At 44.0% G+C, this 57671-nt stretch carries 43 protein-coding genes and 1 tRNA gene (1 of these 44 running past the window's edge); 27 read left to right on the plus strand and 17 right to left on the minus strand.

Translation table 11 applies throughout. The annotated features are described in order from the left end of the window. Positions 1-163: 163 nt before the first annotated feature. The 8 genes from QUB11_RS12935 to QUB11_RS12970 all read left to right on the plus strand — a co-directional run bounded on the left by QUB11_RS12935 (position 164) and on the right by QUB11_RS12970 (position 8212). Positions 164-1183, plus strand: a complete 1020-nt coding sequence (locus tag QUB11_RS12935; protein ID WP_006634268.1) for a type I glyceraldehyde-3-phosphate dehydrogenase — start codon at positions 164-166, stop codon at positions 1181-1183. A 635-nt stretch (positions 1184-1818) separates the two neighbouring features. Further along, positions 1819-2772: a GDP-mannose 4,6-dehydratase gene (locus QUB11_RS12940; RefSeq protein ID WP_333390718.1), complete on the plus strand. Its 954-nt coding sequence runs from the start codon at positions 1819-1821 to the stop codon at positions 2770-2772. A 22-nt stretch (positions 2773-2794) separates the two neighbouring features. Beyond that, positions 2795-3037, plus strand: coding sequence for a DUF5678 domain-containing protein (locus QUB11_RS12945; protein ID WP_333390720.1), 243 nt, complete (start codon positions 2795-2797; stop codon positions 3035-3037). Between the two features lie 33 nt (positions 3038-3070). After that, complete coding sequence (gene rfbF / locus QUB11_RS12950; RefSeq protein WP_333390723.1) at positions 3071-3847, plus strand: glucose-1-phosphate cytidylyltransferase; 777 nt, start codon at positions 3071-3073, stop codon at positions 3845-3847. Beyond that, on the plus strand, positions 3844-4842 hold the full coding sequence (locus QUB11_RS12955) for a GDP-mannose 4,6-dehydratase (RefSeq protein WP_333390727.1): 999 nt from the start codon (positions 3844-3846) through the stop codon (positions 4840-4842). Before rfbF ends, QUB11_RS12955 begins: the two co-directional genes overlap by 4 nt. A 75-nt stretch (positions 4843-4917) precedes the next feature. Continuing rightward, a complete protein-coding gene (rfbH, locus tag QUB11_RS12960; protein WP_333390730.1) occupies positions 4918-6273 on the plus strand; it encodes a lipopolysaccharide biosynthesis protein RfbH in 1356 nt (451 codons plus the stop codon). Next, positions 6266-7174 carry an NAD(P)-dependent oxidoreductase gene (locus QUB11_RS12965; RefSeq protein ID WP_333390733.1) on the plus strand — a complete coding sequence of 303 codons (909 nt, stop codon included), beginning with the start codon at positions 6266-6268 and terminating at the stop codon, positions 7172-7174. The genes rfbH and QUB11_RS12965 overlap by 8 nt, the downstream gene beginning before the upstream one ends. A gap of 18 nt (positions 7175-7192) precedes the next feature. Next, entirely contained in the window at positions 7193-8212 is a 1020-nt protein-coding gene (locus QUB11_RS12970) for a GDP-mannose 4,6-dehydratase (protein WP_333390736.1), read from the plus strand. 87 nt (positions 8213-8299) lie between these two features. Here the strand turns inward: QUB11_RS12970 and QUB11_RS12975 are convergent, their stop codons facing one another. Both QUB11_RS12975 and QUB11_RS12980 read right to left on the minus strand, forming a co-directional pair. Beyond that, positions 8300-10690, minus strand: coding sequence for a tetratricopeptide repeat protein (locus QUB11_RS12975; protein WP_333390739.1), 2391 nt, complete (start codon positions 10688-10690; stop codon positions 8300-8302). A gap of 113 nt (positions 10691-10803) precedes the next feature. Continuing rightward, positions 10804-13656: a tetratricopeptide repeat protein gene (locus QUB11_RS12980; RefSeq protein WP_333390743.1), complete on the minus strand. Its 2853-nt coding sequence runs from the start codon at positions 13654-13656 to the stop codon at positions 10804-10806. Positions 13657-14176: 520 nt separating this feature from the next. Between QUB11_RS12980 and QUB11_RS12985 the strand changes: the two genes are divergently transcribed. Together QUB11_RS12985 and QUB11_RS12990 are read left to right on the plus strand one after the other, a co-directional pair. After that, entirely contained in the window at positions 14177-16363 is a 2187-nt protein-coding gene (locus QUB11_RS12985; RefSeq protein WP_333390746.1) for a glycosyltransferase, read from the plus strand. A 59-nt stretch (positions 16364-16422) separates the two neighbouring features. Next, positions 16423-18768 carry a glycosyltransferase gene (locus QUB11_RS12990; protein ID WP_333390749.1) on the plus strand — a complete coding sequence of 782 codons (2346 nt, stop codon included), beginning with the start codon at positions 16423-16425 and terminating at the stop codon, positions 18766-18768. A gap of 515 nt (positions 18769-19283) precedes the next feature. Here QUB11_RS12990 and QUB11_RS12995 read toward each other — a convergent pair. The 6 genes from QUB11_RS12995 to QUB11_RS13020 all read right to left on the minus strand — a co-directional run bounded on the left by QUB11_RS12995 (position 19284) and on the right by QUB11_RS13020 (position 27644). Further along, entirely contained in the window at positions 19284-24104 is a 4821-nt protein-coding gene (locus tag QUB11_RS12995) for a tetratricopeptide repeat protein (protein WP_333390752.1), read from the minus strand. A 552-nt stretch (positions 24105-24656) separates the two neighbouring features. Beyond that, positions 24657-25262 (minus strand): 50S ribosomal protein L25/general stress protein Ctc, encoded by a 606-nt coding sequence (locus QUB11_RS13000; RefSeq protein ID WP_333205376.1) that lies wholly within the window; start codon positions 25260-25262, stop codon positions 24657-24659. A gap of 64 nt (positions 25263-25326) precedes the next feature. Next, positions 25327-25698, minus strand: coding sequence for a hypothetical protein (locus QUB11_RS13005; RefSeq protein WP_333238886.1), 372 nt, complete (start codon positions 25696-25698; stop codon positions 25327-25329). Further along, entirely contained in the window at positions 25698-25916 is a 219-nt protein-coding gene (locus QUB11_RS13010; protein WP_333238888.1) for a hypothetical protein, read from the minus strand. The genes QUB11_RS13005 and QUB11_RS13010 overlap by 1 nt, the downstream gene beginning before the upstream one ends. A gap of 25 nt (positions 25917-25941) precedes the next feature. Next, complete coding sequence (locus QUB11_RS13015; protein WP_333238890.1) at positions 25942-26148, minus strand: hypothetical protein; 207 nt, start codon at positions 26146-26148, stop codon at positions 25942-25944. A 155-nt stretch (positions 26149-26303) separates the two neighbouring features. Continuing rightward, a complete protein-coding gene (locus tag QUB11_RS13020; RefSeq protein WP_333390754.1) occupies positions 26304-27644 on the minus strand; it encodes an adenylosuccinate synthase in 1341 nt (446 codons plus the stop codon). Between the two features lie 400 nt (positions 27645-28044). On the opposite strand from QUB11_RS13020, the gene QUB11_RS13025 reads away from it, so the two are divergent. The 5 genes from QUB11_RS13025 (at position 28045) to QUB11_RS13045 (ending at position 35523) form a co-directional block, all read left to right on the plus strand. Continuing rightward, positions 28045-29082 carry an adenosine deaminase gene (locus QUB11_RS13025; RefSeq protein ID WP_333390757.1) on the plus strand — a complete coding sequence of 346 codons (1038 nt, stop codon included), beginning with the start codon at positions 28045-28047 and terminating at the stop codon, positions 29080-29082. Positions 29083-29408: 326 nt separating this feature from the next. Continuing rightward, a complete protein-coding gene (locus tag QUB11_RS13030) occupies positions 29409-30713 on the plus strand; it encodes an aspartate aminotransferase family protein (protein ID WP_333390760.1) in 1305 nt (434 codons plus the stop codon). A 294-nt stretch (positions 30714-31007) separates the two neighbouring features. After that, positions 31008-32486 carry a TldD/PmbA family protein gene (locus QUB11_RS13035; RefSeq protein WP_333390763.1) on the plus strand — a complete coding sequence of 493 codons (1479 nt, stop codon included), beginning with the start codon at positions 31008-31010 and terminating at the stop codon, positions 32484-32486. Between the two features lie 146 nt (positions 32487-32632). Beyond that, positions 32633-33979 (plus strand): TldD/PmbA family protein, encoded by a 1347-nt coding sequence (locus QUB11_RS13040; RefSeq protein ID WP_333390767.1) that lies wholly within the window; start codon positions 32633-32635, stop codon positions 33977-33979. A gap of 419 nt (positions 33980-34398) precedes the next feature. After that, on the plus strand, positions 34399-35523 hold the full coding sequence (locus tag QUB11_RS13045) for a THUMP domain-containing protein (RefSeq protein WP_333390769.1): 1125 nt from the start codon (positions 34399-34401) through the stop codon (positions 35521-35523). A 278-nt stretch (positions 35524-35801) separates the two neighbouring features. On the opposite strand, the gene hpxZ is transcribed toward QUB11_RS13045, so the two are convergent. From hpxZ to QUB11_RS13060, 3 genes are all read right to left on the minus strand, one after another. Continuing rightward, positions 35802-36188, minus strand: a complete 387-nt coding sequence (gene hpxZ / locus QUB11_RS13050) for an oxalurate catabolism protein HpxZ (RefSeq protein ID WP_333390772.1) — start codon at positions 36186-36188, stop codon at positions 35802-35804. 240 nt (positions 36189-36428) lie between these two features. Continuing rightward, positions 36429-36848, minus strand: a complete 420-nt coding sequence (locus tag QUB11_RS13055; RefSeq protein WP_333107545.1) for a peptidylprolyl isomerase — start codon at positions 36846-36848, stop codon at positions 36429-36431. 236 nt (positions 36849-37084) lie between these two features. Beyond that, on the minus strand, positions 37085-37954 hold the full coding sequence (locus tag QUB11_RS13060) for a prohibitin family protein (RefSeq protein WP_333107544.1): 870 nt from the start codon (positions 37952-37954) through the stop codon (positions 37085-37087). A gap of 121 nt (positions 37955-38075) precedes the next feature. Between QUB11_RS13060 and QUB11_RS13065 the strand changes: the two genes are divergently transcribed. Both QUB11_RS13065 and QUB11_RS13070 read left to right on the plus strand, forming a co-directional pair. Beyond that, complete coding sequence (locus QUB11_RS13065) at positions 38076-38867, plus strand: RNA ligase family protein (protein ID WP_333205367.1); 792 nt, start codon at positions 38076-38078, stop codon at positions 38865-38867. 15 nt (positions 38868-38882) lie between these two features. Then, complete coding sequence (locus tag QUB11_RS13070; protein ID WP_333205366.1) at positions 38883-40031, plus strand: AAA family ATPase; 1149 nt, start codon at positions 38883-38885, stop codon at positions 40029-40031. A gap of 40 nt (positions 40032-40071) precedes the next feature. Here QUB11_RS13070 and QUB11_RS13075 read toward each other — a convergent pair whose 3' ends face one another. The 4 genes from QUB11_RS13075 to QUB11_RS13090 form a co-directional block, all read right to left on the minus strand. Beyond that, positions 40072-40752 (minus strand): HAD family hydrolase, encoded by a 681-nt coding sequence (locus QUB11_RS13075; RefSeq protein ID WP_333205365.1) that lies wholly within the window; start codon positions 40750-40752, stop codon positions 40072-40074. Positions 40753-40981: 229 nt separating this feature from the next. Beyond that, positions 40982-41836 carry a manganese catalase family protein gene (locus tag QUB11_RS13080; protein ID WP_333205364.1) on the minus strand — a complete coding sequence of 285 codons (855 nt, stop codon included), beginning with the start codon at positions 41834-41836 and terminating at the stop codon, positions 40982-40984. 571 nt (positions 41837-42407) lie between these two features. Continuing rightward, positions 42408-42617: an acetyltransferase gene (locus QUB11_RS13085; protein ID WP_333205363.1), complete on the minus strand. Its 210-nt coding sequence runs from the start codon at positions 42615-42617 to the stop codon at positions 42408-42410. A gap of 27 nt (positions 42618-42644) precedes the next feature. After that, positions 42645-43811 (minus strand): zinc-dependent alcohol dehydrogenase, encoded by a 1167-nt coding sequence (locus QUB11_RS13090; protein WP_190742724.1) that lies wholly within the window; start codon positions 43809-43811, stop codon positions 42645-42647. Between the two features lie 643 nt (positions 43812-44454). Between QUB11_RS13090 and mutS the strand changes: the two genes are divergently transcribed. From mutS to QUB11_RS13140, 10 genes are all read left to right on the plus strand, one after another. Next, on the plus strand, positions 44455-47082 hold the full coding sequence (mutS, locus tag QUB11_RS13095; RefSeq protein ID WP_333205362.1) for a DNA mismatch repair protein MutS: 2628 nt from the start codon (positions 44455-44457) through the stop codon (positions 47080-47082). 754 nt (positions 47083-47836) lie between these two features. Beyond that, the gene (locus tag QUB11_RS13100) at positions 47837-49081 is read left to right on the plus strand and encodes a tyrosine-type recombinase/integrase (RefSeq protein ID WP_333390775.1); all 1245 of its coding nucleotides are present in this window, start codon (positions 47837-47839) and stop codon (positions 49079-49081) included. Between the two features lie 264 nt (positions 49082-49345). Then, a complete protein-coding gene (locus tag QUB11_RS13105) occupies positions 49346-50104 on the plus strand; it encodes a hypothetical protein (RefSeq protein ID WP_333390778.1) in 759 nt (252 codons plus the stop codon). Then, positions 50101-50610, plus strand: a complete 510-nt coding sequence (locus QUB11_RS13110) for a hypothetical protein (protein ID WP_333390781.1) — start codon at positions 50101-50103, stop codon at positions 50608-50610. The genes QUB11_RS13105 and QUB11_RS13110 overlap by 4 nt, the downstream gene beginning before the upstream one ends. Beyond that, positions 50611-50874 carry a hypothetical protein gene (locus tag QUB11_RS13115; protein WP_333390784.1) on the plus strand — a complete coding sequence of 88 codons (264 nt, stop codon included), beginning with the start codon at positions 50611-50613 and terminating at the stop codon, positions 50872-50874. It begins immediately after the preceding gene. Further along, on the plus strand, positions 50865-51452 hold the full coding sequence (locus QUB11_RS13120; RefSeq protein ID WP_333390787.1) for a hypothetical protein: 588 nt from the start codon (positions 50865-50867) through the stop codon (positions 51450-51452). The genes QUB11_RS13115 and QUB11_RS13120 overlap by 10 nt, the downstream gene beginning before the upstream one ends. Beyond that, the gene (locus QUB11_RS13125; RefSeq protein ID WP_333390789.1) at positions 51445-51750 is read left to right on the plus strand and encodes a hypothetical protein; all 306 of its coding nucleotides are present in this window, start codon (positions 51445-51447) and stop codon (positions 51748-51750) included. The genes QUB11_RS13120 and QUB11_RS13125 overlap by 8 nt, the downstream gene beginning before the upstream one ends. A gap of 179 nt (positions 51751-51929) precedes the next feature. Next, positions 51930-52391: a hypothetical protein gene (locus QUB11_RS13130; RefSeq protein WP_333390792.1), complete on the plus strand. Its 462-nt coding sequence runs from the start codon at positions 51930-51932 to the stop codon at positions 52389-52391. A gap of 138 nt (positions 52392-52529) precedes the next feature. Then, on the plus strand, positions 52530-55457 hold the full coding sequence (locus QUB11_RS13135) for a DUF3987 domain-containing protein (RefSeq protein ID WP_333390795.1): 2928 nt from the start codon (positions 52530-52532) through the stop codon (positions 55455-55457). Between the two features lie 89 nt (positions 55458-55546). Next, the gene (locus QUB11_RS13140) at positions 55547-56692 is read left to right on the plus strand and encodes a hypothetical protein (protein ID WP_333390797.1); all 1146 of its coding nucleotides are present in this window, start codon (positions 55547-55549) and stop codon (positions 56690-56692) included. Between the two features lie 224 nt (positions 56693-56916). On the opposite strand, the gene QUB11_RS13145 is transcribed toward QUB11_RS13140, so the two are convergent. After that, positions 56917-56987: transfer RNA gene (locus QUB11_RS13145), tRNA-Gly, on the minus strand. A gap of 162 nt (positions 56988-57149) precedes the next feature. Continuing rightward, positions 57150-57671, minus strand: partial view of an excinuclease ABC subunit UvrC gene (gene uvrC / locus QUB11_RS13150; RefSeq protein WP_333205351.1) — the 3' end only. The gene runs 1554 nt beyond the window's last position; the window shows 522 of its 2076 coding nt (coding positions 1555-2076); the start codon falls outside the window, past its right edge; its stop codon occupies positions 57150-57152.

Here is a 57671-nt window from a genome sequence, read left to right on the forward strand (position 1 = left end):
AAACTCCTTGTGGGTGGAGGCAGTTGCGATGAAGCAGAAACTCAAATCGTGAGGTTTGGGAATCACCGTGGCTTTAGTCCGGTGAGAATGTCAAAAGTCAATTCTTAAATTTTTCCAAAATTTAAGCCTGAGCTAGGGGCTGCCATCGTTAGGAGGTACTAAAGTGATTCGAGTCGCGATCAATGGTTTTGGACGTATCGGGCGCAGTTTTGCGCGCTGCTGGCTGGGCAGAGAAAACAGCCAGCTAGAGTTGGTAGCTATTAATGACACTTCCGATCCCAGAAGTAATGCTCACTTGCTCAGATACGATTCCATGATGGGAACGTTGAAGAATGTGGACATCAGTGCGGATGAAAATTCCATTACCCTAAATGGGAAGACAGTTAAATGCGTGAGCGATCGCAACCCGCTAAACTTGCCTTGGAAAGATTGGGGTATTGATCTGATTATTGAATCAACCGGCGTCTTCGTTGACCAAGCTGGTGCATCGAAGCATATCACTGCCGGCGCTAAAAAAGTGCTAATTACCGCTCCCGGCAAGGGTTCTGAAGTTGGCACTTATGTGATGGGAGTCAACCACCACAACTACAAGCACAGTGACTACACAGTCATCAGCAATGCTAGCTGTACTACTAACTGTCTAGCTCCTGTACTGAAAGTGCTGCACGAAAATTTTGGCATCGTCAAAGGCATGATGACCACTACCCACAGCTATACTGGCGACCAGCGCTTGCTGGATGCCAGCCACCGCGACTTGCGGCGGGCCCGGGCGGCAGCAATGAATATTGTGCCGACTTCTACGGGTGCAGCCCAAGCTGTGGCTTTGGTGATTCCAGAATTGAAGGGCAAGTTAAATGGTATTGCCATGCGCGTGCCGACTCCCAATGTGTCCGTAGTCGATTTTGTGGCTCAGGTAGAGAAAAAGACTTTTACCGAGCAAGTAAATCAAGTGTTCAAAGAAGCTGCCTCTGGCTCCATGAAAGGGATTTTGGAGTACAACGATTTGCCTCTTGTTTCTTGCGATTATCGCGGAAGTGATGCTTCTTCGATTCTGGATTCCAGCTTGACGCTGGTGATGGATGGCGACATGGTAAAGGTTTTGGCTTGGTACGACAATGAGTGGGGCTACAGTCAGCGGGTGGTTGACTTGGCTGAATTGGTCGCCGAAAGGTGGGAAGCCTAGTACCCGAAGGCAGAAGGTATTAGTCATTCGGCAGAAGGTAAAAAATGCTGACATTTTTTACTTTTGAGTCGATTTCTAGCTGACTAGTTATTTCTGTTTTCCAGCGGTAGAGACTTTTGGGAGTCGATAGTTGGCGAGTAGAAGATGAAATATGGTAGGGAGACGGCAGTGGGCAATGGTGTTAACTTAAGCCTGAAAGCCTTGGTATCTCTTGTTCATAGCCAAGTCTAGATCCCCCTAAATCCCCCTGATTGTTGGGGAGTAGGGGTTGACTTTGATAAGACTCTTGTCCCCCCCTTATTAAGGGGGGCTAGGGGGGATCTAGGGTTAATAGTCAAACAGCAGTCTGTGACAGGGTTTGACGTTAAGTTGACACCAAGGGGTAGTGCCGTCTCCCTACGATATCCGTATACTGTTACTCCCAGCTATCGAACTTTTTGCAATCATACTTCGATCGGGCGATCGGGTCTGCTTGATGATAAATTTGTTGTTTGTTTGTAGTAAGCGCTTAAAATTGCTTTGGTTAAGTTCTCGGAAAACCCCAAATATTAAAAAAATAAAAATTCCGACTATAAAAGTTAAAAACCTGAAAAAATAGCAACAGCTACGGTACAGTGTTGAAAACAAAATGTGATATGAAAAAAGCGTTAATTAGCGGTATATCAGGTCAGGACGGAGCTTATTTAGCTAAACTGTTACTCGATCGAGGTTATGAAGTTTGCGGCACCTCCAGGGACGCCCAAATTTCTAGTTTCGGAAACCTGGCCCGTTTGGGCATCCGAGACAGAGTAAAACTAGAATCCATGTCTCTCAACGATTTTCGCAGCGTCTTGCAAGTGCTTGCCAAAATAGAGCCAGATGAGGTGTACAATCTAGCCGGTCAAAGTTCCGTCGGTCTGTCTTTTGAACAGCCCGTAGAAACCCTCGAAAGCATTGCCACAGGCACATTGAATCTGTTAGAAGCAATTCGGTTTACAGGCGGAAAAATCAAACTTTACAACGCCAGTTCTAGCGAATGTTTTGGGGATACCGGAGGCAGTGCAGCGGATGAAAATACGCCTTTTCGCCCCAGAAGTCCCTACGCGGTAGCGAAAGCAACGGCATTTTGGGAAGTAGCAAATTATCGAGAAGCGTACAATTTGTTTGCGTGTTCTGGTATTTTGTTCAATCACGAGTCGTCGCTGCGACCGGAGAGGTTTGTTACCCAAAAGATTGTATCTGTTGTGTGCAGAATTGCGGCAGGTAGTTCCGAAAAACTGCATTTAGGAAATATTTCAGTGCAGCGGGACTGGGGTTGGGCGCCGGAATATGTGGAGGCGATGTATTTGATGTTGCAGCAGGAAGAACCGGACGATTATGTAATTGCCACGGGTGTAAGTTATCCTTTGGAGGAGTTTGTGCAGACAGCGTTTGTTGCTGCGGGTTTGGATTGGCAGGAACATTTGGTAACGGATGCGAGTCTCTACAGACCGACGGACATTGCTGTAGGGAGGGGAAATCCGGGTAAGGCGAAGCAAAAGTTAGGATGGGAGGCGAAGTATAAGATGCCTGATGTGGTGCGGATGATGGTGGAAGCGAGGATGATTTGAGGGAAAATCATGAGGTGAAAATATGGCAGCAGAATATGCGACAGCTAAGGAGTGGTATAAAGCCAATCGCCGTGAGTTGAAGAAATATCGGGGTCAGTGGATCGCTTATACTAACCAAGGTGTGATTAGTGGCGATCGGGATTATCGAAAAATGAAGGACGGGATTCCTGCTGAGACACCCAATTTAAGTTATGTCATCGGTCGCATATTTGAAAGCGAGTTTATTGAGCCTGTTCGCTTCCCAGGATTCCACTGTTGTAACTAGAGATTCGTTGATGATGTTTAAAGCTGTGAAACAATGCAAGTAGTTATACTAGCCGGCGGTTTGGGGACACGTCTCCGAGAAGAAACAGAATTTCGTCCCAAGCCCTTAGTTGATGTGGGCGGGCGTCCGATTCTCTGGCATATTATGAAGACCTATGCCCACTACGGCTTCCTGGACTTTATTGTGTGTTTGGGCTACAAAGGCAACATGATTAAGGAGTATTTCCTCAATTATGAAGCGATGAATAATGATTTTACTATTTGCCTGGGCCGCCAAAATCAGATTACCTATCACGAGGAACACCAGGAGCAAGATTTTAAGGTGACACTGGCTGAAACGGGCCCGGACACTATGACTGGGGGGCGGGTGAAACGTGTGGAGAAATACATTACTGATGATACCTTTATGGTGACATACGGTGATGGAGTTGCTGATATCGATATTGGAGCTTTGGTGGATTTTCATAAGGCTCATGGTAAGCTGGCAACTGTTAGTACAGTGCGTCCGATATCCCGATATGGTATTTTAGATGTGGACAGCCAAGGCAAAGTTCTGGAATTTACGGAAAAACCTCAAATAGATGGCTGGGCTAGTGCGGGATTTTTGGTTCTTCACCGCAGCATCTTTGAAAGCTTGAGCGGAGATGATTGTTTTCTAGAACTAGAGCCACTAGAACGGTTAGCGGCCCAGGGACAATTGATGGCTTACCGCCACGAAGGTTTCTTCTTTGCGATGGATACTTACCGCGAATATAAGTATTTGAATGAACTTTGGGATAGTGGACAAGCTCCTTGGAGGGTGTGGGAATGAGTGAATTTTGGCGCGATAGATCGGTATTGGTGACAGGTTGCACAGGCCTTTTGGGCAACTGGTTAGTGGCTGAGTTGCTGGAAAGAGGGGCTTTGGTAACGGGATTAGTCCGTGACTTGGTTCCCCAATCTCGACTGTATGCTGGAGAGTGGTATCGGCAAATTAATATCGTGCGCGGTTGTGTCGAAGATTTGCCAACGGTAGAACGAGCAATCAATGAGTATGAAGTCGATACGGTGTTTCACTTAGCAGCTCAGACAATTGTGGGAGTTGCAAATAGAGAGCCTGTGGCAACTTTTGAAACGAACATTAAAGGTACTTGGAATATTCTAGAAGCTTGTCGCCGCGTCGGTGGTGTGACTCGAATTGTCATAGCATCCAGCGATAAAGCCTATGGAGACCAGCTAGTGTTGCCTTATAGCGAAACAACTTCGCTGCAAGGAGAACACCCTTATGATGTTTCTAAAAGCTGTGCGGATTTAATCAGTCGGGCTTATTACGTCAGTTATGGTTTGCCCGTGTGCATTACTCGCTGCGGCAACTTTTACGGCGGCGGAGACTTGAATTTTAATCGGATTGTTCCTTCTACAATTCGATCGGCATTACGAGACAAGCCGGTAGTCATCCGCAGTGATGGTACTTTTATCCGTGACTATTTTTATGTGAAGGATGGAGTTTTAGCTTATCTCCATTTGGCTGAGCACATGGATAGGAAAGAAATTTTGGGAGAAGCATTTAATTTCAGCAACGAGTTGCAAATTTCTGTGCGGGGTATGGTAGATAATGTTTTGAAATTGATGGGTAAGAGTCATTTAGAGCCAGTCGTATTGAATCGGGCCAAGAATGAAATCAAACATCAGTATCTCTCGGCAGATAAGGCGCGAAAAATGCTCGCTTGGGAATCTAAGTATCCTCTAGAAGAAGGGTTGAAAGAAACAATCGAGTGGTATGAGCAATTTTTGATGAATGAAAATCCCTGTTTTATCAACGTGTGATTGATGATTCAATGGTATAGTGACCTATGGATTCCCGAACTCATACCTGTACTATCTTATTGATTTGCGATCGCCATGACCCAAGCCACACCGCGCCCAGTTAGTAGTTCCGAGCAAGAGCAAGGGCTTAGAGAGCAAGTTTTTGCTGCCGTTGAAGCATACCATCAGTTTAAGTTTGCCCACAAACAGTTTGTTCCTGGTCAAACTTATGTCCCAGTGTCAGGCAAAGTATTTGACGATCGCGAGTTAGTACAGCTAGTCGATGCGTCGCTAGATTTTTGGCTGACTACTGGGCGCTATGCGACTGAGTTTGAAGAGCGGTTTGCTGAGTGGATGGGAGTTAAGCACTGTCTGCTAGTTAATTCTGGTTCTTCTGCAAATTTACTGGCTCTATCTGCGCTGACTTCACCTAAGTTGGGAGATAAACGACTGCAACCAGGGGATGAAGTGATTACGGTTGCGGCGGGGTTTCCTACTACTGTGAATCCGATTTTTCAAAATCAGTTAGTGCCTGTTTTTTTAGATATCAAGTTACCCACTTATGATATAGATACTGACCAGCTAGATGCTGCTTTTTCACCTCGCACTCGCGCTATTATGATTGCTCATACATTGGGTAATCCCTTTAATCTTGAGGCGGTAATGGCTTTTGCTGATAAGCATGACCTCTGGGTAATTGAGGATAATTGTGATGCGGTGGGAAGTCTTTACCAAGGAAAGAAAACTGGCACGTTTGGGCATTTATCAACGGCGAGTTTTTATCCAGCTCATCACATGACAATGGGTGAGGGAGGCGCGGTGTTAACCAATGATACTCGTCTGAAGAAGATTGTCGAGTCTTTTCGTGATTGGGGTCGGGATTGCTGGTGTCCGCCGGGAGTTGATAATACCTGTGGGAAACGGTTTGGCTGGCAATTGGGAGATTTGCCCTTTGGGTACGATCATAAGTATACTTATTCCCATGTTGGCTACAACTTGAAAATGACTGATATGCAAGCTGCAGTAGGTTGTGCTCAGTTGGATAAGTTGCCTGACTTTGTGGCGAAGCGGCGGCATAATTTTGAGTTTTTACATCAGCAGTTACAAGATTTGCAGGACGTTTTGGTATTGCCGGAAGCTACCCCAAATTCTGAGCCGAGTTGGTTTGGCTTTCTGTTATCAGTTAGGGAGAATGCACCTTTTACTCGCAATGCGTTGGTGCAATATCTGGAAGAAAAGCGGATTGGGACTCGCTTGTTGTTTGGGGGAAATCTGGTGCGTCAGCCTTTATATGAGGGTTTGCAATACCGAGTTGTTGGTGAGCTTGGGAATACCGATAAGGTCATGCACAGTGCATTTTGGCTGGGTGTGTTTCCGGGGTTGACTGAGGAGATGCTGACTTATACTACCTCTACAATTCGAGAGTTTTGTAGGAATCATCAAAATGATTGACAAATCGGAGTCTCAACAGCAAAAAAAGACGGTTTTGCTAACTGGTGCAACTGGTTTCTTGGGCAGTTATCTTGTTAAAAAACTGTTGCAAGATGGCCATCAGGTAATTATTCTGAATCGGAGTTTTTCTAATATATACCGACTTAAGAATGTTTTTTCTCAAATTGCTTCCTATAATTTGGATAAATGTGATTTAGAGACACCGTTTCGAGACTTCGCTCACATTGATGTAGTAATTCACACAGCAACGCTTTATGGGCGTAACAATGAAGATTTCGCCGATTTAGTGGAAGCAAATACTTTTTTTCCGCTCCGCTTACTAAATACAGCAATTAAGTTCAATGTAGAAACTTACTTGAATACAGATACTCCCCTAGACAAGCAGTTAAATTTTTATGCTCTGTCCAAAGCTCAGTTTCGAGAATGGGGGGAGCGTTTGGCTAGACTGGGCAAAATTCGTTTTGTAAACATTAAGTTAGAACAAATGTTTGGGCAAGGAGATGATGATTCTAAGTTCCCTGCTTTTGTGATTAGCAAATGTTTGTCTTCCCCCGTATTGGACTTAACTGCGGGTGAACAAAAGCGGGATTTTATTCACATTGATGACGTAATTTCCGCTTATGCGCTGCTTTTGGAGACAACACCTCTGTTAAGCCGTACTTATCAAGAGTATGAGTTGGGAAGTGGAAAAGCTATATCTATCCGAAATTTTGTTGAACTGGTGAAGCAGTTAACTGGTTCGTCTATTGAATTGAATTTTGGGGCTGTTCCTTATCGAGAACATGAAGTGATGTATTCTGAAGCGAATTTAGTGGCTTTGGAAGCCTTGGGATGGGCGGCAAAAATTCAACTAGAAGAAGGACTACGCCAAACAATTCCTTGGTATTTTGAAAATAGATGAACATTTAAGGAGTAATTTATGAAGTATTTAGTAACGGGTGGTTGTGGGTTCTTAGGCAGTAACTTAGCTGCACAGGTGTTAAAACAAGGCGATGAATTGGTAGTTTTGGATAGTTTATACCGCTTTGGCTCTAGTCAGAACTTGGACTGGTTACGCAGTCAAGGGGACTTCCGGTTTATTCATGCTGATATTCGGAATATTAATGATGTCGAGAGGACGATTAAAGAAGTCAAGCCGGATGTGATATTTCATTTAGTGGGTCAGGTGGCGATGACCACTTCCCTAGCAAATCCCCGTTTTGATTTTGAAGTGAATGTGATTGGTAGTTTTAATCTTTTGGAGTCGGTGCGTCAATATTCTCCTGACAGTACGATTATTTATTCCTCTACCAATAAAGTCTATGGGGATTTAGAGTATTTGGAGTATAAAGAAAGTGAGAAACGATATTTTTGTTCTCAGTATCCCAAAGGTTTAGATGAATCAATTTCTCTTGATTTCCGTTCGCCTTATGGATGTTCTAAGGGGGCTGCGGATCAATATATGTTAGATTATACCAGGATGTTTGGCTTAAATACGGTTGTATTTCGTCACTCGTCTATTTATGGAGGTCGTCAGTTTTCTACGTTCGATCAAGGGTGGATTGGTTGGTTTTGTCAGAAGGCTTTGGAACAGAAAAAAGACCCGAATTGTGAGGCTTTTACAATTGCTGGAAATGGAAAGCAAGTTCGGGATGTTCTTTATGCTAGTGATATTGTAAGGTGTTATTTAACTGCTGTGGATAAAATTGAAAAGGTGCGGGGACAGGCGTTTAATATTGGTGGAAGTATGGATAATAGTTTGTCTTTATTGGAGTTATTTGATTTGTTGGAGGAGTTGTTGGATGTGAAATTACGGTATGAGAGGTTAGCTCCAAGGGTAAGCGATCAGAAGGTTTTTGTCGCTGATGTCTCTAAAGCGAACAAACTTATGGGATGGGAGCCAAAGGTTTCGTGTAAACAGGGTATCGGTAATATGTTGGAATGGTTGCAGAAAGGTTGATTTAGGAAGATTTAGGAAATAGCAAAAAGAGCGCGATCGCACTCTTTTTCTCGAGGATGCAATAGAGATTTTGATCGCTTAGATGAATTATCTTTGTGGATTGATATTCTTTAAAATTTTAACTACTTCATTGTAGATATCTATCCAATCACAATCATAGTCGTTTGTGTACAAACCAGATTCGTCCAGATCAACACCAGCTACTAAGATTGGTTTCACACAATTTTCTCGTGTTAATGAGGAATAAGTAGTATCTATGTATTGAGTATTTCCAAAACCGCTATGGCCATGAACCACACAAGTTTTATTAGCAATCCATGAAGTAAATGTCAGGCCAGCTCCTATTGGGGCAATACATAAATCTATAGCATGAGCCCAAATAACTTTTTCATAGGTCATAGAGCCAATGATAGAGTAGGTATTTATATTTTCAGGGATTAAAGCTAAGATAGTTTTCATGATTTTTGTCTCCAGGTCTGTTCTATAATCTTCCTCATCAGATTTTCTTTCTGTACGAGACCATCCATCAAAAACAACAGCTAGGTTTGGAAAATCGGAAGCTAAACTTTTGATGATGTTTGCTATACCTTCAACCTGAGAGAACCAGACCCTACGACTACTTCTAATTGTAATCCATAATAAGGGGAAATTTTTTTGTGCTTTTTCCAGTTTTTGAAAAAAATCTTGAGAGCATTTTTTGAGAGAAGCGTTATAAATTCTACTAATTAGCTTCTCCTGAACCCAGAAACCACAGATCATAACGGCAAAATAGTTGTTTTTAATAATAGTTTCATAGATACTTGTGTGAAAATCAGGTAGTCTGATAATTTTGTTTTGATCAACTTCAGGAAAGACCTCTTCTAGATTCCAAAATTCAAATGGTGTAACCAAGAATTTATCAATTTTATTTAACAAATAATTATCGCATAAATATTCAATACCACTCAATTCATTCCATACATAATGGGAAAGATTTGCTATTGCACCTAACACAGAAACAACTTCTTTTTTTTCTGGATTTGAGAGATAGGTCATCATATTTTTATGATCTTTCACACAACGACCTTTAAATTGATTAATTATTTGAGCATAATCGTAATAACTAAAATCGGCGAAAAAAGGGCAGATAGTTTCTGATTTGGGAAAATAAATACAGAGTCTAGTAGCATAGCAATCACCTACTAATAAATAAAAGACTTCCCTACTAACGAACCGATAAAATACAAATACATTTGCCCACCATATTGATTGATTAGATCGAACAATCTTTCCAGTGAAGGGACAAATTGTGTAAACATATTCTGTTTCTACTATCGTTTGCTGCAAAGACATTCCTTGTGACCAATTAGGCTGGGACGAGAATCGAAATTCTCGTTCTACTTTCCTAGAAAGCTTAATTGTCCCCGTTTGATCTCCCTCATCAAAACTATTAATGTAAATCTCTTCTAAATTTACATTGTCTTGCCTCATTAATTCTAAATTTGCTAGTGATAAACCTGACTGATGAATCAACAATTGATCTGATTCTGTCAACGAATAAAGATTAATAATCTTATACTGACAAGTCTTGCTAAAATAGTCAAAAGCCTCTTGCTCAATAATTTCTAGTTGGCTATCCTTGGTATTGTCATCAATTAAATAGACTAAATTAGTGTTTAAACTCCGCCACAAATAATCATAAATATCCCATTGGTAAGAGCGATTAGGCACTTTTTGAAAAATCTTTATCGCCTTATCTAAATCACCACGTTGACCTATTTTTAAACCTAATTCATAGTAACCTCTGGTTATTAGCTGTCTTAACTCCGAGTAAGCATATATCTGACTATGCAGTAGTTCCACAGCATTGTTGTAGAACTCCAGAGCTGAATCTAAATCATCTTGTTCAACTAAGACTTTTCCTAGATAAATGTAAACCTCTGCTAAACTTTTTCGGGTATTGTTACATTTGGGGTCTAACTCTAAAGCTTTTTGATATGGTGCGATAGATTCAAACCACTTCTGCATATTTTTGAAAGTTTCTCCTAGAAAGTGATATGACCAAATATAAGTGGGGTTTATTCTGATAGCTTCCTGGTAAGCGATAGTGGCATCATTCCACTGTTGTGTCTGCCTCAAACAATCTCCTAAAAAGTTAAAAGACCAAAAGAAATTAGGATCTATTTCCGTAGCGTAGCCATAGGCTGATATGGCATTTTCCCAGTGTTTTTGGTGTCGAAAAGCATCTCCTAAAAAGTGATGAGGCCATAATAAGCCGGGCTGCTGTTCTCTGATACGCTGGTAAAGTGTGATTGCACTTTCCCAATAGGGCTGTTGATTTAATCTGGCTAAACACTCCCCTAATTGATGATACGCATCAAAAAAATCAGGAGCCAGTTCTAGAGCCTTGAAGTATGCCTTGATAGCATCTTGTAGCTTGCCTTCTTGGCTTAGTTTTTGACCTTCAGACAAGTAGTTAGAAGCACTCTCTAAACTCATATTAAATCCTTTTCCAATAAAAAAACATAAATTAATTAACGCTTTGGAGGTTATTCAGGATTTACATCTATAAGAGGATATAGATTTGTTCCGACACAAGGCACGACTCACTATTATCTTTTTATGTCTTTTATGACATTAAGAAGTTCTTTATAGACGGCTTTCCAGTCACAGTCATAGTTTCGACTCAAATAATGAACCGACTCATCTAAATCGATAAAAGCATCATCAGGAATAGTGTTCGGCATCACAATATTTTCTCGTCCTAATAAATCTGGCCTTACCCTGACACAAAACTCTTTATTACCTAGACCCACACCGGGCTTATTAGCAATCCAGGTAACAAAGGCATTCCCAGAGCCCAAGGATGTGACGTAGGTGTCTACATTATAGCCCCAAACTACCTTTTCATAACTTATTCCACCAATAATATCATATATCTTAACTTCAGGGGGAATCATGGATAAAATTTGATCGGCTATAGGTCTTTCAGATTCAATCATTGTACCTCCGTAATAGTCATCTCTTTCTATCCGCGACCATCCATCAAGTACAACCGCCATACTTGGGAAATCAACATATAGACTGTTGATGATATTCGCGATACCTTCTGTCTGAGATACCCATACTCTCTGATTGGTACGAATACCAATCCATAGTAAGGGAAAATGTTGTTTTGCTTTTTCTACTTGTTGAAGAAAAGCCGGAGAACTCCGCCTAATTGAACCCTCATATATTTTATCCGCCAGTTTGTCTTTTACCAAGATTCCGGCACTTCTGACAGCCATATAATTATTTTGCAAGATGGCCTTAAAAATACTCCAACCATCAGATAGCCTGATCACCTTACTTTCTGGAATTTCTTCGGGAAAAATATCACTAATTTTGAAATATTCATGGCATCCCACTAAAAACTTATCAACTTTAGCCAAATTCCCATTCTCATATAAGTCGTGAATACCTGATACTTCATTCCAAAAATAATGACCGATGTTACCAAGTATTCCTGATACAGAAACTACGGGTTTTACTTCACCAGATGTAATATATGATTTGACATCTTGCCAATAACTAACCATAGAGCTTTTGAGCCTATTTACAATTCCTTCTAGTGTATTATGAACATAAGCAAAGCCGATAATTGTTTCTATTCTGGGAATATACAGGCATATTTTTCCGCCCCAGAAATGACCTGTCATTAAATAAAATACTTCGTGCCCAACAAACCGATAACTAAAAATTGGCAGCCAATTTACATCATAAAATGATTGATTAGACCTGAGTATATTCCCACTAAAAGGACACATTGAATAAATATATCCAGTGGTAACTATGCTTTGATTAAAGAGGTTATAGTTAGTAGCTTTAATAGGAATTTCTATCATTGAATCTTCTTCCCTAAAGCTGTTTACATAAATTTCTTCTAAAACTTTAGTGTCTTGCTTAATCAATTCTAAATGTGTCAAAGATATCCCAGATTTCTCCAAAAAGTCCTTATCTAAATCTGTGATGGAATCCCACATTATTAATCTATAGTTGCTGTTTTGGCTGAAATAGGATTCTGCGTCCTCTGGCTTTATTTCTGATTGACTACAACAATAAGGACTATTTTCGTCTATTACGCCTAGTAAATTTAATCCTTGCCATAAATATTCATAAATATACCACTTCTGGGGAATTTGAGGTGCTTTTTTGAAAAAAGTAAGTGCTGTGTCTAATTCACCTTGTTCTGCTTGTTTTACCGCTAATTGATAAAAACCTCTTGCTAGATCCTGCTGTAATGCCGAGTAATTTTTGATTTGATTGGGTTGGAACTCTATTGATTTTTGGTAGGATTGTAAGGCTAAGTTTAGATCGTTTTGCTTAATTTGTAACATACCTAACTGAAAATAAGCTTCCCCTAGCCTATTTCGCGAGTAAATAAAGTTTGAATCCAGAGCTAAAGCACCTTCGTAAGCAGCAATAGATTCCTGCCAATGTTGGGTATTTATTAACGCTTCCCCTAAATTGTGGAAAGACCAGATGTAAGAGGGGTTGAGTTCTATCGCACGATGGTTAGCAACAATAGCACCTTGCCAATCTTGGACTTTCAGGAGTGCATCTCCTAAGTTATGATACGACCAAGAAAAGTTTGGATTACTCTCTAGCGCTTTGCGGTAGCTAGAGATGGCATCATGCCATTGTTGAGTTTGCCATAAAGCATCTCCCAAAAAGTGATGAACCCAGGGGTGGTTAGGGGAATGCTCTAAAATTCTTCTGTATGTTAAAATTGTTAAGTCCCAGAGTTGCCCTTGTCTAACTTTTAGTAAAATTTCTCCTAACTGATGATAGTAGTCGATTGATTCCGGTTTCAACCATTCTATAACTTTCAAGTATAAGGAGACGGTAGTAGTTGATTTACTTTCCTTCCCCTGCTTGATTAGAATGGCATCTAATTGGTTGCGAATATCTGTTAAGTGAGGTGCGACTTGGAGAACTCGACTGTAACAGGTGAGAGATTCCTCAATCTTCCCTTGCTCTAAAAGCAGATTCCCAAAACTCACCAGTACCTGCTGTGCTTCCGTATTTTCTGGCTCTAAGGTTAGTGCTTGTAGCCAACAATCAGATGCTTGGGCAAGAAACCCTAGTTGCTGCCAAGTCCTTGCCAAATTTCTATAGGCACCTGTAAAGTTGGGTTGCAGACGGATGGCTCGTTCGTAGAGAGCGATCGCTTCTGGCCATTGTCCTTGTTGAGTATAAAGTGTCCCTATATTTCCAATCACTTCAGCAAAATCAGGTTGAATTTCTAGTGCCTTCACGTAAAAATCCCTGGCTGCGCTGAAATTTCCTTGAGAGTGAAGAACATTGCCGATGATTTTGTAAGCTGGGGCGCAGTCGGGATTAAGTCTTAAAACCGCTTCACAGGCGGCTATCGCGCCCTCGAAGTTTCCTTCTGTAAAGAGTTGCTGAGCAATATTAAGTTCCATTACGGTTGTTTCCGGGTTCATGGGAGAAATTCTTTGTACTGGTTTCTTGCTTACAATACTTCGGACAGTTTTTGATTGTCAACGACAGAACAAGGGTTTGAGGCAAGTCATGGCTAACTAAAAATCAACCATTCCAGCCATTTTTTCCCAAAGTGTCCGAACTATTGTTGCTTAATGCTAATCGATAAGGTATTATAAATCAAGCCTAATTGATTTTTTCGAGCTGGCAATACTTCCGACAGTTGGCGTAGGCGCAGCCAACCGAAGGCATCACCAACGGTAGAATAAGGGTTTTAGGCTTTTGTCTAGCCTTGATCGCTAACGGTAAAATAAAGGTTTTAGGCTTTTAGTCAAAAACTGTCAGGGGTATTGAGCTGGAAAACCTAAAATATTTGCTAGACAAAGAGTATAGCAAGACAAGGTTTCGTTATCTTTTGAAACTCAGATCGGATTGCTATATAACAATGGCTGACTATTTCAAGTTGCCAAAAAAAACAAAAAAAATAAAAAAAATAAATCCATGTCACGAGTCTCAATTTTAATACCCGCTTATAATCACGAAAAATATATAGCTGAGGCTATTCAAAGTGTCTTGGATCAAACGTACCAAGATTTTGAAATTTTGATTACAGACAACGGTTCTACTGATAGTAGCGCTGAGCTCATAAAACAATTTAAAGATCCGAGAATTAAGCTTTTTACTTTCCCTATCAATCAAGGAGTAAGCAGATGTGTGAATACTATGATTCAAGAATCAACAGGTGAATTCATAGCAAATTTTACATCCGATGATATTTGGCTACCCAATAAACTTGAGAAACAGATCCATTTTTTAGAAGAAAATCCTCAAATAGGTGCTGTTTTTAGCCATGCTGAAATTATCGATCATCTCGGTAATATATTCGTTGATGAATCTCATTATTATAAAAAGGTATTTCTGCAACCCAATAGAACTCGTTTTGAATGGCTCAAGCACTTTTTTTTAAATGGTAACTGTTTATGTTACCCTAGTGCCTTGATTAGAGCAAAAGCCCAACATGAAAGTGGAAAGCATGATGAGAGATTGGCAATGCTCCATGACCTCGATTTATGGATAAAAATGTGCATGAAACACGATATACATATTTTACCAGAAAAGCTGGTAAAGTATAGAGTTCATAAAGCGCAGGCAAGTAATTTGGATGGGGACAATCAAAAAACCAAAGAACCTCGTTATTTGTGGGAATTAATTCAAGTTTTAAGGAATTATTTGAATTCACTAATACTTGAGAATATCTTTAAGGTTTTTCCTATTCAAACACGAATTAATGACATAAATATCAATATTAATCTTGATGAATTCAATCCCGACTATTCACCTTTTATTGTTGCTATGCTTGCTTTTAAAGTTGAGAAGAGCCAACAGCACAAGTATTTTGCACTAGAAATTTTGCATGAGATTTTTGGCTGTGTAAATCTAGCTGAAAAAATACGGGAAAAATATTTCTTTGATGTTTCGGATTTGATTTCTTTTACGGGAAACCAGGATATTTTTGGAACCGTTGCGTTAAAAGAGTCTCAAGAGCAAAATCTCATGAATTTTAATCAGTTACAATTCCAGTTTAACGAGTCTCAAGCTCAATTGCAACAAACTCAGACTGAATTGGAACAATCTCAAGCTCAATTGCAACAAACTCAGACTGAATTGGAACAATCTCAAGCTCAATTGCAACAGGTCGAGTCAGTGTTAGAACAGTCTCAGGTGCTACTGCACCAGACTGAGGAAGCTTTACAACAGTCTCAAGCGCAATTAGAAGCAACTCGCTCGAAATTAACAGAGTCTCAGTCAGAATTAGAAGCAACTCGATCAGACTTGGAAAACTTGCAATCTCAATTTCTTATTAATCAAGAAGAAGAAAATCAAATGCTAGGTTTGTTACATCACTCCCAATCTCAACTGCATCTAACTCAAGCAATCTTGGCGGAGTCTCAAAACACATTAGAAAAAACTCAACAGGAATCGGCGGAGTCTCAAAACACATTAGAAAAAACTCAACAGGAATTGGCGGAATCTCAAAACACATTAGAAAAAACTCAACATAAGTTGATACAGTATGAAGCCGCATTAGAAAAAACTCAACAGAAATCGGCGGAATGTGAACAGTTAGCTGAAGCAAAAATAGACGAACTTACAGAACTGTTGGAGCGATTTCAGAATGTATTACAAGTAAAAGAAGCTATGTTAAAGCAATTTCACCAAGGGATTGAAGCGTTACAAGCTAAAAAACAGCAATACCAAGAACAACTAAATTACCAGCAAACTGAATTAGCGAATAGGGCAGTCAATTTAGCCAAAGTAGAGTCTCAATTGCAACAAACACAGTCTGAATTATACCAAAATCAAAAACAACTATATAGATTGCAATTTGAGCATTTTTTAACTAGCGATGATACCAACTCACCTAAGCAAACGCAATATAGACTTTTAGTTTGGGATGCTTGGTATGCCTATCAGCAGGGTGATTATGCCCCAATGTTTAAATCATTACAACAATCCCTCCAATATACACCCTTATCACGCACTGAGACTATGGTTAACTGGCTGGAAAGTTTTGCCAATTTTTCATCTGAGAAGGGCTATGGTTTTGATTCTAGCAAATTGCTAGGAATGCCAGAATGGCAACAGTTGACTCGTCAATTCTTGGTATCCAAGGTTAAGCTAAAATAGCTAAAAAACTGTTAAACTGTATTATTGTTCACAAAGATACCCAATAGGATGATAGTCCAATGAGTTTAAATATTAGAGACCGCATTGCCGAACAGTACATATTGGGGGATGGTATAGAGGTGGGTGCGTTACACGGGCCACTACCTGTTCCCCAAACAGCCAGAGTCCGTTATTTGGACAGACTACCCATATCGGAATTGAGAAGACATTATCCAGAATTAGCCCAACACCAATTAGTTGATGTTGATATTATTGATGATGGCGAAACCTTGTCTTCTATTGCTGATGGCAGCTTAGATTTTGTTATTGCCAATCATACTATCGAGCATTGTCAAAATCCCATCGGCACAATTAAACAAAATTTGAGAGTGCTAAAATCAGGCGGCATTATTTATATGGCTGTACCTGATAAAAGATATACATTCGATCGAGAGCGACCCTTAACTCCATTAGACCATCTAATTCGTGATTATACCGACGGCCCAGAGTGGTCAAAAAAAGATCATTATGAAGAGTGGGTTAACCTAGTACAAAAAGCTCCTGAAAAGGAAGTGGAAGAAAGGGTACAACATTTACTAGGGATAGATTATAGCATTCATTTTCATGTATGGGAACAAAGCAGTTTTATAGAATTATTGCTTTATTGCCAGCAAAAATTAAACTTGCCTTTTGATATTGAGTTAATCCAAAAAAATGAAGAAGAATTTATTTGTATTTTGAGAAAGTTAGAGGGATCCGTACCCCAACAGGAAATCTTACCTATCAAAGCATCTCAACCATCAGAAACAATAAAAACTTTCCCCAAACAGGAACCATGTCCTGAGTCATCTGAGTTGTCGTTGATCGAACGAGTCAAAAAACAACTAGATAATTCTCAACTATGGCTCCAAAGTGTATGTACTACTATAGAAAAATCTAGGCAGCCCAATTCCGAAGAAATTTCCCAAAACCAGAATTTATTTGATTACTGCTTGGACTCACCAAAACCTAGTGACCCAATTAATACCCGTGATATTCTGCTCTCATGTTGGATCGCCACTCTCAAAGAGAATTTGCTCGGACAACCAGCTTTTTGTAACGATTCTGGCACATTTATCAAGCTACTTAACACTACTGTCCGCCCTGATGTGGTAGTAGCTTATCCAATTCACAATGTTGTCGGAGTCCACGATTACATATCATTACCAGATGAGGCAGCTAATACTACTTGGTATATTCAGTTTTTAGTCAATGCCACAATATGTCGTATTCCTGTCGAATTAGATTTGACCAACTATGCCAATCTAATATCTTTAGAATCTGCCCAAATTAATCAAACTACTGGTATCAGAATTGGTATGATCAGTGATTGTCCTGCTGGCTCCTACTGGTATCGAGTTTTACATCAAGCTGAGTTATTAAGAAATATGGGTTTTAGTGTTGATACCTTCCCACCTGATGTATTTCCCTACGAAGATATCTTGAAAAATCAATACAACATAGTAATTGCCCACAGACAGGCTCACAGTAATGAATTTGAGCAATTTGTCTTAGCGGCTCGCCAAGGTGGAACTAAGGTGCTATATAGTACAGATGATTTAGTGTTTGATCCTTTCAAACTAGAACATAATGATGCTTATCGCAGTATGAGTATCGATGAAAAGATTATGTACGAAGATGAAGTTAAGAGATGTAAGCAAGCTTTGTCTATATGTGATGGGGCGATCGTCACTACAAAAAAGTTAGGAGCCGAGTTAATCAATTATCTGCCAAATAAACCAATCCTAGTTTCCCGTAACTTGATGAGTTATGAAAGGGAAAAGTTAGCGATGCAGGCTCGTTTGATCGAAAAAATAGAAGATGGTTTAATTCGCATCGTTTACTTTAGTGGGACAAAAACTCATCAGAAAGATTTTGCCGAGTGTGGGAATGCCCTCTTAAAGATCATGTCAGAGTTTCCTCAAGTTCGTTTGATGATAGTGGGATTGTTGGATCTTCCCGATAGCTTTCATCAATTCCAACATCGAATTGATATTGAGCCTTACAGAGAATGGCAGGAACTACCTAAATTATATAGAAAAACCGACATTAACCTAGCACCATTAGAACAAAACAATGAATTTACAGAGTGCAAGAGTGAGCTTAAATACTTTGAAGCAGGTATCATGTCAATACCAACCGTAGCTTCTGATGTCACTCCCTTTCGAGTGGCAATTCAACATGGTCAAAATGGCTACTTGTGCCGTACTACTGAAGATTGGATCAATGCCTTAAGGGAGTTAATACTTAACCCAAAAATGAGAGAAACTATAGGCCAAAAAGCCTGGACAGATGTTCATCAAAAATATTTAGCCAGAGTCATACCTCCTGATGTTTCTCAATCTTGGCATGACTTCCTTAACGAGTTAAATTTACCAATGGCATAAATTTAACTGAGGATGAATAAACTCCCCAGATTAATAAATAAATTTGGGGAGTTTATTCCTGCAAATTGTTGCTAGTGGCAAAATTAGGAATATTTTAAATTTATATTTTTCCACTACGAACAGTTCTTGACCGCATAACTTACCAAATTTTTCACGAATTTTTAAACCATTTTGCTGGCACATAGAAATGAATTTGCCAATCACAATCATAGTTACAATAAGAAGTCAAGCCATCGGCTCCCACCATATCTTGGATATGTTCTGGAGAGATAAAAGTTGGAGAGCTCATGTTTTCTCTAACCTATACCCACCAAGATTGCTGCCCTAACTGAGCCCGTTCCGAGTGAGCCACACCCGGTTTATTCGCGATCAATGTCACCAAAGTCAATACCGACACTGGAGTCTTGGAATGGACACGATATCATAATATTAAGAGTCACCAGACTAATTATAGTCTTCGTGGATCTTAAATGTCAAAAGTTTTTCCAAGTTTTTTTTCTTCAGTATTACCCCACCTAAAAACCTAAATTATATATTATCCATTTGGCCTTTAAGTAAGCCACAAATATTGACCAACTAAATTTATCCTGGTCGTTGTTGGCTATTTGAGGGTATTCAACTGAAACTGCCACAAATTTTTCATACTCTTTCTGATATTCTTGGGTCATACTTTCGTAAGAGACTAGCGGATACTGAGAAAGACTAGATTTTATCTTATGTAGTTCAACGGGATTGTGAGCTAAGAAAATTAAAACTTCCAATAAGTCTTCAGCCGAACAAGATTTACTGACCCATCCCACACCATACTTTTTCACCCTTTCAGCATTTGCCCCTAAAGGAGTAGTAATAACAGGGATTCCTAGTGAAAGAACTTCATCTAATACCAAACTATAAGTTTCAGACCAAATAACCGGAAGCATAACCACATCAACACCTTTTAAGAGGTTAGGTAAATCTTCGCGAGAATAAGCATCATAAATTTTAGTATTTTCTCTCATCAAAAACATGAGCTCATCATCAATCTCTGAGTTGTCTATTGGGCCATAAAATTCAAAAGAAAACAGTTCATTTATCTGTTTTGCCCATACTTTTTGCAATAAGTCAATGACGACATTTAATCCTTTAATGAGGTGCATTGTACCTACAAAAGCAACTCTAAGAGGGGAACTGTAACCATGGGAGTTATGACCGCTTTCTTGGCTAAATTTTAACTTATCTAGTTGATTTTGTGGGTGTACTCCGTGACGAATAACTTTAATTTTTTGGCTCAGTTGTGGATATTCTCTAATTAGATAAGATTTAGCTGTATCGGAAGGAGAAATAATTGCCGAAGCGCCTACCATTAATTCTCGACAAAGACTATACCATTCTTGCTTGAGATTTTCTCCTTCATTAAATAAAGAATGAATACATTTTTGACAATAAGATTCACTTTTATATTCAAAACAAAAAGATTTATGTAAGTCCAAAAGATTATGACTCGGACAAATAAAGTAATAGTCATGGGTAGAAATAATGTATGGTATTTTCAGACTTTTCAATCCAAATGCAATATCTACTAACGGTAAATTAATTAAGTGGTGAATGTGAATTATTTGCGGTTGAAAATACTTCATTAGCGCGATAAATAATTCTGATAAGCTTTGAGCAGCCAAAAAGGGACGACTAGAGAGAGATTGACAAGGAAACTCAAATCTAAAGTTTTCTTCTTGGAAAAAAATGTTGAACATGACTGTTGATCGGCCAGTACCATAAAAGGTATAAACGGGACGATTTTGCTTGATTATTGCAATTAACTCAGAACAGTGATATTCAGTCCCCCCCAAGTTATGATTAACAGGTAGTTCAGTATCATTATGCAGTATAAAACAGATGGGTGATAAACGTTTAATCTCCGACAACCGAAGATGCAGTTGAATATTGCTAATAATATCTTGAACAGGCTTGTTTTCTATAAAACCCGCAACGTTTCCTAAATAGGTTGGATGTAGCTGGGCAAGCTGTTGTAAATTATTATTGATGATGTTTTGTTTTTCTGGGCCAAAAGATTTACCTCCTGCATGATAAACAAAAGTAGCGTCATCAATAATATGAGTATATCCCGCTACAGTAGCACGACAACACAAATCATTTTCTTCTCCATATCCTTTGCCAAAATGAACATCATCAAAATAACCAACTCGATCTAATACTTCTCGCTTAATGTACATACAAAATCCTACACCTGTAGGAATGGTAGGATAACATTTGTAAGAAATATTATCGATCAATTCCGCAAAACTATCAATAGTGTGATCCACCGGGATTTCATTTTCTTCTAGCCAAACTGGTACCGAACAGATCGTGCCATTATTAGTTAAAGGTGTGACTGTGGCCACTCTAGCATCTGAATAAGCAGCCGCGATCATCTTATCGAGCCAATTATTAGTAACTACAGTGTCACTATTAAGTAAAACAACATCCTCTCCTGCGGTTGCTTGAAAAGCGATATTGCAACTCTTGACAAAACCTAAATTCTCTTGATTTCTAATTAACCTGACATGAGAATATCTAGCGGCTATTTGCTCCGTCAATTCTCTGACTCTTGTATCGGGACTAGCATCATCAATCAAGAGAACATTATACTGACTACTGGTATGCTTAAATAAAGAATCTAAACACCTTTTAGTATATTCATAAGCATTGAAAATTGGGACTATGACAGTTAACTTGAGGTAAGATGGAGCCGATTTTAAATTAAGTAATCTTTGTAAGTTCGATTCATCCTTTAGTGCCGAACCTAAATTACGCTGAACCCAGTCTGTATGTTGCAGATCGGGATGAAGTTGAAATGCTCTGATGTAACAAATAATCGCCTCTCTCCATTGTCCAAATTTCACCGAAGATTCTGCTCGTTCATATATTGATGTATACGAATCTAATAGCAAACTTTCAATGGGGGAATTGGCTGGACTAGAGGCGATCGCCCTACTTACACCCTTTTTTTTTAACACCTCTTCTAACCGCCCAGAAATAGCCTTGTCATCAGGCCGAATCTGCAACGCCATCTGATAAAAGACGATCGCCCCATCCGGCCAATTCTTCCGCACCAAAGCATTAGCCAACTCAACATAAAGGTCAGCATCATTCGGCGCAATCTCCAGCGCCTTGTGATACAACTGTACGTCATCACGATTATCCTGAATCGCCCGCCGATACAAACGCATAGCATCCTTCAAATCCCACTGCGATCGCATCCTCAAAGCATCAGCCAACTTTTGCGACAGCCACGGCAAATCCGCCTGAATTTCCGCAGCGCGGCGGTAAGCGGCGATCGACTCATCCCACCGTTCCAGGTTCTCAAAAGCCGTTCCCATGTTGTAATAACTCCACGGAAAATCAGGATTTAACTCGGCCGCGCGTCGGTAAACATTGATCGCTTCCTCCCACCTTTCCATTTCTAGCAGCGCGTCGCCCAATTTGCTCTGCGACCAGAAGAAATTCGGATTAACTTCATTAGCACGCCGGTACGCAACAACCGCCTCATCCCAACGTTCCAAATTCACCAGCGCTTCTGCTAAATTGTTGTGCGCCCAAAAATGGTCTGGATTGAGTTCGATCGACCTTTGGTAAGCCGAAATTGCCTCATCCCACCTTCCCAGCTTAATCAGCGCGTCTGCTAAATAGTTGTGCGCCCAACTGAAATCTGGATTTAATTCTGTTGCTTTCCGGTAAGACTCTACAGCTTCTTCCCACCGTTCCAGCTTGAGCAACACATCGGCTAAATTGTTGTGAGACCAGCTAAAATCTGGATTTAATTCGATCGCCTTGCGGTAGGCATTTACAGCTTCCTCCCACCGTTCCAACTTAACCAGCGACTCAGCTAAATTGTTGTGCGACCAAGAAAGATCGGGATTGTTTCTAATAGCATTGCTGTAAGCCTCTACCGCCGCTTCCCACTGTTCTTGCCCCTTAAGAATTTCGCCCAATTCGTGATAAGCTGCGCCAGCATTTGGGTTCAACTCAACCGCGCGCCGGTAACAGTCAATTCCCTTATCTACCTTACCTTGCTCGATCAAAGTTTTGGCTAAATTCTCGTGTTCCTCAGCCGTGCCGGATTTGGGGTCGATCGCAAATGCTCGATACCAAGCCTCAGCCGCCTCCTCCGACTTTCCTAACTGCGTCAAAAGTTTCGCAAAATTGCGGAAAGCACCGGCAAAATCCGGCTTCAGGGCGATCGCCTTTTCGTAAGCAGAAACCGCTTGCTGCCACTGTTCCTGCTGCGCGCAAATGCTGCCGTAATTAGCATAAGCTTCGGCAAAATTTGGGTTGATTTCTATTGCTTTGACATAGCAACTTTTAGCTTCATCAATTTTGCCGCCAGCTTGCAGCGCGTTGCCTAGCATTTTGTAAAGCGGCGCTTCCGGCTTAATTTGCAGTGCCTTTTTGCAAGCTGCGATCGCCTGTTCCACTTTGCCCTGAGCAAAATAGCCTTCTGCCAGTATTTTGTATGCTTCTGGATCTTCTATATTAATTGTAGAATTAACTGCCTGCTGAACTGGCGGCTTAACTGGCGGCTGCACTGGCGGCTTAACTGCCTGCTGCACTGGTGGCTTAACTGCGGTGGCTGCGGGCTGCTGTTGCTTAACTGCACCGTTTGTTCCATTTGCACCCGCCAAAGTTTCCTGTCCCTCGCTGCCGTTTCTCGCATTAGCTGCGTTCAGTTCAATAGCTTTGCGATAATATGCTGTCGCTTCCTCTAACTTGCCTTGTTTTTTGAGCGCTTCGCCCAAATTTTGGTAAGCTGTCGCCACATTAGGATTTAATTTTATGGCGCGATCGTAACAGGCGATCGCTTCGGGGAATTTTTCCTGCCGGAAAAAAGCGTCGCCCATATTCAAGTGTTCCCCCGGCGCTACTTTGTCCGGTTCCAAACTAAATGCTTGATACCAGCACTGCTGCGCTTCTTCCGGTTTGTTAATTTGTCCAAATACTTTTGCTAAATTCCGGTACACTCCCGCGAAATTCGGCTTAATCGCGATCGCCTTTTGATAAAATCCGATCGCCTCCTGCCATTTTTGCTGCTGCGCGCAAATGCTGCCCAAATTCGCGTATACTTCCGCAAAATTCGGTTCTATTTCAATCGCTTTAGCGTACCAGTGCCGTGCCTCTTCCATCCTGCCTTGAGCTTGCAGCGCGTTGCCCAAAGTCTTGTAAGCTGGTGCAAAATTGGGGTGAATCTTCAAAGCTTGCTCGCAGGAGGCGATGGCTTCTTCTATTTTTCCTTGGGATAAGTATATTTCTCCCTGTTGGTTAAATTGAACCGCTGTTGATTCTGTACTGACTGTTGATGGCATAGGGGCGGCGGCTCCAGAGGCAGGAATTAAATAGGGTAGTCTAAACGTTTCACAATTATACTCGCGTTTGACACTAAGAGTAGCGGGCTTGTTCCCCCAATTCTTAATTTTTTTGATTCCCGGTGCTGGCGAGGAACCGGGATTCTCGGCTGATTTTTTGATTTTACGGCTAAAAAATATTTACGAATCAGCCCACTTTCTGGCTGATTTGCGCGCCAGTCGCGATTTTTGTAGCTTCGGGTCGATCGCCCGTTTTGTAAACAAACGTAAACACTCCGGGTTCTTGCTTGTGGGATGCTTTCTTGTGGACGGGGCAAGGGAGATTGCACCCTTTTCTATAGGCTTTTTACGGGCGGGCTAGAAGCCCACCCCACAACACAACAAATTCACTGTTTGTGGAACAGGCATCTTGCCTGTTTTTGAGAAGGGTGAAAGATGTGCGATCGAACCCAAACGAGAATAGCCTTTTTAGGAAAAAACGATCGCCCTTTTGGGAGAAAGCGATCGCTCTTTTTTTTCAACCATTAGTTAACAACTATTAGCAATTACTAATTAAGCTGCTGCGGCTGCGTCTTCTTCTGCGTCTTCGGCTTCAGAACCTGCTTGAATTCCCAGCACGCTAACAACCACCTGATCTGGTTCGCCCAGAGCTACCACTCCTGCTGGCAAAACTAACTCGTGAATATGCAGCGCATCCCCAACCTTTAAATGAGAAATATCTACTTCAATTGCTTCAGGAATGCTGTCAGGTTTGCACTTAACTGCCAGTTGCGTCAGCACGGTATCCAAGATGCCGCCTTCTAACTTGACGCCGACGGGTTCGCCGACAAAATTCAGCGACACTTCAACTTCCAGACTGTCTTGAGTTGCGACGGAGAAAAAGCTCAGGTGGTAAGGATAGCCCTTCCAAGGATGAACTTGAACTTCCCGCAGTAAGGTTTTTCCGCTCCAAGAGAGGTCGGGAATGCTGAGGTCAATTAGGGCATTGTTGACTACGTGCTTTTTGAGCAGGTGTTCAACTGTTTTGGCTTTGATGGTAAGGGAAATGGATTCAGAGCCTTTGTGGCCGTAGAGGACGGCGGGAATCAATCCAGAGCGGCGGAGGGCGTTAGGTTTGCTGCCTTCTGCCCGCTTTTGACATTCTACTGCGAGTTCCATTTTATGACTTTCTGCTGATTGTTTTCACATTTTACCAGAATTGTGATATTGCGATCGCGCTTAATTAAACGACCCGCTGAAGATACTGATAATCTTCGTTTTCAACACATTTTAGCAAGTCCAGCAATTTCCTCAAACGGTAGGTTGCTGTTTGATACTCTTCTTTGAGAGGGGAATCTCCCAGCTTGGTGAGGACGGTATCGCTTTCGCAGATAATGGCATCGCGGAAAAAATTTCTGAGCTTCTGGCGAATATCTCGATCTAACTCAACTACAGGTAGCTTCTCCTCTTCTTCATCTATCAAAATATTTCTGGGGACAGATTTGCCGATTTTGGAAAATTCTGATTTGGCCAACCACTCGTAAACGTCTTCCGACATTTCGACATAGTGCGGTGGTCGAGCAGTTTTGAAGGCATAAAAAATAATATCTAACATTAGCTTTCCTCTTGACCTTCCTGATTCAACAACTCACTTTCTGGAAAATTTTCTACCCAAGCTACATCTGCTTTGTCGAATACAGCCTTAGCCGGTTGAGTAATTTTTCCTGTGGTAATAACTCCAATCACAGTCCCTTTTTGACATATTTCCTGAGCTTTTGTGGAATCTATTTTCTTGTTTTTCCAGGCTTTGATTTCAATATGCGGTTCATTCATTATTGTTTATATTTTTTTTTATAAATTAACGATTGAATTCGCTCTGCCAATTGCGGAGTAGCTGTTTAACTCGCGGAACATCCCGATCGTTGACTATCAAAATATCACCTTTGGGATTGTTTCCGGTTGTTCTCTTGGCTTGTATTCCTTCTTTCCCTAGCTCTATTATAACCCACCCAATCATGTCTCTGTGAACTTCTAGCCGTGCTATCAGTTCATCCTCGTCAGTCATTTACGTAACTCCTTGTAAATAAGGATGCACTTGACCTCGCCGTGGATCAAGTGCACTAATCTCCTGGAACCTTGAGCTAGGTGGGTCGCGACGAGACTGCCAAAAGCTTCGAGTATTATGGATCGAGACCCAACATTATATTTTACCTGACAACGTTAGGCTGGTGCTGCTACTGGCGTACCGTCAGCAGAGAGCAAAGCGCGTTTCGGGCCGTGAATCGGGTCTTCTACAATAATAGTTTGGTCGCGACTGGCTCCGAGAGAAACGATCGCGATCGGCACTTCCATCAAATCTGCCAAAAACTTCAGATAATCCAATGCTTGCGGCGGTAAATCTTCCAAATTCCGGCACTCTTCCGTAGACTGTTTCCAACCGGGAAGGGTTTCGTAAATAGGTTGGCACCGAGCAAATATCCGGGAACTTTTCGGGAAATCAACACATCTTTCGCCGTCAATTTCGTAAGCAACGCAAACTTTTATTTCTTCTAATTCATCCAAAACATCTAGTTTGGTAATTGCCAGACAGTCAAGGCCGTTGATGCGGACTGCGTACCGACCGATTACCGCATCGAACCAACCGCAGCGGCGTTTGCGGCCGGTTGTCGTGCCGAATTCTGCACCTCGATCGCCCAAAATTGCGCCAATTCCATCTACCATTTCGGTAGGGAAGGGGCCTTCTCCGACGCGGGTTGTATAAGCTTTTGCTACGCCAATTACGCGATCGATCGTGGTTGGGCCGACTCCGGTTCCCACACAAGCACCGCCAGCGATGGGATTGCTGGAAGTAACGTAAGGATAAGTACCGTGATCTAAGTCTAATAAAGTGCCTTGCGCGCCTTCAAACAGAATATTTTTCCGCTTGTAAATTCCCTCATAAATCTTTAGGGAACTATCAACTACGTGCGGTCGCAAACGTTCGGCATAAACTCGATATTCATCAATTACATCTTGCGGATTTAAAGGCGGCAAATTGTAGAGTTTTTCGAGAAGGACATTTTTACAATTAATCGTCCATTCCAATTGTTCTTGCAACCCGTCCAAGTCCATTAAATCTAGCATCCGAATGCCAGTACGTTCCGACTTGTCGGCGTAAGTAGGGCCAATGCCGCGTCCCGTCGTCCCTATTTTATAATTTCCCCGCTGGGTTTCCGATGCTACATCAATTAATCGATGATAGGGCATCGTGACGTGAGCCGTCTCCGAAATCATCAGCGAGGCTGTCGAAATATTCAGTGCCTCTAGCTGATCTAACTCTGCAATTAAAACTTTCGGGTCGATGACCGTACCGCAGCCGATAATACACTCTTTATCAGGGTAGAGAATCCCGGACGGAATTAAGTGTAGTTTGAAAGTCTGACCGTTTACTACCACGGTGTGACCGGCGTTGACGCCCCCTTGGTACCGGACAACGATATCTGCGGATTTGCTGAGCAAATCGGTAATTTTGCCTTTTCCTTCATCGCCCCACTGGGCGCCGATCACAACTACGTTAGCCAAGGGTTTCTCGCGTTCAGTTCAGGTTGACACAATCTCCGATTATGTACGAATGCGTCCTAAATGTCAAATAAATTTTTGTTACAATTGAGAGAGTTGAGGCTGTATTGCTCTCAAAAACCAACTTCCAGCCCTATCGGGGGACTTGGGAAGGGAGAGTAGGAGAGGGGAAGAATGGGTGAGGATTTGACGAGTTTTTAGGGGAATCCCATGTGCAGCTTAAATGTGGAAGAGTTTACCGGCTGGAGGTTGTTGGCTAGTATTTGGGAAAACCCGGTTTCTGACCACTGATGCGTATAGGACTAAATTACAAATTCTTCAATCCTTCAATTCTTCAATCCTTCAATTCTTCAATCCTTCAATTCTTTCAATCTAAAATCTAAAATCTAAAATCTAAAATCGCATGACTTTACACGCTGAGTTGCACCGCCATCTGGGTGGTTCTGTCGTTCCTAGGGTGCTGTGGCGGTATTTCGATCGCCACAATGCTGAGATGGTTAATCGATTTCAAGAATACTCGGAGTTTGAGGAGTTTTACACTCGTCCGCGCAATACTCTCAATGAGTATTTGGAACTGCACACGCTGGTAGAAAGCGTTCAAACTGTTGAGACGTTGCCTTATTTCATCTATCGGTTGATGCGGGGCGCTTACGTGTTTGAAAATCTGGCTTATTTGGAGTTGCGCTATACGCCTTATTTGCGGACTCCAGAACATTTGAATCAGTCAGAACGCATAGATTTGATGGCAGAAATTGTAAAGGTTGTGGGCAAGGCAAGTCAAATTAGCGATTGTCCGATTGTTACTAGCCAAATTTTGTGTATGCACTCGCGTTTGCCTTATGAAGTGAATCGGGCGATCGTAGATTTGGCGGCCGGGATGGGAGAATATGTTTGTGCGATCGATATAGCTGGCGGCGATGATTGTATAGGCGAGCGTTTAGAGGAGTTTGTCGGATTGTACCAGTACGCGAGGTCGATCGGCATCAAAACTACCGGCCACCTCTACGAAACTACCTCTGGCTGTTATCCCGAACTTCTGCCCTATCTGATGCGGATCGGCCACGGGATTCAAATTCCGTTAAAATATCCCGAACTGCTGCCAGAAGTCGCGCGCAGGGGTCAATGCTTGGAAGTTTGCCCGACTACCTATCTCAAAACGGGGACGTTGCAGGATATGCGCGAATTGAAGGTTGTGTTCGATCGATGTTTTGAAGCTGGTGTCGATATTGCCATTTGTACCGACAACGCGGGATTGCACAACGTGCGATTGCCTTTCGAGTACGAGAATTTGTTAACTTTGGATATCATTGATTTTCGGCAGTTGCAAGCGTGTCAAAATGCAGCTTTCCGCCATGCTTTCGCCTGGCCCTACGGAGAGCAACCGGCCCAAATGCTGACTGGTTTGTTGCAGCATGAGTCTGTGGGGGCGATCGTGAATTAGCTAGTTTTTGTCATTAAACATCAAGTTTTAATGTTCCTTAAAAACCCGGTTTTTTATGTTAATTAATGAACCGGGTTTTTAATCTGATATCTCTGCCGCTAGGAAAGCCATCGCCAAGATTTAGGATTGTGGCGGTGATTTTATTTCATTTGTGAATGATATTTTTTTTACTAACCGCAGAGGACGCAGAGGGCGCAGAGGAGATAGAAAAGATAGAAAGAGGGATAGAGGTGTTTTGTAAAATTATAATAAGCGTCTGGCGATCGGCAATCGGTAGCAAGTTATAGTTTGGATGCAGAAGCATCAATATAAAAGGATAAAAAAACATGACAAATATGGACGCTTACTGGATGCCGTTCACCGCCAACCGACAGTTTAAAGCGAATCCGCGAATGTTGGTTTCTGCCAAAGATATGCACTTTACAAGCGATGATAACCGCTCAATTTTAGATGGTACTGCGGGGCTGTGGTGCGTGAATGCAGGACACGCGCGCGAGACAATTGCCGAAGCAGTTAAACAGCAGGTTTTGCGTTTGGATTACTCCCCGGCTTTTCAGATGGGACATCCGGGTGCTTTTGAATTGGCGGAACGTTTGGTAAAGATGATTCCGGGCAATTTCGATCGCGTTTTCTTTACTAATTCGGGTTCGGAATCAGTAGAAACTGCTTTGAAAATTGCGATTGCTTATCACCGGGTGAAAGGTGAAGGAACTCGCCAACGATTAATCGGTAGGGAACGTGGCTATCACGGCGTTGGTTTTGGGGGAATTTCTGTCGGGGGTATCGGTACAAACCGCAAGTTTTTTGGCAGTTTGCTAACGGGAGTCGATCATTTGCCTCACACTCACAATCTCGAACACAATGCTTTCAGCCGCAAACAACCGGAATGGGGAGCGCATTTGGCGGATGAATTGGAGCGGATTGTCGCTTTGCACGATGCGTCTAATATTGCAGCGGTAATTGTGGAACCGGTGGCTGGTTCTACGGGTGTTTTGATTCCGCCGAAAGGTTACTTGGAGCGGCTGCGGGCGATTTGCGACAAATATGGAATCCTGCTAATTTTTGATGAGGTTATTACCGGATTCGGGCGGCTAGGCTCTAGTTTTGCTACGGAATATTTTGGGGTGGTTCCCGATATTGTGACGGCGGCGAAAGGGATAACTAACGGTACGGTGCCGATGGGGGCGGTGTTTGTGAAAGAAGGCATTTATGATGCTTTTATGAATGCTCCTGAAAATGCGATCGAGCTTTTTCATGGTTATACTTATTCTGGTCATCCTGTGGCTTGTGCGGCTGCTTTGGCGACGCTGGATATTTATGAGGAAGAAAGGTTATTTGAACGGGCCGATAAGATGGCCGGTTACTGGGAAGATGCGGTGCATTCTTTGAAGGGGGTGCGGCACGTAATTGATGTTCGGAATCTGGGACTGGTGGCAGGTATTGAGTTGGAATCTATTGCTGGGAAGCCGGGGAAACGGGCCTTTGATTGTTTCTTGCAGTGCTATGAAAAAGGGTTGCTGATTCGGACTACGGGTGATATTATTGCTTTGTCGCCACCGCTGATTATTGAGAAGGAACATATCGATCGCATTGTGGAAATTTTGACAGGGGTTTTGCAGGAGATGGAGTAGGATTTAACGAACCGCGAAGACGCGAAGGACGCGAAGAAGGAAGAGAAAGAAGAAGATGTTTTTAGGTAAAAACTCTACTTAGAAATGACATCAAATTCGTTGTCATCGGAATTATTTATCTCTCTCTTTTCTTCCTCTGCGGTCTCTGCGGCTTCTGCGGTTTAATCATTCCGAAAAAACCGTAAACGATATGAGAAAGACCTCTCTATTTCCTTCCTTCGCGCTCTTCGCATCTTCGCGGTTTATTCCAATATGTTATAATAATTAACAACTAACGACGAATGACGAATAACTATGGTGCAATTAACTGCAAAAATCTCTGCTAACGAGTTAGCAAATTTGGCTGTAGATTTGATTCGGAAAACAGGTTGCGAGTACGGTGATGTGCGTTTTTGCAGTTACCGAAGGCAGAATCTTTACGCGCGCGATCGATCTTTAAGTCAACTGTCAGATAATGTAAGTTCCGGTTTTGGCGTGCGAGTGCTTCTAGACGGCGCTTGGGGGTTTGCCGCCAGTCACAGCAAAACACCCGCAGAGGTTGCAAGAATAGTCGCTTTGGCTGTAGAAATCGCGAAAGGCAGCCGATTAACTCAAAAGGAACCGGTGCGGTTGGTGCCTGTCGAAAAATATGTCGATACCTACATTACTCCCATCGCCATTGACCCTTTTTCTGTACCCGTTGCTGAGAAAGCTGAACTGTTGCTAACTATCAACGAGAAGCTGCTAGCACACGGCGCACAAGGCATCAAAAAAGCTTCTTCTTTTTTGCAGTCCAGCCGCGAAGACAAGGTTTTTGCTTCTACAGAAGGCTCGCTAATCGAACAAACAATCTACCGCAGCTATCCGGGTTTTGACTGTACGGCAATTGCGGGCGGCGATGCCCAAAGTCGCAGTTACGAACGCCCGCCGCTGAATATCGGTTACGAACATATTAATCCCGATGATTTGTTGAGTCAAGTCGAAAGAGTTGCCGCCGAAGCTATTGAGAAAGTCAGCGCTCCCACAGTCCCGGCTGGTATTTGCAAATCCCTGATTCTTAAGCCGACAAATTTGTTTTTGACAATCCACGAATCTGTCGGTCATCCAACTGAATTAGACCGGGTTTACGGCTACGAATCTAATTTTGCTGGCACTAGCTTTGCTACTACTGATAAGTTAAATAAACTGCAATACGCTGCACCTTGGGTGAATTTTAAGTGCGATCGCACTCAACCAGGTGGCCGCGGTACAATGGGTTACGATGATGAGGGCGTAAAATCACAAGAGTGGTACGTTGTCAAGGATGGAATTTTAGTTGATTATCTCACTGACAGAGAGACGGCTTATCGCCTCGGACGTGCCAGCAGCAACGGTTCTGCTTACGCTGACAGTTGGTCTAGCGTGCCGATGGTGAGAATTCCCAATTTGGGATTGGAGCCGGGCCCGGATGGCGGCAGCCATACTGCTACTTTGGCCGAGATGATTGCTGATACGGAAGACGGGATTTTAATCGACGGTATGGGTAGTTATTCGATTGACCAGCAGCGGCGCAATTTTCAATTCGGCGGCGATGCTTTTTGGAAGGTGGAAAAAGGTAAAGTTGTCGGTATGTTGAAGGATGTAACTTATCAGGCGATGACTACTGATTTCTGGAATCAAATAGATGCGATCGGGCCGACTTCGGAGCTGGTTCAGTGCGGTACTAATATATGCGGAAAGGGCGAGCCGATGCAGGTTGCTCAGATGACTCACGCTTGTGTGCCGGTGCGAGTGAGGGATATTCAAATTGGGTAATAGGGCATGGGGCATGGGGCATGGGGCATCGGTTATTAGTTATTAGTTAATTGCTAACAATGCCCAAGGCCCAATGTCCAATTTGCAATGCCCAATTCGCAATACCCAATTCGCAATGCCAAATTCCCAATGCCTAATTACTAATCATGATTGTAACAACATCGCCCGCAAGTTTAAGTGAAGACCAAGCCTTATCGGTAGTAGAAAAAGCAGTCAAATTATCCAAAGCAGAGGAAGTATTTGTAAGTCTCTCTACTGGCGAAGAATCTCTTTCGAGATTCTCGGAAAACCAAATCAGCCAAAATATCAGCAAAACTGTATTTAGCCTGAGCATTACTAGCTATTTCGGTAACAAAAGCGCCTCTGCTGCTGTTACAGAATTTGATGAAGATGCGATCGCCTCCGCAGTCAAGCGATCGGAAGAATTGGCCAGAATTGCGCCGGCAGACCCCGAATGGATGCCGCTGCTGCCGCCTCAAACCTACGATTTGCGATCGCCCGCATTCGACGCAGCAACGGCAACTGTATCGCCTCTAGCACGGGCCGAAATGGTGCAGCAAGCGTGCGCGAGATCCTCCCAGGGGGGCGCTCATGGTTCGGGTACTTTGAGCACTGAGGCGTCGCTGTACGCGATCGCCTCGTCAACCGGACTCCGCGCCTGCAACCATTCTACAGATGCGGATTTCAGCTTTACTGCTCGCGTTGAAGACGGTTCTAGTTGGGCGAAGAGCACTGCTTGGAGTATCAACGAATTGCCGATCGCCCAATTAGCAGAACAAGTGCTCGATCGGGCGATCGCATCCCGCAACCCGCGCCCCATCACTCCCGGCGTTTATCCGGTAATCTTTGACGGCGCTGCTTTTGCGGGCTTGCTACCGTGGGTGATTTGGGGGCTGGATGCGAGGGCGGCGGATGAGGGGCGATCGTTTATGTCGATCGCCGATGCAGAGGGAAAACCAGCGGGAAACCGCGCGGGGGAACAACTTTTTAGCCCGTTAGTGCAAGTGCAGCGCGATCCGGCTCATCCTTTGTTGCGATCGAATACTTTTTTCGGCGACGGATTGAGCAATAACTATTTGGAAATCATCAAAGATGGCGTCCCTCAAAGTTTGTCTTATTCCCGCTACTGGGCAGAACAAAAAGGCAAAGAGGCAAAAGGTGCTTATTACCCGATCGTGATGACAGGTTCCGACCAAAGTTTAGCCGATTTAATTGCTCAAACCGAGCGAGGAATTTTCGTCAGTCGAGCTTGGTACGTGCGCTACGTTAATCCGAAAACATTGGAAGTAACGGGAATGACTCGCGACGGTACTTTTTTGATTGAGGATGGCAAAATTGCTTACCCGATTAAAAACCTGCGTTTCAATCAAGTTTTACCTGATATGTTGCGCGATGTGGATGCAGTTAGTACGGTGAAGCGTTACGGCGGTAGTGTCGTACCCGGAGTGCGCGTGAAAGCTTTTAATTTCACCAGTATTACTGACAGTTTGTGACTCACACATTTCTAACAATCTGTAGGGGCGGGTTTCACAAACAATTACAGCCAACAAAGAACAATCTCTCAAACCCGCCCCCACTGACAGATTGTGAGTCACACATTTTTAACAATCTGTAGGGGCGGGTTTCACAAACAATCACAGCCAACAAAGAACAATCTCTCAAACCCGCCCCCACTGACAGTTTGTGACTCGCACATTTCTAACAATCTGTAGGGGCGGGTTTCACAAACAATCACAGCCAACAAAGAACAATCTCTCAAACCCGCCCCCACCCAGATTAATGCGAGTGATTTATCGTGAAGGCAGAGTATTTATTTTGATAGTTAGGATTAAAACCAGCTATTATAGTCATCAGTCTGGTGTCTGTTGTTAGTAACAATTCCCAATTCCCAATTCCCAATTCCCAATTATCAATGAATCAATATTTTGCTACAGTTGCGCGCGGTTTAGAAACAATTGCCGCCCAAGAATTAGAACGTTTAGGGGCTCAGGATGTCAAGCCAGATTTTACAGGGGTTTACTTTGCGGGCGATCGGGCTTTATTGTACCGCGTCAATCTTTGGTCGAGAACAATTTTTCGAGTGCTAATGCCGATCGCCGAATTCCGGTGTTACAACTCGGATATGCTCTACCGCGAAGTGCAAAAAATCCCTTGGGACGAATACTTATATCCCGACAATACTTTAGCAGTAAACTGCACCGGTGGCAACGAAAACTTGAACCACACTCACTTTACAGCTTTGCAGGTCAAAAATGCGATCGCCGACCAACAGCGCCTTCAATTTAACAAGCGTTCTAATGTCGATGTAGAGCATCCCGATTTGCAAATTAACATTCACATTCATCAAGATAGAGCTATTTTAAGTTTAGACAGTTCTGGCGGCAGTTTGCACCGCCGGGGATATCGACCGGCGATGGGGCTTGCTCCCCTCAAAGAAACCCTAGCTGCGGCTTTGTTGGAGATGGCAGAATGGACGCCAGATTTGCCGTTTTTAGACCCGATGTGCGGTTCGGGAACTTTGCCTTTGGAAGCGACTTTAAAGGGCTTGAATATTGCACCGGGATTGTTTCGAGAAAAGTTTGGATTTATGAGTTGGCGGGATTTTGACGAACCTTTGTGGGATAAATTGTGGGCAGAAGCTGAAAATAGTGAGTTACCGGAACTTAAAGAGGTGATTGCAGGGTGCGATCGCGATTCCGATATGTTAACTCAAGCTCGCACCAACGCCCAGCAAGCTGGTATTTCCGGTAAGATTCAGTTTGCTCAAACCGAGTTATCTCAGTTGGAAGCACCCGCAGACAGAGGCGTTCTGATTTGCAATCCTCCCTACGGAGAGCGCCTGGGAGATGCTAGCGAATTAGGAGATTTGTACAAGATGTTGGGGGATATTTTCAAGAATCGTTTTAAAGGTTGGAATGCCTTTATTTTGACTGGGAATAAGGAGTTGGGTAAAAAGGTGGGACTCAGGACATCGCGCCGGATTCCTGTTTATAATGGATCGATTCCGTGTACTTTGCTCAAATATGAACTGTATTAGGGGAGGGAAGCGGTAAAAAATCAGAGGTACTAATAGTAAAGGAAAAAAAGAAGAGATGCCGAATTGAATGGCTCAACAATCATCAAATTAAAATACTAATTTTACATTTGAATATATTGTTTTCTTACCTTTAATATCCGGTCAGGTAAATTAACCACAATACTTGTAGGGGCGGGTTTCACAAATAATCTGTAATTCACATCCATAATATCTATAAACCCGCCCAGCCCGATCGACAGAATTTCATTACGGGCAATTCAAGGGAAATGACATAACATTTACACCGACAACAAAGAAACGTGAGCGGAAACAATCTTCCACCCTTGAGGAAACTTGCGCCACATCTGACTTTGCCGCCCCAGCCGCACCACTCCATCCATTACACGGCGAAATTCCAGCGTCACAGCGGCCGTGTCTGCATCGAAAGTCACGACTTTGAGGTTGAACATTTCTCGATCGACATTTACAGGCGATCGCCCTTTGCGAAAAGCCCTCACCTCATCGCTCCCGTAGAGGTTCTCCGTCACCCCAAACCGCACGACTTCCGGCGCATCCCAGAACAAATTATCGAGAGTTTCAATATCATTCGTACAAAGAGCTTTTTCGTATTTTAAATATAGTTCAGTTAACTCAGCCACCACAGCAGAATCATTGATAACAGTCATTCGATTTTAGATTTTAGATTTTAGATTGAAGAATTGAAGAATTGACACCACGGATAAATCGGGGGGCTTGAGGATGCAATGATTTGGGATTTGGGATTGATTCCACGGATAAATCCGGGGGCTGGTACTATCAAGAAATTATTGGTTATAAATTGTAGATTTTAAAACTCTTAAGTTTCACAGGTTTTGTTTGCAATAAGGACTAAATTCCTTATTGCAAACGCCACTAATTAGAGAAAATTAATGCTCAATTTTGAGCGAAATAATCTTGTCACCTTGGCGGATAGCATTGACGACAGACATATCCTCAGTTTTGCCAAAAGTTGTGTGAACTCCATCTAGATGAGACTGGGGAGAATGGCAAATAAAGAATTGGCTACCACCCGTATCTTTACCTGCGTGAGCCATCGATAAAGTTCCTGCCTCATGTTTGTTCGAGTTGATTTCACACTTGATTTTGTAGCCGGGGCCGCCAGTTCCATTGCCTTTTGGACAGCCACCTTGAATCATAAAGTTAGGAATGACTCGGTGAAAAGCCAATCCATCGTAAAAACCTTTTTCCGCCAAGTCAACAAAATTCTTCACTGTGTTAGGCGCATCCGCATCGAACAATTTCAAATTGATTGTGCCTTTGTCTGTTTCCATAATAGCGCGGGTCATGATTTTTCCTTGCTTCCTAAAATGAGTGTGTTGCCTGCGTGTTAATTGCGGACTTCGCTTTTATAACGACAGGTTTCAAACTGTCGTTATATTGTGGCTTTCAGCAGTGTAGCATATTCCGGTAACTCTCATAGGACTTATGTGCGCTTTCTGAGGAAACCCGGTTTATTCCGAGATTTGTGGTTAGCAAAGCCAATATTTTCTGAGACACCGGGTTTGTTACCCTCAGCCATATTTTAATTGTTGGTCACTTGCGGGCGATCGGGTTCTTCCTGAATATCGTTCATATTAAAAATGAAAGGAACCCGACTCGATCCTGCGCCCATAACCAGCACTTTTGGCATCTGAGCGCCGCCGCTTCTCCAAGCTTCGATCGCCTCTTTTTGCAGAACTAAGTCGCCGCCTTGAGCCTTCAAAGTTTCAGCCAATAGCCTTTGAGCTTCTGCCCTACCTTGAGCGCGGTTAATGTCAGCTTGAGCCTGTTGTTCTGCTTCCTGAGCCACATAAACAGCTCTTTGCGCCCGCTGTTCAGCAACCTGTTTCTCCTCAACCGCTTTTGCAAAATCTGTGGAGAATCGAATGTTAACCACACTCGTATCGAGCACGATTACATCATACTTTGATAGCCTTTCCTTCAGCGCAGTATCAAAGTCTCGCTTCAGTTCACTTCTTTGAGTAATAGATTGTTCGGCGGTTCTCAGTGCAGCGGCTGTTTTAAATGCTTCTTGCGTCTGAGGAGCAATAATTTTTGAGACTATATTCTCCAATGTTCCTTGAGTCCTTCGGACATCAACTATTCTCGCAGGATCGAGGCGAAAGTTAATCGCAAAACTAGCATTTAAATCCTGAAGGTCTTTAGTAGCACTCTGGGCGGGAACTTCAAACTTTTGCACTGTTACATCGTACACATCTACCTTGGATATTAGCGGGGGTCTGAGGTGAAACCCCTCTAACAATGCTCCATCTGTGGCTTTTCCTAAAACGCTAACCACCCCTGCTTCGCCTGGATTGATGACGACAAAAGAGTTTAAACCGATGAGTAGCGCGCCTACTAATAGAATCCCTGCGATTGCTGATGATATGCTCTGGAAACTTTGACTTTTCAAAATACACGCTCCTTTGTGATTATTCCATTATAATGGTTAAATAGATTCGGTCGCCTCTCAAGTCTCAAATCTCAAATCTCAAATGGATGGGTCGCCTCTCAAATCTAAAATGGATTGGCTGATGAGCAAAATTGTTAAATATCCTAGAACTTATCACATCGAAGGTTCGCGTTTCCAACCGGGTGATGAAGACCTCGACAGCGTGCCATTTAGCGTTTTGAGCGATCGCCCTCTAATTATAGAAGAAAAGGTAGACGGCGCTAATACAGGCATCAGCTTCGCACCAGATGGACAAATGCTGCTGCAAAGTCGCGGCCACTATCTCACCGGCGGGCCGAGGGAAAAACATTTTAACTTATTCAAACAGTGGGCTTTCAGTCTTAGCGGAACCCTGGGAGAAGTGCTGGGAAATCGCTACATTCTTTACGGCGAATGGCTTTATGCCAAACACACTGTCTTTTATGATTTTTTGCCGCACTATTTTATGGAATACGACGTGCTCGACTTAGAAACCAGTCAATTTCTGAGTACAGAATCGCGCCGCAAGTTGTTAAACGGACTGCCGTTAGTGTCCGTTCCCGTGCTGTTTTCTGGAGTGCTGAAATCTCCCAAGCAAATGATGCAGTTTATGGCAAAGTCTAATTTTATTCAACCCGGACATTTGGAACGCTTGCGTTTGTACTGCGGGGAATTGGGATTAGATGAAGAACGATGTTTGAAAGAGACTGACAAGAGCGAGATTATGGAAGGTCTGTACATTAAAATCGAAGAATATGGCATAGTAAAAGCGCGTTACAAATACGTGCGTGCCAGTTTTTTGACAGCTATTAAAAATGCCGAAGGACATTGGCTAAATCGCCCAATCATACCCAATATTCTGCGTCCCGGCGCAGATTTATTTAATTTTAGTTAACCCGCAGGTGAATTTATGACGGCACTGTTATCGCCAACTTGGACTTTTCCCTTTTGTCCCCAACCGCCCGATTGGTTCCTGGATTGGGAGGGTATTCAAAATCATTTCGACTGGATTGACAGCCTTAAAGGATGTCAGCAAGACCCGATTTACCACGCCGAAGGAGATGTTTTTATTCACACCAAAATGGTCTGCGAAGCCTTAATCTCATCCCCAAATTGGCGGCAACTTCCCGAAAAAGAACGATCGATACTTTTTGCGGCCGCTTTGCTGCACGATGTCGCCAAACCAGCCTTTACAAAAATAGAAGCAGACGGCAGAATTAGCTCAAAAGGTCACGCCCGCCAAGGTGCGAGAATGGTCAGACAAATTTTATCTCAATTCGAGCCGCCTGTGCAGTTTGAGATTCGCGAAACAGTGGTGGCGATCGTCCAATTCGGCAGTTTACCCATCTGGTTAATCGACAAACCCAACCCGCAGCAGTCTGTAATTAAAGTTAGTCAAGTTGTCCGCTGCGATTTCCTCGCACTTTTAGCCGAAGCAGACGTGCGCGGCCGCCACTGCGCCGACAAACAAGAATTGCTCGATAAAATAGAACTATTTCGGGAGTTTTGTCAAGAAAATAATTGTTGGGATTCTCCCCGACAATTCCCATCAGCACACAGCCGATTTATCTACTTCCGCAAAGACAACGGCAACCCGGATTACGAAGCATTTGACGATACTAAATGCGAAGTAATTTTGATGTCTGGCTTGCCAGGAAGCGGTAAAGATTATTGGATTCGGAAAAATCTCCCAGATTTTCCATTAATCTCGCTGGATGCACTGCGAAAAGAGATGAATCTCCCTCCCGACGAAACCCCTGGAAATGTGGTCACAGCCGCCAAAAAAAGAGCACGCGAATACATGAATGACGGGCGCTCTTTTGTGTGGAACGCCACGAATACCACTAAACAAATGCGGCAGCAATTAATTAATTTTTTTGCTGCTTACCAAGCGCGCATTCGCATTGTTTATCTAGAAGTACCTCTAGAAGAAATATTGCAGCAGAATCGATCGCGCACAGCAACAGTACCAGAATCAGTCATTCGCAAATTAGCTGCGCGGCTGGATATTCCAGACATCACAGAAGCGCATCAAGTTGATCGGATCGTAACCGATTAGGTTACTTGAGGGGCGATGCGCCCCAGTTAGCCATCTTACTTCAACGCGCTACCAATTCCTTTTTCCCTAAAAGAGAATCGTCATAATGCGCCAACAAATCAGCAGGGTGATCGTAAATTGCCGCAGCATTTGCCAGCGAAGCATCATCGAAACCTCCGCACCGAAAAGCAATTACTGGCACCCCGCACTTGCCCGCAGCTTCGATATCGTAAGGAGTATCAGCTAACATCACAGTCTGACTCGCTTCCATCTGCAATTTGCTCAAAGCAGCTTCCACAATATCCGGTTCCGGTTTAGAAGCTTCCGCATCACTCGATGTCGTGGCTTGATCCAATAAATCCTCAACTTGTGCAGCTTTCAGCAAACCGGAAAGTTCTTCAGTGGTAGCTGAAGTAGCAATAATTAGCCGCAATCCTTCTTGCTGCATTTTTAACAGCAAATCCCGGGAACCAGGGGTTGGAGAAAGTTCGGGAGAAAAGCGGTTAATAATCAGTTCTTTGCGCCGCTGTGCAATCTTTTTCCCGTCGCCTGCTTCGTCGGAAAGTCCTGATACCATTTTGGGTATAACTTTGTCGCCTCCCATGCCAATTAGCGGGCGAACTTTCTCGAACTGCACCTCGTAGCCGTAAGCGGCAAATGCCTCTACCCAAGCTTGAGCGTGGGCGTCATTGCTGAGCGTCAGAGTACCGTCAATATCGAGAATTACTGCTTGCAATTGCATAACTTATTTGTTGTTAGTTATTAGACTTATTGTCAAAACCTGGTTTGTAGTAAGCACTTCAGTTGTTAACTAATTAATTAGCCAATCAGCGAGTAAAGTTCTTACGACGCACCTGTGGTTAGTAGTAAGAACTTTAGTTTTTTTTGAGCTTAGTAATAAGGAGTTTATTCCTGAATTACTTAATTAGTCAATAGGGGAATGCAAACCTTACTATTAACTTTTTGAGTGGCTATTTCATGCCAGTGCCGTGCAATTTTGGTTCGGGCGGCGGCGGTACTGGTTCTGGCCCTAACGGTTGGGGATTGGCTACATATTCAAACTCGCCTTTGCCGTCCATTGATTTGCCTTTCGCCCAGCGTCCCTCGCTACTTTCGGAACCTTCAGAATGATTCCAAAACTGATAAGCAAATTCTGACTTTTCCAACTCCTGCGGGAAGGAACTCGGAACGGGGGTTGTTTCCATTCCCGAACTTTCTAAATCTTCGATCGCCGCCAGCCACAAATTTTGGTGCATCGTGTCGCGGGCAATCATAAAACTCAGGGTGTCTTTCACGCCCGCATCGTCTGACATTTCATACAGCCGCACAGCCTGCAATCTTCCTTGCGATTCGGCGTGCAAATTAGAGCGAAAATCTGCTAAAAGATTGCCACTAGCAACGATAAAACGGCCGTTCCAGGGATACCCTACGCTGTCGCTAGGAAGTGCGCCCAAACCCGATACAATTGCGTGCTGCGGATTCATGCTGCCGATGATCGTATCTCGCGGGCTGTTTCCACCCATCACAGCACCCACCACAGCATCCTTGAAACCTTCTTCTTGCATAGATACAGGAGCTTTATCTAACAAGTGAGCAATCATAGTTGCTAACATCTCGATATGCCCGATTTCTTCTGTACCGACATCAAGCAGCATATCGCGATATTTGGCTGGGCCTCGGCAGTTCCAACCTTGAAATAGGTACTGCATCATCACAGTCATTTCGCCAAATGTACCGCCAATTAGTTCTTGAATTTGCTTGGCGTAAACGGCATCTGGCTTTTCTGGTCTTTTGTAATACTGTAGTGGCTTCTTATGGTAAAACATGGGGAATTCCTCCCAGGGTTGTTTGATTAACTTTCATTAGTTTTAACGCTGCCCGTGAGGGAGGGAATCAGCTTTTAGTCATAAAGAAATTAAATCAAATCCGGTTATCTTTATCACTTTAGTTTAATGCGGTTTCTCCCGCCCGCGAACTAAAGACTCTATTAAATTTTGTCGATCGTACATTCTATTTAAACAAACACGGCGCCGTGTCCTCCGGGCCTCAAAAAACACGTCAAAACCCCCCTCCTGCAGAGGTTTTAACCCCTTTGGGAGAGCGGTTTTTCTGGTTTAGCTGACAGCTATGTGCCCTTCTTCGTGTCAACTTAAGACTGAAACCCCTGAGAAATCTCGTTTTTACGCTAAGTCTAGATCCCCCTAAATCCCCCTGATTGTTGGGGAGTAGGGGTTGACTTTGAGAAGACTCTTGTTCCCCCCTTAAGAAGGGGGGCTAGGGGGGATCTAGATTTAATGGTCAAACAGCAATCTCTGGCTGGGTCTTACCTTAAGTTAACATCTATGGTATGTGCCGTGTCCCGCCCTTAACGAGGGGGACTAGGGGGAATGTGTTGAATCAGCTAGTTTGATAATTTTCCTCAGTCCAACAGCGCGGCAGAGTTTCACCGGAAGGAAACACTAATTTGCTTTTTGCAAAAGTTGCTGTCTCTTGCTCTTCCTGACCAGCTTGATTTTTTCCCGGCACTTCTTGTTTTGTAGGGCTGATTAAAGCATCTACATCGAGAATTTCAATCAAGTCGCCTGATTCTTTTTCTTGTAAAAGCATAGTTTCTCCGTGAAGGGTAAATGCGAGTTAGGGTTTGAGGACAACTTTGATGCAGTTGTCTTTTTTCTGTTTGAAAATATCGTAAGCGTGGGGCGCTTCATCCAATTTCATTCGGTGCGTAATTACGAATGACGGGTCAATTTCGCCTTTTTGAACGCGATCGAGCAAAGGCCGCAAATAGCGGTGAACGTGCGTCTGTCCCATTTTCATGGTCAAGCCTTTGTTGAAAGCTGCACCTAATGGCACTTTGTCCACAAAGCCGCCGTAAACGCCGGGAATTGACACTGTGCCGCCCTTGCGACAGGCGAGGATCACTTGTCGCAGGGCCGTAGGTCGATCGCTCTCCAACCGCACGGCTTGCTTAGCTTTGTCGTACAAAGCGTCGAGACCGGTGCCGTGGGCTTCCATCCCCACCGCGTCGATGCAAGAGTCGGGCCCGCGTCCCCCCGTCATTTCGGTGACGGCTTCCCCGGCGTCCATTTCTTCGTAGTTGATGATTTCAGCTTTGGCCGCGGCCGCCATTTGCAAGCGTTCCGGTACGCGGTCGATCGCAATTACTCGATCGGCCCCCAGCATAAACGCGCTTCTGATCGCAAATTGTCCGACTGGCCCGCATCCCCAAACTGCTACCGTATCCCCCGGCTGAATGTCGCAGTTTTCGGCCGCCATGTAACCGGTAGGAAAGATATCGGTGAGGAACAATACTTGTTCGTCCGAAAGTCCGTCGGGAATTTTTAAAGGGCCGACATCTGCAAACGGAACCCGCGCGTATTCTGCTTGACCTCCTGCATAGCCGCCCGTTAAATGCGAGTAGCCAAACAATCCCGCCGGCGAATGGCCGAACATTTTTTCAGCCAGCCCAGCATTGGGGTTGGAGTTGTCGCACAGCGACCACAAATCGCGGTTGCAAAAGAAGCAACTGCCGCAAGAAATAGTAAAAGGAATGACGACGCGATCGCCCTTTTTTAAGTTCTTGACTTGGCTGCCGAGTTCGACTACTTCCCCCATGAATTCGTGCCCCATGATGTCGCCCGATTGCATTGTCGGGATGAAGCCATCGTAGAGGTGCAAATCTGAGCCGCAGATTGCTGTAGACGTGATTTTAACTATTGCATCGCGCGGGTTGATAATTGTTGGGTCTGGTACATTATCAACTCGCACATCATTTGCTCCGTGCCAGCAAAGAGCTTTCATTATTTCGTTCTCCTCTAGTTAACTACTAGCTAGCAGATTTTTGATTGTAAATCTTAAACTTACTACGCCGATTAATTAGTAACTTGGATTTTTTTAATTCTAAGCATATAAAATATACTTTATCTCTATCCAAGGTATAATTTCCAAATCTATCTTCCGGCTGTTTTCAATAACAAAAATGTAAAGTTTCTCCCCCAGCTAAAGTGCGGGAGATTTCACATTCTTCTGTTAAGCCCCAACAGTTATAGCAACCGCACCCGACGGTTAGAACATTCTTAATTGCTGAAATCCTTGCTTCTTCCTTCTGCCATAACAGCTAACAACTACATAGCTGAGATTGTTTTTGTCGATCGGCGAGCGCTCTCATCTCACAAAAACTAAACTTTTCTCACTTAATCTCACCAAAGCCGATGTTTTGGCTCACTTTAGATAAAAGCGACCTAAAAATTCTCAAGTAAAAGCGGGTTTATAGATTATTAAGTAGGGTGCGTGACTTTTGTATAGCTCAACACCCTTCCCCAATATTGAGAATTACGCACCCTGCTTAAGGGAGATTAATCGTCAAATATTGTATCATTAGTTATAGCTAAAAGCCGAGCTTGCGCTAAAGTTGTTAAAGATTAAAATTTATCGATCGCCTTTTATGCCTTACACTGCATCTACCCCAACAGACCCCAATCAACCCAACATCCGCAATGCCGACCACCGCCTACTAGAATTCACCAAGCTAACTCCGATGATGCAGCGGTATGTGGAAGTGAAAGAACAGTATCCCCATGCACTTTTATTGTTTCGAGTCGGAGATTTCTTTGAGTGTTTTTTCCAAGATGCAGTTACGATTTCGCGCGAATTAGAACTTGTTTGTACTAGCAAAGAAAGCGGCAAAGAAATCGGCAGAGTGCCGATGACAGGAGTGCCGCACCACGCCCTAGACCGCTACACCTCAATGTTAGTAGAAAAAGGCTATGCTGTGGTAGTTTGCGACCAAGTTGAAGATGCCTCGATAGCTGCTAAAGAAGGCCGCCAAGTCAAGCGAGAAATTACCCGCATTCTCACTCCCGGAACCTTGACTGATGACGGAATGCTCAAACCCAGGCAAAATAATTTTTTAGCAGCAATTGTGATAGCGGGGGAACATTGGGGATTGGCTTATACAGATATTTCTACGGGAGAATTCGTCACTACCCAAGCAGACAGTTTAGAACAATTAACCCTTGAATTGCTGCGCTTGCAGCCTTCGGAAGTCTTGGTACCGACTAATGCGCCGGATTTGGTGACTATGTTGAGGCCCGGAGAGAAATCCGAGCATTTACCCGATTGTTTGCCGAATTCGTTTTGCTATTCTTTGCGATCGCAAATTCCGTTTACTTTGCCCGAAGCAAAACAGAGAATCCTGCAAAAATTCAAAGTGCGATCGCTTGAAGGTATGGGATGCGGCCATTTGCCCCTCGCAGTGCGCGCCGCCGGCGGTTTGCTGCAATATCTCGAAGAAACTCAAAAGGAAAAAGCAGTTTCTTTGCAAAGATTGCACACTTACACTCTCACCGATTTTCTCATACTCGACTACCAAACCCGCCGCAATCTCGAAATTACTCAAACGGTAAGAGATGGGGTTTTTCACGGTTCGCTGCTGTGGGCGATAGATAAAACCAGCACCGCAATGGGAGGCCGCGCTTTGCGCCGCTGGGTGCTGCAACCTTTGCTCAACATTAAAGGCATTTGCGCGCGACACGACACGATTCAAGAATTAGTAGAAAATAACGGTCTGCGCCAAGATTTTCAGCAGTTGCTGCGCCAAATTTACGACATCGAAAGACTGACAGGCCGCGCGGGTTCTGGAACAGCTAGCGCGCGGGATTTGGTCGCTTTAGCTGATTCTCTCTCGAAACTGCCGGAATTAGCCTCGATCGCAGCCCAAGGGATCTCGCCCTATTTGAAAGCGCTGCAAAATGTACCGCCAATTTTAGAAGAATTAGCAAGTAAAATTCACGCTCATTTAGTTGATGAACCGCCGATTCATTTAAAAGAAGGAGGTTTGATTCGAGCGGGAATTAATCCGATGCTAGATGAAATGCGCCACACTGCATCAGCAGACCAAGAATGGATTGCAAATTTAGAAGCAACTGAGAGAAGACGCACGGGAATTTCTAATTTAAAAGTAGGCTACAATAAAGCTTTCGGCTATTACATCAGCATTACAAAATCGAAAGTAGATCAAGTGCCGAAGGACTACACCCGCAAGCAAACTCTCACCAATGAAGAACGTTATAGCACTGAAGAATTAAAAGAAAGGGAAGTGCGAATTCTGACAGCGCGGGAAGATTTAAATCAATTGGAATACGATATTTTTGCTCAAGTGCGATCGGAGGTAGGAGAACACGCCGAAATTATTCGCAACGTTTCCCGCGCCGTGGCGGCGGTCGATGTTTTGTGCGGTTTGTCAGAAGTAGCAGTTTACCAGAATTACTGTCGCCCGACTATGACAGAAAGTCGGGAAATTAAAATTATTGAAGGTTGTCATCCTGTGGTGGAAAAGTCTTTGCCGCCGGGATTTTTTGTACCTAATTCTGCTTTTTTGGGTCGGGAAGCATCGCTAAACCGCCCAGATTTAATTATTTTAACAGGCCCAAATGCTAGCGGCAAAAGTTGTTATTTGCGGCAGGTTGGTTTGATTCAGTTGATGGCGCAGATGGGCAGTTTTGTGCCGGCGAAAGCTGCGAGTTTGGGAATTTGCGATCGGATTTTTACCCGCGTCGGCGCAGTAGATGATTTGGCAACCGGTCAGTCTACGTTTATGGTGGAAATGAACGAAACTGCAAATATTCTCAATCACGCCACGCCACAATCATTGGTTTTGTTAGATGAAATTGGCAGGGGAACGGCGACGTTTGACGGACTTTCGATTGCTTGGTCTGTGGCGGAATATTTAGCAAATGAGATTCGGGCGCGGACAATTTTTGCGACTCACTATCACGAGTTAAATGAGTTAGCTTCTATTTTAGATAATGTCGCAAATTATCAGGTGACAGTGAAAGAATTGCCGGATCAAATCGTATTTCTGCACCAAGTTCAGCCGGGAGGTGCGGACAAATCTTACGGAATTGAAGCGGGCAGATTAGCTGGTTTACCGCCGTCAGTGATTGACAGGGCTAGACAGGTGATGAAGCAGATTGAGAAACATAGCAAAATTGCGATCGGGCTGCGGAAAGGTGTTAAAAAAGATGGCAAAAAAGAGTCTGAGGGCGAACAGTTGGATATTTTTGATGATTGAAATTTGCGGTGGTAAAAAAATTGTAGTAACTTCTATATTGCACCATTTTAAATAAGCCTTTCAGGGGCGGGCAGGATGCCCACCCCACAATAAAATTGAATTTTTATGGAACAGGCATCCTGCCTGTTCTTGAGCATGGTGCAATATCTCAGTTACTACTTTTACTAAAAACCAGGAACTCTGCAGCAACTCTAACGCCCATTTTGCAACTTTCTTACCTCTTTGTGCACGCTCATCTCAATTTCCAAAGCAGGCCGACCTACTCAATCAGTTAAGAGCGCAGCGCAAAAAGACGAGGGCCGAACGGGAAGACGTGGAGGTAATTTTAGGATTGTTGGGCGGATGAGTAGTCAGGGCGTCTTGACTTGCCGACTGCGGGTAGTAGCAATTGGGGAGAGGTTGAATAGAAAGTGAATATTTCTATTCAATTTCTATTCAAACGATACTCAGTTTGGTCGTTTTCTAGTCAAATCGTAGTCAATTTCTAGTCAACTAGACCCCTTGATAGTCCCAAAAATCAGCAATAAAAAACCTCAAACCGTTGATTTATCGTTGGTTTGAGGTTTTTATAGACATAAGCGGGCAGCGGGAATCGAACCCGCATAATTAGCTTGGAAGGCGCTAGGAGGGAATCGCTAGACTGTTTGCACAGTAACGCTTTCTAAAATACTTGTTTGTGATACAGGTCTGATGATACTCACTTGATACTCAGTTTGGTAAAATTGGTAGGTCAATTTCAAGTGAGGATGCACTCATGACTGAGAAATTTGAGTCAGGTGGTAGAGCTTCTTATGGGTCTGTTGTGGTGCAAAACTTTAGGGGGAGATTGCGACTGCGGTTGCCGAGGTCTCTCTATGGGGGGGAGCAAAAATACTTGTCTTTGGGAATGCCGGATACTTCTGATAACAGGCAGTTGGCAGAAGCTAAAGCACAGTTGATTGAATCTGATATCAAGTTCGAGCGGTTTGACCCCACACTCAAGAAGTACAAGTCACAGACTCACCTGACTGTTATTGAGACAGTCAAGCCTAAGCCGGAACTGACTCTGACCAAGCTGTTTGCTAAATACTTGGAATTCAAGAAGCCAGCACTCAAGGCCACAACTTTTAACTACTTGGTAACAGGCATTCAAAGCTATGTTGACCGTTGCCCCTACCAGCCTCTATCAGAGGACTGTGCTTTGCAGGTACGCGCTTGGCTGTTGGAGGATACGACTAACAGCATGACCAAAAGGATTTTGACTCACCTAAATGCAGCGGTGAAATGGGGGATTAAATTCAAGATTGTCAAGGGCTTAACCGTATCCCCGTTTGAGGGGCTGGCAGCGGAATTGCCTAAGCATAACTGGGAAAGTGACCCAGAGCCGAACGCATTTACGGCACAAGAAAAAGAGCTGGTTTTGGAGGCTTTTAAGAACCACAGAGGGACTTGGAATGGGAGGGGAGAAACCGGGCAAAAGTTGTGTTTTTACTACCCAATGGTGCAGTTCTGGCTGCTGACTGGATGCCGTCCCTCAGAAGCTGTGGGATTGAGGTGGTCTGACATTGCTACTGACTTTTCTCACATTGTGTTTAATGGGAGTATACAGCACCCAAGCGGTAAGGAGACAAGGGTTGACGGCAGTAAAAACAATAAACGGCGTAAATTTCCTTGCAATCAAGAACTGGTTCAGTTGTTGAAAGGTATCAAGCCACAAAATCTGACTGATAAAGACAGATTGGTTTTCCCATCACCTATCAAGGGCGGGGCAATTAATTACAACAATTTCAGTAAGCAGGTATGGCATAAATTGGTTGACCCGATTACTGAAAAAACCAGGCAAAATGAACAGGGTTCTAAGACTACTACCCCCTACTCTTGCCGGGATACTTTTATTAGTGAACAGGTTGGCAAGGGTGTACCGAGTGCGGTTGTGGCTAAATGGTGCGATACGTCGGAAAGGGTAATTAATGCTGTGTATTTAGACAGCAAGATTTTGGAGCATTTACGCCCGCTTTGATGCTGTTAGGATGTTGATTCTAGGGGCAACTTTTGCGAAACAAAACTTTACACTTTCTGTGTTGACAAGGAAGTGGAAGTCTGCAATCGTGAGTAACTAAGGAAGATTGATGCGCGGTTGACGAGCACTTGCAATGCTAGCCAAACCACGACTTCCCCAAACCGTTTTACAGCAACGTTTGGAGCCTATAAATTATGCCACTTTCAGCCGATTGTCCTAACGGACGATCGCAACTCTTAATGATTGAGTTGACGGGGTTTTGCCATGACTAAACCCACCGTCAGCTACCGTCGCATTGACCAATTAAAGGCGATCGCCTTTGACCGTGGCTTCACCAATGAAGATGCCAGACAGTTCGGGAAACTTAGCAAGACTGCTACATGGGAAGCGCTGCTAGAACTGTACCTGGTTGACGGTGAATCGCTTGACACAGTGCTAGACGTACCACTAGACACAGTTCTAGGAAGTGTAGACGCAGTGCCTGAACTGCTTGACACAGCGACTGTAGACACTGTAGACGCAGTGCTAGACATACCACTAGACACAGGTGAAACAGTCGCAAACAGTCGCAAGCAGTCCGACTGCTTGTATACCTTGACTGCACCACTAGACACAGTTCTAGGAAGTGTAGACGCAGTGCCTGAACTGCTTGACACGGCGACTGTAGACAGTGTAGACGCAGTGCCTGAACTGCTTGACACAGTACCCGAAGTTATACAAACAGTCGCAAGTAGTCGCAAGCAGTTCGACTGCTTGTATACCTTGACTGCACCACTAGACGCAGTTCTAGAAAGTGTAGACACCCTTGATTGGACTAACGACGGTTCATTTCCTGTGTGTGGCTTCACCCGCCAGAATTCCACCAGCTTTTTAGACTGGGTTGACCTTGGGCAACTCATCGCACTCATACTCGCATCGACGGGAGTGTTTGTGCTGGCTATGTCTATGTGGCGTCAAATCAATCCCTTGAATTTATTCCCATCCCCAGTTCGCATCAACATTCAAATCGGGACAAAATTATGAGCTTACAACTACGCCTTTTTGGCGGCAATTCTGATGCTGGAAAACTCACGGCTAGCAACGACGGCGGACACGCTATCGACAAATCAAAAGTTTTGGCAAGCACCGACGCAAGTGTCATCACACCGCTAAATCCTGGTAATTTTTCCAGCATCCGTAGTGTGCCAGTTGTGCCGGCACCGCGCTACTTTACCAAGGAAGAAGCGGACGCTATGAAGGACTTGGCAAAGGAGAAAACAGACGGTGCAAAACAGTCTAAGCGCGCCTATGAAGCACTAGCAAAAGTTGAAGAAGCCGATACTAAAGTTCATCGTCATCACCGCAAATATGAGGGTGTTGTGGCTGATAATGAACTGGGCAAAAAACGCTCAGACACCCGACTGGCTAAACACTTGCACAGTTTACGTCCCGGTTATGCCCGACTGGGTTTAGGGATTGATAAGGCTGACAGCGATGCTCGGACTCGCATTGATGCGATTAAGGCCAAACTCACGGGAGGGACTGACTAAATGAAAGCGATGTATCTGGCAAACTACTTCGTTGCTGGATGCGTCGCTTTCTCCCTTTTGGGGTGGATAGCGAGTCTGCATCCGATGGCAATGAAAGCCGTTTTATTCTTGCTAGCAGCGATTGCGATTGCTTGGGGGTTGAGCTGGTTACTTGACTACTCCCTGAGTAAGTTGCTTAAGATTTCAGTGGCTGACTTACAGGCTGTTTTAATCGGCAGTTTAGCGATGTTGCTGATTGGTTTGGGGGTGTTTCTATGCAGCTAAAACTGTTCGTTTTGAGCGCGTCCTCTGTAGTTCTTTGGCTGACTCCCTTAGCAGCCCTGGACAAAAAGCTAGACATTCACAAAGCGCTGCAAGGGGTAAGCCTGTGTGCTGCGATTGCTTGTGCTGTTACCGCTGGTAATATCGCTCGTAAACTGTCTGAGCAAGGGGAGATTGAGGCAATTAAAGAGCGGGCAATCACTGCCGATGTGGTGGATGAAATCAGCACCAGCGTATACATTTCTCAGAAACAAAGACAACAGGAAGCAGAACAAATTCTGGCAACAAACGAACGAACAGACGAACAAGAGGCAGAACTCGATTCGATAAGAGAATCACTAGAACTTCTACTGAATAAGACTTCTGGCGATTCGGGCGAACTCGCAGTAGTGAATTTATCCACCAAGCAGCGCGAACAAGTCGAACTAATTCTGCAATGTCACGCGAAGGGCATCACTGGCAAGAATAAAATCCTTAAAGAAGTTTGGGGAGTGTCAGCCGGCAGTAGTCAATCCTACCGGGACGCGAAGGCTGAGTATGAATTTTTGATGCCATTTGTGAAGGGGGAAAGTGATGACTAGACAGCCGAATATACCAACCACGGCAGCTCTAAGATTGACTGGTACCAAGTCAGAAATAGAGTTAGTATTGGCGGTTTTGCGAGGTAAAGACTTCTTTTGGAAAACTAACGGCAAGTTCTACCCGCAGCGGGGAGATGATAATCAGTACGCCTACTACCTCAATGAATTGCAATTGCCTCAGCTTGGGGTAGCAGTGCCGGCAACACCAGGGGAACCACAACCTCGACAGTGGGACGCAGTTCTGGGTGGTCAGGGCACAGCAAAATCCGTCCGAAATTTCGGACAAGAGTCCATCTGACTTGGCGGCGCCGAAAGCCTTGTTCTGACTCACTCGTCTAGTGCTTTTACCTTTAAACCCGACGAGTGAGTTTTGGTAGAGAAACGGTACGTTTTTTTTACGTTTTCGGTTCGTTGCCGGGACAAAATTTGAGCGACGGCTGTTTGTTGAAGATGTACCGCCACCACTAAAATAATGAAATGATAGACGACACCCTCGCACTAATTAGCAGTATCAAGCTTCTCAACAAGCACCTTTGGGGCAATGAGGAGGAAATCTCCCCTGTCGATACTTACAATCTTGCGCTGGTGAGCAATCGTCTAAATTCTTTTTTAGGTTGGGGAGAAAATAGGATAAAGACTCCCAAGACTTTTAACCAGTGGGAGTTTTGGCAGTTCGTCTGTAAGCGCTTAGAGGAAGAAACACGGGAAGAAATTAAGAAGCTGCTTAAGAATTTTCCGCCGCGCCCTAGGCTTAATTTCTTGTTTTGGCTCCTCTGCCTCTTTGTCGCCTATTTGTTTGCCTTGCCCTGTCGTTGTAGCCAAGGCAACAAAATAGGTGGGGGTATTCTCGATCCTCCGATTGTCCGATTTATCCCTCTCCCTGGTATCGAAATAGGTGGCTGTGCTCGCAACGACAGCTTAATCGCACCCGCAATCTAACTCGCGGGGCGGTTCCTCCTATGCCTTGAATTTTTCAAAAACTGTAAACACCAAAAAACCGCTGCTCGAAGATTGGAACCCGACTTGCAACGGTTTTAGGTAATTCACCCATCTCTTAGAAAGACGAGACAAATCATCATGTCCCATAATATTAACTCGAATGACGGGCAAACTTCAAGCACCCGTGGAAATCTTGTCGATGTTTCAAAATCTAACCCTTGTCCGCACTGTGGCAAGCCTGACTGGTGCTACTCCATAGGTGAATTGTCAGTCTGCAACCGCGACCAACCGCCCGCTACTGGTTGGGAAGCTACAAGCAAAACCGACAAAGACGGCCACGTTTTTTATGCCCGCCCTCAAGAGAAAAAAGCAATTCGTCCCCGTGGAACTCGCTACTGGGAATATCCCGCCCGCGACGGCTCCCCCCTTGTCCGCGTTGTGCGGTTCGATGACGGGAAAGGTGGCAAGGATGGCAAGGGTACTGCTGATTGGACTCAACAAAGTTGGGGTAAGTGCAAAAGTTCCCGACAGATTGGTTGGATAGGAGGTACTGAAGGGATAGCGCGTGAAAACATCCCGATTTACCGCTACGCAGATGTCAGAAAGGCGATCGCAAATAATGAACTTATTTTCGTTGTCGAGGGCGAAAGTTGTGCCGACATAATGTGGGGGTTAGGTTTTGCCGCTACCTGCAATATTGGTGGCTCTAGCAAGTGGCGGGACTCCGACACCAGAGACTTGCAAGGTGCAAAGGTTGTAATTATTCCCGATCGCGATGAACCGGGAATCAAACACGCTGAGCTATTGCATCAACAGTTCCCCGACGCTCTCTGGCTTTACCCCTACCCAAACTCTAAAGCTTGGGAGAATTTACCTAAGAGTAAAGGGTTAGACATTGCCGACTGGATTGACCAGCACCAAATAACCGCAGACGATATCAAGGCGGCGATCGGAGAGAAGAAAGTTTTCGCAACTCCCCCGCAGGCAACAGCAAAAGTTGTCCGTCCTGAACCATTTCAAGTTCCCCACATCTCTGAGCTAGGGGGAGAGATTGAAGCACTGCTAGAGTCCGACCTCAAGAAATCTCAGTTACAGCTTAAAGTCTCCGAGCTGGCTCAAAAATACAGAATCAACTCTGCCGATGTCTGGAAAATTTACCGAGAGATTGAACAAGAGTCCGAGCAAGAAGCCAACAAGGAAGACACGAGAATCGGAATTGAGCAACTACTGGCCTCCAAGTCTGCCAGCGTCAAACTCTCAGAAATCTTTCCTGAATCTCTGGCCGCTCCGATCGAAGAAGTAGCGCGACGCATGAACCTCAAGCCTGAATGCTACGCGCTGGCACTGATTTCGGGTATCTCAAGATTCTTGAAAAATGGCAGTAGCACAATGCTTGTGGAGGAATGGAACAGGTATCGGTGTCGGACTTTTGGCTACTTCGGTGCTTTTATCGCTGAGTCAAGCCAGATGAAGACTCCGGTATTGAATGCCATGATTACAGACCCGCTAGCAGCGATGCGACAAAAGAATCAGGAGAAGTTCAATGCCCAAGAAAAAGCCTACAAAGAGGAGCTTGAACAATGGAAAAACAGCAAGGATGAGAACAAGGGCCCCGCGCCTGATGCCCCTGTAGAAACAATCCCCTACATCACTAAAGCTACATGGGAGGGGATAGCAGGGATGGTAGGTCGGAATCCCAGTCAAGGTATTCTCTGGATAAGCGATGAGCTTGCAGGATTCTTCAAATCAGCCAACCAGTACCGCAGTGGCAAGGGAAGTGACAAAGAGGACTTGCTGGAATGTTGGAGCGGTAACGGTGCTGTAGTGGCACGCGCAGCCGGCACTACCGTCAACGTCGGTGCAGTCTCCCTTTCTATTTATGGAAATATCCAGCCCAAAGTCTTAGAACCCTTTCTGGGGGATGGCAGTGACGACAACGGAACCTTTGCCCGATTTGACTTTGTTCAACAGCCACCAGCGTTAACCCAGATAACTTTAGGTGTGTCAAAGATTGACATCAACCCGATGCTGCAAGCGCTCTATGAAAGGGTGGACGCTATCCCGATGATGCAGTTCGAGCTAGATGAGGAAGCCCGAAAATTGTTTGTAGACTATTACAACCACTGCCAGCGACTCCGGCTGAATCATCCCAAGCAAGGGATGCGAGCCATGTTAGGTAAGGCTGCTGAGAAAGTTGGCCGCGTCTCAACCATCCTGCACTGTATCCACGCTGCACACATGGGAATTGAGGTTTCCTCCAAGATTCCTGCTAGTCAAGTTGCTGCTGCTATCAAGTGGGTTGAGTACACGACACAGCAAGCTTTGAGCATAAATATTGAGGTTTGCAGCCCCGATGCACTTGAAAGTAATCTCGCAAAAATCATCTCGCTGGCAGAACGCAAGGGGGGCACGGTAACGGCACGAGATGTCTTACTCAGCTTTAACCCAAAATACCGACCCACCTCGCAAAAAATCCGAGACTGGTTTGGAGAATTGATGACCATGAAGTATGGAGAGATTACACAAAAGGGAAACAGTATTCTGTTTTCTCTCAATTCAACGTCCACAGTGTCCACAGTAGCTCCAAGTCTATACACAGTAAGCGATACAACTGTGGACAATGACATCCACACCACGTACACAACGTCCACACTTAGCGAACAAAAACACCAAATTTCAGAGGCAACTGTGGACAACTGTGTACGTGGTGTGGACACTAACGTCCACACCCTTAAATCCACTGTAGATAAAGTTTCTAGCCTTAGTGTGGACGGTGTGGACGTTTTTACACCTTCTCCTAAAACCTCTCAGTCCTCAATGATGAGCTGTACTACAGAAACCGCTAAACCTACAGCAACCTCTGCCAAGAAGCCTAGAACCTTTGAGATAGGCGATTTAGTGGAAATTACACTAAGAGGCGATTATCAGGGGAGAAGAGGCAAGATTGCTAGCAGACCGGCGTATGGTGTAAGGGAAATTGACTACTACGTGAAACTTGAGAATGAGACAGTAATTATTTCGATTCCCATTGGTGCTGACAGTTTTCCGTACTTGAGGAAGCTCTAACTTACTCAACCTTTAAGTAACCATTGACAGTTGCTTAAGGGTTGAGTAGACTGGTTGCATAAGCAATTAAGCAACCAGGTAGGCAACCTATGACAATTCCAGCGGTGATGCAAGGATTAATAGAAACAGAGGACGGCAAGGTATTCGAGTTAGACTCCCCCAAGGGTGCTGCGTGGTTAGAGTCTGTCGGCTCTTTCAGATATGAACCCACAGGAGACGGCAAGCCCTACACAGTCCGCAAAGAAGGTAAAAATGGTGAATACTGGTACGGTTGCAGAAAGGTTGCAGGAAAGGTACGGAAAAAATACATAGGCAAAAGCTCAGAAGTCAGCGTGGTCAAGCTTGAAGAGACTGCAGAAGCCTTGGAGATACCCCCAGTGCCACGGACTGAGAAGGTTGCAAAACGGGTTGCAGAAGTCTCACAGGTTGCAGAAGTTGCAGAAGTTGCAGAAGTCTCGCAGGTTGCAGAACGGGTTGCAGAAGTCTCGCAGGTTGCAGAACGGGTTGCAGAAAGTAGAGTAACAGCGTTAGAGTTGCAGGTAGCGACATTACTAAAAGCCGTTGAAGCATTACAGGAGGTACTGCCGGGAAAGTTCGAGTCGGGTGACTCTCTAGAGTTGCCCAAAGTACATAACGAGGTTGTAGAACGGTTGCAGAATGAGTTAAGCAACCTAGAGGCAGAAAATAAGACACTGAGAAACCAGCTAGAGGAATCGACACTCCAAATACACGGCTACCAGGACGCCGAAATAACTCTCAGGGCAACTGTTGACAAGGCTCTTGCAAACTCCGGCATATGGAGCACGCGGCTGACTAAGTGCCAAGAATCGCTGGAGAGGCAGACCAGAGAAGCGGATAAAAATCGTACATTCTTTGTTGAGGAGCAGGCAGAGAAGGAAAAAATAAAAGCTGACTATGACGCGCTTCTAAAATCAAGCAGCCATATGAAGACCAAGTTAGAAGGCGAGGTACGGGAACTGCAATCAAAGCTCAAGCGAGAGGAAGTCGATCGGGAGGAAGTTGAAGCGAAACTCGCAGAACGGGAAGTCGAACTCTCTGACCTGAGACAAAAATCAGTCACTGCCAGCAAGGATTTACCCGATGCGGGCGACTTGCTCAATCAGTTAATGGCCAAGTACGAAAAAAAGAAAGTCGAGGGCATGAAACCTAAGAAACCTACCGCATCGCTCGCAGACATTGAGGGGATTCTAGAACTGCTTGTGAGGGAACCCTGACTTACTACTGGAAGCGAGGCATTCTGGGGGGAAGGGCTGACTAGGGTCAAAACTTGATACTCAATTGATACTCAGTTGATACTCAGTTTGGTCGTTTTCTCGTCAAACCGTAGTCAGTTGATACTCAGTTGATACTCAGTTTGGCTCCCAAATTACCCCTATTCTAGGCAATAAAAAACCTCAAACCGTTGATTTATCGTTGGTTTGAGGTTCTTATAGACGTAAGCGGGCAGCGGGAATCGAACCCGCATAATTAGCTTGGAAGGCTAAAGTTTTACCACTAAACTATGCCCGCGCACAGAAACTAAACATACCACAAGTCTCTGGGGATTGCAATAGGTCTGTGCAAAAATTTTGAAGACCTCCCTCACAGTGACTGAATCCGGGCTGAATCGGGACTTGCGGGCCGATCGCCCCCTCGCCCCAAAAATCCCCGTCTCCCATGCTGCGTAAGACTTTACGGATGAAAATAATCGTAAATTTGAGCAGCCAGACGCGGGCCAATCCCAGAAACTTCTGCCAACTGTTCGGGAGTCGCTAAACGGAGATAGTCGATCGACCGAAAATGGGCCAACAATTGTTTTTGTCGGTGGTGTCCCAATCCGGGAATTTCATCAAGGCGCGATCGCTTCATTCTCTCGCTTCTTCGATCCCGGTGAAAACTCACAGCAAACCTGTGCGCCTCATCCCGCACCCGGCGCAATAATTGTACCCCAGGCTGCTCAGAATTAGTGGGCAGTGGCAAAGATTCCCCCGGCAAAAATATCTCCTCTCGCTGCTTTGCCAAACTGACAACGCGCAACTCTTCTAGCAAATTCATCTCCCGCAAAACAGCCACAACTGCTGACAGTTGACCTTTGCCGCCATCTATCATAATTAAGTCGGGTTTGTCCGAGATAGTACGAGAAACGGAGGATAAATTGCTGATTTTTTTCGATTTTCCTAAATCGCTAAATTCTTCTTCCTTATTCGTTCTATC

The organism is Microcoleus sp. B6-A1, from assembly GCF_036705085.1.
Classification (GTDB): Bacteria; Cyanobacteriota; Cyanobacteriia; order Cyanobacteriales; family Microcoleaceae; genus Microcoleus.

Bases quoted from the DNA above. Each gene is read 5' to 3' on its own strand.
- QUB11_RS13090 (WP_190742724.1), bottom strand. From the start codon at position 43,811: ATGAAAGCTCTTTGCTGGCACGGAGCAAATGATGTGCGAGTTGATAAT.
- QUB11_RS12965 (WP_333390733.1), top strand. From the start codon at position 6,266: ATGATTGACAAATCGGAGTCTCAACAGCAAAAAAAGACGGTTTTGCTA.
- QUB11_RS13120 (WP_333390787.1), top strand. From the start codon at position 50,865: ATGCAGCTAAAACTGTTCGTTTTGAGCGCGTCCTCTGTAGTTCTTTGG.
- QUB11_RS12980 (WP_333390743.1), bottom strand. From the start codon at position 13,656: ATGGAACTTAATATTGCTCAGCAACTCTTTACAGAAGGAAACTTCGAG.
- QUB11_RS12955 (WP_333390727.1), top strand. From the start codon at position 3,844: ATGAGTGAATTTTGGCGCGATAGATCGGTATTGGTGACAGGTTGCACA.
- QUB11_RS13115 (WP_333390784.1), top strand. From the start codon at position 50,611: ATGAAAGCGATGTATCTGGCAAACTACTTCGTTGCTGGATGCGTCGCT.
- QUB11_RS13140 (WP_333390797.1), top strand. From the start codon at position 55,547: ATGACAATTCCAGCGGTGATGCAAGGATTAATAGAAACAGAGGACGGC.
- QUB11_RS12975 (WP_333390739.1), bottom strand. From the start codon at position 10,690: ATGAGTTTAGAGAGTGCTTCTAACTACTTGTCTGAAGGTCAAAAACTA.
- QUB11_RS13110 (WP_333390781.1), top strand. From the start codon at position 50,101: ATGAGCTTACAACTACGCCTTTTTGGCGGCAATTCTGATGCTGGAAAA.
- QUB11_RS13035 (WP_333390763.1), top strand. From the start codon at position 31,008: ATGGTGCAATTAACTGCAAAAATCTCTGCTAACGAGTTAGCAAATTTG.
- QUB11_RS12990 (WP_333390749.1), top strand. From the start codon at position 16,423: ATGAGTTTAAATATTAGAGACCGCATTGCCGAACAGTACATATTGGGG.
- QUB11_RS13040 (WP_333390767.1), top strand. From the start codon at position 32,633: ATGATTGTAACAACATCGCCCGCAAGTTTAAGTGAAGACCAAGCCTTA.
- QUB11_RS13025 (WP_333390757.1), top strand. From the start codon at position 28,045: ATGACTTTACACGCTGAGTTGCACCGCCATCTGGGTGGTTCTGTCGTT.
- QUB11_RS13030 (WP_333390760.1), top strand. From the start codon at position 29,409: ATGACAAATATGGACGCTTACTGGATGCCGTTCACCGCCAACCGACAG.
- rfbH (WP_333390730.1), top strand. From the start codon at position 4,918: ATGACCCAAGCCACACCGCGCCCAGTTAGTAGTTCCGAGCAAGAGCAA.
- QUB11_RS13070 (WP_333205366.1), top strand. From the start codon at position 38,883: ATGACGGCACTGTTATCGCCAACTTGGACTTTTCCCTTTTGTCCCCAA.
- QUB11_RS13010 (WP_333238888.1), bottom strand. From the start codon at position 25,916: ATGAATGAACCGCATATTGAAATCAAAGCCTGGAAAAACAAGAAAATA.
- QUB11_RS12970 (WP_333390736.1), top strand. From the start codon at position 7,193: ATGAAGTATTTAGTAACGGGTGGTTGTGGGTTCTTAGGCAGTAACTTA.
- QUB11_RS12985 (WP_333390746.1), top strand. From the start codon at position 14,177: ATGTCACGAGTCTCAATTTTAATACCCGCTTATAATCACGAAAAATAT.
- QUB11_RS13105 (WP_333390778.1), top strand. From the start codon at position 49,346: ATGACTAAACCCACCGTCAGCTACCGTCGCATTGACCAATTAAAGGCG.
- QUB11_RS12945 (WP_333390720.1), top strand. From the start codon at position 2,795: ATGGCAGCAGAATATGCGACAGCTAAGGAGTGGTATAAAGCCAATCGC.
- QUB11_RS13135 (WP_333390795.1), top strand. From the start codon at position 52,530: ATGTCCCATAATATTAACTCGAATGACGGGCAAACTTCAAGCACCCGT.
- QUB11_RS13125 (WP_333390789.1), top strand. From the start codon at position 51,445: ATGACTAGACAGCCGAATATACCAACCACGGCAGCTCTAAGATTGACT.
- rfbF (WP_333390723.1), top strand. From the start codon at position 3,071: ATGCAAGTAGTTATACTAGCCGGCGGTTTGGGGACACGTCTCCGAGAA.
- QUB11_RS13065 (WP_333205367.1), top strand. From the start codon at position 38,076: ATGAGCAAAATTGTTAAATATCCTAGAACTTATCACATCGAAGGTTCG.
- QUB11_RS13075 (WP_333205365.1), bottom strand. From the start codon at position 40,752: ATGCAATTGCAAGCAGTAATTCTCGATATTGACGGTACTCTGACGCTC.
- QUB11_RS12940 (WP_333390718.1), top strand. From the start codon at position 1,819: ATGAAAAAAGCGTTAATTAGCGGTATATCAGGTCAGGACGGAGCTTAT.
- QUB11_RS13130 (WP_333390792.1), top strand. From the start codon at position 51,930: ATGATAGACGACACCCTCGCACTAATTAGCAGTATCAAGCTTCTCAAC.
- QUB11_RS13015 (WP_333238890.1), bottom strand. From the start codon at position 26,148: ATGACTGACGAGGATGAACTGATAGCACGGCTAGAAGTTCACAGAGAC.
- QUB11_RS13005 (WP_333238886.1), bottom strand. From the start codon at position 25,698: ATGTTAGATATTATTTTTTATGCCTTCAAAACTGCTCGACCACCGCAC.
- QUB11_RS13000 (WP_333205376.1), bottom strand. From the start codon at position 25,262: ATGGAACTCGCAGTAGAATGTCAAAAGCGGGCAGAAGGCAGCAAACCT.
- QUB11_RS13045 (WP_333390769.1), top strand. From the start codon at position 34,399: ATGAATCAATATTTTGCTACAGTTGCGCGCGGTTTAGAAACAATTGCC.
- QUB11_RS13080 (WP_333205364.1), bottom strand. From the start codon at position 41,836: ATGTTTTACCATAAGAAGCCACTACAGTATTACAAAAGACCAGAAAAG.
- QUB11_RS13100 (WP_333390775.1), top strand. From the start codon at position 47,837: ATGACTGAGAAATTTGAGTCAGGTGGTAGAGCTTCTTATGGGTCTGTT.
- QUB11_RS12995 (WP_333390752.1), bottom strand. From the start codon at position 24,104: ATGCCATCAACAGTCAGTACAGAATCAACAGCGGTTCAATTTAACCAA.
- QUB11_RS13055 (WP_333107545.1), bottom strand. From the start codon at position 36,848: ATGACCCGCGCTATTATGGAAACAGACAAAGGCACAATCAATTTGAAA.
- QUB11_RS13085 (WP_333205363.1), bottom strand. From the start codon at position 42,617: ATGCTTTTACAAGAAAAAGAATCAGGCGACTTGATTGAAATTCTCGAT.
- hpxZ (WP_333390772.1), bottom strand. From the start codon at position 36,188: ATGACTGTTATCAATGATTCTGCTGTGGTGGCTGAGTTAACTGAACTA.
- mutS (WP_333205362.1), top strand. From the start codon at position 44,455: ATGCCTTACACTGCATCTACCCCAACAGACCCCAATCAACCCAACATC.